Here is a 57671-nt window from a genome sequence, read left to right as displayed (position 1 = left end):
CAACTGGGAAGCCAACCCCGGCATCAACCCCGGTGACATGTTCACGAACAACGACTGCTCGATCGGCAACGTGCACCCGTGCGACATCGCCACCATCGTCCCGATCTTCTGGGAAGGCCGTCTGATCGGCTGGGTGGGCGGCGTGACCCACGTGATCGACACCGGTGCGGTGACCCCGGGCTCGATGTCGACCGGTCAGGTACAGCGCTTCGGCGACGGCTACATGATCACCTGCCGCAAGACCGGCGTGAATGACACGCCGCTGCGCGACTGGCTGCATGAGTCGCAGCGTTCGGTGCGTACGCCGAAGTACTGGATTCTCGACGAGAAGACCCGTATCGCCGGCTGCCACATGATCCGCGAACTGGTCGAGGAAGTGATCCGTGCCGACGGCATCGAGGCCTACGAGAAGTTCGCCTACGAAGTCATCGAAGAAGGCCGTCGTGGCCTGATGAGCCGCATCAAGGCGATGACGCTGCCGGGCAAGTACCGCAAGGTGTCCTTCGTTGATGTGCCGTACAAGCACGACGACGTGCAGGTGTCCTCGGCCTTCGCCAAGCTCGATTCGATCATGCACTCGCCGTGCGAAATGACGATCAAGCCGGACGGCAAGTGGCGCCTCGATTTCGAAGGCGCGAGCCGCTGGGGCTGGCACACCTTCAACGCCCACCAGGTGGCGTTCACCTCAGGCATCTGGGTGATGATGTGCCAGACGCTGGTGCCGACGCAGCGCATCAACGACGGTGCCTACTTCGCCACCGAGTTCCACCTGCCCAAGGGCACCTGGTGCAACCCGGATGACCGCCGCACCGGCCACGCCTACGCCTGGCACTTCCTGGTGTCCGGCTGGGCTGCGCTGTGGCGCGGTCTGTCGCAGTCCTACTTCAGCCGCGGCTACCTCGAAGAGGTCAACGCCGGCAATGCCAACACCTCGAACTGGCTGCAGGGTGGCGGTATCAACCAGGACGGCGAGATCCACGCGGTGAACAGCTTCGAAGCATCGAGCTGCGGCACCGGTGCCTGCGCGGTCAAGGACGGTCTGAACCATGCCGCCGCCATCTGGAATCCGGAAGGCGACATGGGCGACATCGAAATCTGGGAAATGGCCGAACCGCTGCTCTACATGGGCCGCAACGTGAAGGCCAATTCCGGCGGCTACGGCAAGTACCGTGGCGGCTGCGGCTTCGAGACGCTGCGCATGGTGTGGAACGCCCAGGACTGGACCATGTTCTTCATGGGCAACGGCTTCATGAACAGTGACTGGGGCATGATGGGTGGTTACCCGGCAGCCACCGGCTACCGCTTCGAAGCCCACAAGACAGGCCTGGAGCGTCGCATCGCCAACGGTGAAAGCCTGCCGCTGGGTGGCGACCTCGATCCGACCGCGCCGACCTACGAGCACAACATCGACGCCACGGCACGGATCAAGCGCGACAAGCAGTGCATGACCACCGAGGACTGCTACGACAACCACGATCTGTACCTGAACTACCTGCGTGGCGGCCCCGGCTTCGGTGACCCGATCGACCGCGAGCCGAAGGCGATCGAGAAGGATCTGAACGAGAAGTTCCTGCTGCCCGAGTACGCCCAGAAGGTGTACGGCGCGGTGTTCACCCAGAACGCCAAGGGCGCCTACGTCGTCGATGTGGCCAAGACCCAGGCCCGTCGCGCCGAAATGCGCAAGGAACGTCTGGCCCGTGCGGTGCCGGTTCGCGAGTGGATGAAGGAAGAGCGCGAACGCATCATCAACAAGCACGCGTCGCAGGCCGTCCAGCACATGTTCGCCACCAGCTTCGCGCTGTCCGAGAAGTTCACCAAGCACTTCAAGGACTTCTGGAGCCTGCCGGCCGACTGGCAACTGCTGGAGACCGAACTGGGCGTTCCGTCCTACGGCTCCAAGCACCGCATGGACCTGTCGCTGATGCCTGACGTCACCACCGTCGTCCAGGTCGAAGAGTGATCTCCACCTGAACGAACACGCGAATCAAGGAGCAATAAATGTCGACTTACACCAATGAGCAGGTCGCTCACCTGGCCGAGGGCACGCTGGACTGGGAAACCACTTTCCGCATGCTGTCCATGCCCAAGGACAACAGCCGCTTCAAGCAGTACGTCGAGGCGCTGCAGAAGAAGGTGACGTTCAAGGACAAGATCGTTCTGCCGCTGGCCCCGCACATGTACATCGTGCAGTCCGCGAAGAACAAGCAGTGGGTCATCAAGTGCGATTGTGGTCACGAGTTCTGCGACTACACCGACAACTGGAAGATGCACGCCCACATCTATGTCCGCGACACGGAAGAGGCGATGACCGAGGTCTATCCGAAGCTGATGGCGCCGGATACCAAGTGGCAGGTGTACCGCGAGTACTACTGCCCGACTTGCGGCACGCTGCACGACGTCGAGGCACCGACCCCGTGGTACCCGGTGATCCACGACTTCGAGCCCGATATCGAAGCCTTCTACAAGGAGTGGGTCGGCCTCCCGGTGCCCGAACGGGCGTCGTGACGGACAGCCGGGGCGCCCACAAGGTGCCCCGGCGCGACCGGCCGGAGGAGGCCGGTCGCAGCGACAGCGGCCGGTTCAGGCCGGCCGCCTTTCACCCGGCACCCTGATGCGGAATCGGCAGTACCCGCATGCGGCCTTTTCAGGCTGCAGGGGGACGCTCACGCCGGAACAGCCGCTCAGGTCATGAAAAGCGTCGTGCGCGCAGCGCACTGAACGGCGCCAGAAGGAGACTGAAGATGCTTCACCAGCTCAAACGGTTCGGCAGCGGTGCACGTGCCGCGGTCAATGTCGTCACCTCCACGCTTCCCATCGCCATCATCGGTGGCCTGCTGTACGCCGGCTTCTTCGTGAAGGCGGAAGCGGTCATCAACAAGGTCGAGCCCAAGGCGGTCGAGCGGCGCGACAACTTCTTCAGCGTGGTGGCCCCCACCGAACAGACCGCATGGGCTGCCGGCAGCGGCGGCAAGATCGTGCGCAGCGATGACGGCGGACGCAGCTGGCATCGTCAGGGCAGCAACACCTACGAAAACCTGCAGGGCATCGCCGCCTGGGACACCCAGCACGCGGTGGTGGCCGGCAATCACGGCGTCATACTCTACACCGCCGACGGCGGCAGCAGCTGGAAGGCCGCGCAGGTGCCGAAGTCGGACAACCCGAACAAGCTGTTCCGCGTGCGCATCTTCGACGGCGTGGCCTGGGCGGTCGGCGAATTCGGCTCGCTGCTGCGCTCGGACGACAAGGGCGTGACCTGGACCCGGGCGATGGACGAAAAGGACCGCGCCTGGAACGACGTGTTCTTCCACGGCCAGAACGGCTGGCTGGTCGGTGAATTCGGCACCGTCATGCGCACCACCGACGGCGGCGCGACCTGGACCCAGAACGAACTGGACAACAAGGTGAGCCTGATGGGCGTCGATTTCCGCGACGACCAGCACGGCGTGGCCGTGGGCCTGACCGGCACGCTGCTCATTACCAGCGACGGCGGAGCCACCTGGCGCGATGTACCGCCGCTGACCCGCGAACACCTGCTCGACATCGCCTGGGACGAGAACCGCTGGGTCGCGGTCGGCGACAAGGGCGTCATGGTGACTTCGGATGCCGCAGCGACCGACTGGAAGCTTGGCCGCATCGCCGAAGGCGACGTGTCCTGGCGCACCCAGATCACGCGCGCCGGCAATCGCTACTACGTGTCGGGCGCCAATCTGGGCGTGCTCGAGGACGGCAAGCTGACCATCGTCGGTCGATAAGAAAGCGCAGGGGGAGACAGCCGTGAAAAACGAAACCTTCAGCAAGGTCGAACACATATTTGCTGCACTGATACGCCACCGCACCTGGGTGGTGATGGCAGTGGCAGTGCTCACCGCGGTCATGGGGTATCTGGCCAGCCACGTCGAAGTGAAGACGGTGTTCAGCGATCTGCTGCCCAAGAATCACCCGTATGTGGCGGTGAACCAGCAGTTCAAGTCCACCTTCGGCGGCTCGAACATGGTGAGCATCATGATCGAGGTGAAGGAGGGCGACATCTTCAAGCCCTCGGTGCTGGCCAAGGTGCAGAAGATCACCGTGGGCCTGCAGCAGGTCGATAGCGTCGATACCTACCAGATCATTTCGATCGCATCGAAGAAGATCAAGGAGGTGCGCGCCTCGACCGAGGGCGTGGAGTCGCGGCCCATCATGTGGCCCGAACTGCCCAAGGGCCCGGCCGAAATGGCGGTGCTGAAGGAAGCGGTGCTGAACAACCCGCTGATCTACGGCCCCTACGTGTCGATGGACCTGAAGGCCACGCTGATCACGGCCGACTTCCTGGATGGTGACATCAACTACAGCAAGGCCTTCGAACAGATCATGGGTCTGGTCAAGGAGGCCGACGGCGACGGCGTGATGGTGCGCGTGGTCGGCGAGCCGGTGCTGTATGGCTGGGTCAATTACTACCTCGACGAAACCATCCAGATTTTCTTCGCCGCCATCGCATCGCTGGTCATCATCCTGCTGCTCATCACCCGCACCTGGCACGGCACCGTACTGCCGCTGCTGGCGGGCGTGATCAGCGCGATCTGGGCGCTGGGCGCGGCCAAGCTGATGGGCTTCCACCTCGACCCGCTGGTCATCGTGGTGGCTTTCCTGATCACCGCGCAGGCGATTTCCAACTCGGTTCAGCTCATCTCCCGTTACGACGACGAGATCGCGCACGGTGCGAGCAGTTCGGCGGCTGCCGCCGTGGCCAGCGCGAAGAATCTGTTCAAGCCGTCGATGCTGGCCATCGTGGCCGATGCCGGCTGCGTGCTGGTGGTGGCGCTGACGCCCATCCCGATGCTGGAGAAGATTTCCTACATCGGCACGGTGTGGATCTTTTCCATCTTCATCAGTGCGCTGGTGATGACGCCGGTCATGCTGTCCTTCTTCAGCGGCCACGGCGGCTTCGTGCATCCGCTCAACATCCGTCCGGTGCTGGAAGCCATCCTGCGCGGCTGTGCGGCGGTGGTCACCACGCGCGCACGCTATGTCGTGCTGGCACTGGCTGGCATCACCTTCCTGCTGTCCGGCTGGTACGCCTTCAACCTGAAGGTGGGCGACGCGAATCCGGGGTCTCCGATCCTGTGGCCGGACTCCTCCTACAACCGCGACGCGACCGACATCAACCGCCAGTTCCAGGGCTCGGACCGCATGTTCGTCGTGGTGGCCGGCAAGGAGAAGGGCGCCATGCGCGAGCCGGAGGTGCTGGCCAGCATGGCCAACTTCCAGCGCTACATGGAAGCGCAGCCCGAGGTCGGCGGCAGCATTTCGCTGGCCGACATCCTGCCGCAGGTGCGCCGCGTGCTGCGCGAAGGCAATCCGATGTACGCCGAACTGGGCAATGACGCCGGCGAGAACTCGGAACTGACCTATATGTTCGTGTCCGGCTCTGACCCGGGCGACATGGATCGCTACGCCGATGCCGACGCGAAGAACGGTGCGGTCACGCTGTTCTTCCGCGATCACCAGGGCGAAACCATCCGCACCGCGGTGGCCCGGGTACAGGACTACGTGGCGCAGAACCCGATGGACAAGGCCGACTACCTGCTGGCCGGCGGTCTGGTCGGTGTGCTGGCGGCGGTCAATGAGGTGATCCTGGCCGGCCAGATCGAGGCGATCGCGCTGGCGCTGCTGGTGCTGGTGGTGTGCTGCACGGTGACCTACCGCTCTACCGTGGCCGGGGTGTTCTTCATGATCCCGGTGATGCTGTCCAACACCATTACCTTCAGCTACATGGCCTGGCACGGCATCGGCATGAACATCAACACGCTGCCGGTGGTCGCGCTCGGCATCGGCCTGGGGGTGGATTACACCTTCTACATCGTCGATGGCATCCGTGAGGAGCTGCACCACAACCCCAATGTGGAGCGCGCCATCGTGAAGGCGCTGTCCAGCGCCGGCCGCGGCGTGCTGGTGACCGCGCTGACGCTGATCACCAGTGTCGGCCTGTGGAGCTTCTCTTCACTGCGGCTGCAGGCCGACATGGGCCTGCTGATCGCGCTCTGGCTGTTCATCTCGGCCTTCAGCGCGCTCTTCATCATGCCGGCCATCGTCTATGTGTTCCGCCCCGCCTTCATCGTGGGCAGCAAACAGCGCCCGATCGAGCGCGCCGAAGAACCTGCAGTCGTTGTGTGAGGGCAGCCCGTCGCGCCCGTCGGTGTCAGCCGACGGCGACGGGCGTGCGCGGACGGCTCATGGGTAGTCCCAAACAGGAGGGAGTGGAGACATGAGAAGAAGCAGAACCTTCAGGCGGACCGGTACCGGTCTGGCCGTGGCGGCGGCGCTGGCGATGATGGGCATGCCCGTCGCTCACGGTGCCGAGGAGGCCAAGGGTGAGGCGCCGACCAGCAACTGGCTGAGCGACGACGTGAAGTTCCAGGTGTCGGGTTATGCCCGCGCCTGGGCTTCGTTCAACCTGCAGAACCAGCCCGAGCTGGATGCGGTGGGCAAGGACAGCAAGGGCAAGCTGTCCATGCTGCGCGGTTCGGTGCTGCTCGATGCCGATCTGACCACCGGCTCGGTGAAGTGGAAGGCGATCGGCCGGCTGGACCGCGAGTACAAGACCGGTTACCTCGAGGATCTCGAAGACCTGCGCGCCACCAACGGTACCGCCGGTGGCCCGAGCATCACCAAGAACTACAACAACGGCGACATCCGCGAACTGTGGGTCGAGGCGCCGCTGGGTGAGCGCACCACGGTGAAGTTCGGCAAGCAGCAGCTGGTGTGGGGCGAGTCCGACTTCTTCCAGGCGATGGATCTGGTGCACGGCTACGACTACAGCTGGCGCCTGTTCTTCGAGGGCGAGAACGAGGAGTGGCGCAAGCCGCTCATCATGCTGTCGACCAAGATCCGGGTGCCGGAAGCCAAGGGCATGATCGCCGCCTTCGTGCGCCCGGGCTGGGACCGCTGCGAAGACATCGGCAACACCTACGATATCCGCGGCGGCCGCTGGTTCTTCCAGCCGTATCGCGGCTTCGACCTGACCCGCGTCACCACCAAGAACTGCGAGCACAAGGACGGTGACATGGACGACGTGACCGGCGGCATCCGCTGGTCCGGCGAGGCATTCGGCCTGAACTACTCGATCGCCTACCTGACCACCTTCTCGGCGGACCCGGTTGCCAGTTCGGCCTTCAAGCCGCACCAGGGCGTGCCGGTGGCGGGTGCGGTGTTCGACCTCATCCATCCGAAGATCGATGTGCTCGGCGCCACCGTCAGCGGCTACAGCGAAACGCTGGATGCGGTCATCAGCGCGGAAGTGGCCTACACCAAGGACCAGCCCTACAACGTCGGCTCCGGTGCCTTCAATCCGGGCAATGCCGCCAATCCGGGTATCGGCCTGAACGGCATCAAGAAGAAGGACACGCTGCGGACCATGATCCGCATCGACAAGGACCTGAGCCTGGAAAACCTGTTCGGCACGTCGCGGCCCTCGTTCTCGTCCATCCAGCTGTTCAACACCCAGGTACTGGGCTTCGACGGCGGCGAGGATCTGGTGCGCCTGTTCGCCTATGGCACGCCGCTGAACGAGCACAGCACCATCCTGACGATGTTCACCACGCTCAACTACCGCAACGACACGATCAACCCCGGCCTGGCCGTGGGCTTTGACCTGTCCAACGGTGGCGGCTTCGCCATTCCGAGCGTGGCGCTCACGTTCTCGGACAAATGGGTGGCCAAGGTGGAGGCCGACATCTTCTGGGACGGCGGCAAGAGCAACAAGACCCAGTTCAGCAATGGCGAATCGCAGCTGTTCGGTTACTTCAACCGTGCCAGCCAGCTGGTGTTTCGTCTGACCCGGCAGTTCTGATCAAAGGAGGAATACAGATGAATACGCTCAACACCCTCATTCCGGCCGGCCGCGCACGCCGCACCAGTGTGGCCGGCGCGCTGGCGCTGGTGCTCGGACTGGCCGCCGGTCAGGCCTTCGCCAAGGAGCTGGAAGCCGGCTTCGTGATCACCAAGGAGAACTACGACAGCGTCAAGGAGGACACCTTCGAGAAGAAGAGCATCGCCTCCATGGTGCCGGAGAAGCTCGAGTGGATGATCAAGAACTACAACCTGACCATCAAGCTCGCCCACTCGAAGAAGATCGAGATGGATCCGAAGTATGTCGATTGGTCGAAGAAGAACGTCGGCACCGTCAAGTTCAATCCGGCCGACCGCACCGTGTCCGGCTGGCAGGCCGGCATGATGTTCCCGCCGGAAACGATCAAGATGGATGATCCGAACGCCGGCGACAAGGTGATCTGGAACCTGCGTGCCGCCACCTATGGCGCCACCATGGATCTGCGCGACATCGCCTGGGCCTTCCTCGATGCGAAGAAAGGCTACGAGCGCGTGCAGGCCTTCCAGTCCCGCCGTTACTACATGGAAGGCCGGCTGGATGGCGGCCCGGTCACGGTCGGCGATGGCACCATCGCGCAGAAGACCTACTTCGTCGCCCACTACCCGCAGGACATCCGCGGCCTGGGCACCTTCTCGGTCCGCTACAACCAGGCGGATTCCAAGAAGCCGGACGACTCCTACGCCTACCTGAAGTCGGTGCGTCGCGTGCGCCGGCTGTCCGGCGGCGCCTGGATGGATCCGATCGGCGGTACCGATCAGCTGTACGACGACTGGGACATCTGGGACGCCGCGCCCACCAAGTACAAGTCGAACAAGCTGGTCGAGAAGCGCTGGGTGCTGGCCATCGCGCACAGCCCGGAAATGAGCGTGGATACCTCGCAGCCCTACACCGAGCCGCAGAAGCGCTTCCCGCGCATCAACATGAGCGAGGCGCCGTACTTCAACCCGGCCAAGGACATCGGCTGGGAGCCGCGCGAAGTGTACGTGGTCGAGGGCGTGCCGCCGGACGAGCATCCGTACAGCAAGAAGGTGGTCTACATGGAAGTGGACTTCCCGCGTCCCTACCTGGGCTATGCGCTCGACCGCAAGGGCGAATTCTGGAAGATGTTCATCTTCCAGAACCGGCCTGACGTGGGCGACGACGGCTACAAGGCGGTGATGCCGGTGATCGGCCACATCATCGACGTGAAGCGCGGTCACGCCACCAACTGGTCGTCGAACATGAAGTCCAACCCGAAGGGCGTGAAGGAGACCGATGTGTCGCTGAACGTTCTTGAAGAAGTGGCCACGGGTACGGGCAAGTAAGCGCAGTTGAATACCGTGCTGGTACCTCCTCCCGGCATGTTCGCCCGATCCCGTGCAGCGCGGGGTCGGGCTTTTTTCGCCGCGGAATCCGGGGGCAGGGGCTGGCCGGACCAGAACAGGATTCCATCATGAAAGTGTTCACCCCATCGGGTTGCGAGTGGAAGGGCACGCGGCTTGCCCGCTTCATCGAACGTCACGGCTATGGCTCGCTCGACCAGCTGCAGGAAGAGGCAGAGCGCGATGCGCCACGCTTCTGGGACCGCGTGGTCGAGGAAGTCGGGCTCGACTGGACCGTGCCCTATGTTCAGACGCTGGATCTGCAGAACGGGCCGATGTGGCCCGAGTGGTTCGTCGGCGGTCGGCTTGACCTGTTCGACAACCTGATCGGCAAGCACGCGCGCCGTCATCCGGACAAGATCGCGCTGCGCTGGGAAGGCGATGCCGGCGAACAGCGCAGCCTGAGCTACGGCGAACTGGAGCGCGAGGTGGCGGCGGTGGCCACCGGCCTGCGTGCGCTCGGGCTGGCGCAGGGCAGCCGTATCGCGCTCTACCTGCCCATGGTGCCGGAAGCGGCGGTCATCCTGCTGGCGGCCGCGCGCATCGGCGCCATTTCGGTGCCGATGTTCTCCGGCTATTCCGCCGATTCGGTGGTGCAGCGGGTGCAGGACGCCGCCGCCAGCGTGCTGGTGTGCGCCAACGGCTATTTCCGCCGCGGCAAGCCGGTGCGCATGCTGGCCGATGCGCTGGCCGCGGCCGATGCCTGTGAGTCGGTGCAGCACGTGGTGGTGGTCGACCGGCTCGGCAACGGTTCGTACGAGGGCGAGGAGCCGGGCGGTCATTACGCGCTGCGCGACTACGCCACGCTGGCCGCCACGGTGCCCGAAGCGCCGGGCGACGACAGCTTCGGCGCGTCGGCGCCGCTCATGCTGGTCTACACCTCCGGCACCACCGGCAAGCCCAAGGGCGTGGTGCATACCCACGGTGGCTTTCCGCTGAAGGCGGCGCAGGACATGGCCATGGCGTTCGACCTGCGCGAGGACGACACCCTGATGTGGGTGACCGACATGGGCTGGCTGATGGGGCCGTGGATGGTGTTCGGTGCGCTGCTGCTGGGCGCCACCATCGTGCTGTGCGAAGGCACGCCGGACTATCCGGATGCCGGGCGGCTGTGGCGCATCGTGCAGCGCCACGGCGTCACCCACCTCGGCCTGTCGCCGACGCTGGTGCGCCTGCTGATGGGCAGCCGTGACGCGGTGCCGGCCCCGGGCACGCTGGACACGCTGCGTGTGTTCGGCTCCACCGGCGAGGCGTGGAACGAAACGCCCTGGCTGTGGCTGTTCGAAACAGTGGGTCAGAGCAGGCGGCCCATCGTCAATTACTCGGGCGGCACCGAAATCGGCGGCGGCATCCTCGCCTGCTTCCCGGGTCTGCCGCAGACCGCCTGCGGCTTCAACGGCCCGATTCCCGGCATGGCGGCGGACGTGGTCGATGCGGAAGGGCGGCCGGTGCGCGGCAGCGTCGGCGAACTGGTGCTGCGCGCGCCCTGGCCGGGCATGACGCGCGGCTTCTGGAACGATCCGGACCGCTATGAGGACACCTACTGGGCCACGCTGCCCGGCCTGTGGGTGCATGGCGACTGGGCCAGCATCGACAGCGACGGCTACTGGTTCGTGCACGGCCGCAGCGACGACACCATCAAGGTGGCGGGCAAGCGGCTGGGGCCGACCGAATTCGAATCGGCCCTGGTGTCGCACCCGCTGGTGGCCGAAGCGGTGGCGGTGGGCGTGCCGGACGCGATCAAGGGCGAGGCGGTGGTGTGCTTCGTCACGCTACACGACCGGCGCAGTGGGCCGGAAGGCTGGAGCGTATGGGAAACCGAACTGTCGGACCACGTGGCGCGCCTGCTCGGCAAGCCGCTGCGTCCGTCCCGCATCTACGCGCTGACGCAGATACCCAAGACGCGCAACGGCAAGATCCTGCGCCGGGTCGTCCGCAACGCCTATATCGGGCGACCGATGGGTGACCTGTCGTCGATGGACAACCCGCGTTCAATCGAAGAGGTGATCAGCCTGCGCGCCGCCCGCGTCTGAGTTCGATGTCCGGACGTCCGATAGCCGGACGATCTCCGTGCGCACGTCGTACGGTTTTCGGACGCCTGTCGGCTGTCCGGGCCGACTCGGCCGAGTCGATTGTTTCAGTCTGTTGAATAAAAAGGGTTTTCCTGCTGATGGCGGGGCGGTTTCCAATGGCCCGCTCCTTGCAGGGAAATGACTACCCGCCGACCCGAGCATGCCAGGGTCGGCCGTTGCGGAGGACGCTGTTCGTGAATCAGACATCCGATCCGGTGGTGATCGTGTCCGCCAGCCGTACGCCGCTGGGCGGCTTTCTCGGCGGCCTGGCGTCGCTGAGCGCCCCCGAACTGGGCGCCCGCGCGATTGCGTCGGCGGTGAGCCGGTCAGGCATCGATGCCGCCCGCGTCGATGAGGTCTATATGGGCTGCGTACTGCCCGCCGGCGTGGGTCAGGCCCCGGCCCGGCAGGCCGCCCTGGGCGGCGGTCTGCCCGAATCCAGCGCCTGTACCACGGTGAGCAAGGTGTGTGGCTCGGGCATGAAGGCGGTCATGCTGGCCCATGATGCGCTGCGCGCCGGGTCAGCCGACATCGTGCTGGCTGGCGGCATGGAGTCGATGAGCAACGCGCCTTATCTGCTGGCGCGCGCCCGCTCCGGCTATCGCCTCGGTCACGAACGGGTGATCGATCACATGTTCCTCGACGGGCTGGAAGACGCCTATGGCGAGCGTGGCACGCTGATGGGCGTATTCGCCGAACGCTGTGCCGGCACCTTCGGTTTCAGTCGCGAGGCGCAGGACGCCTGGGCGCTGCGCTCGCTCGACCGCGCGCTGGACGCCGACCGGCGCGGCGCCTTCGACTGGGAAATCTGTCCGCTGCAGGTGGGCGGCCGGGGTGGCGCTGTCGATGTGGTGAAAGACGAACAGCCGCAGAGCGCACGGCCGGAGAAGATACCGGCGCTGAAACCGGTGTTCCGCACCGACGGCACGGTCACCGCCGCCAATTCCAGTTCGATTTCCGACGGCGCGGCAGCGCTTGTGCTGATGCGTGCCTCGACCGCGCGCGCCGGAGGGTTCAGGCCACTGGCTACGATCGTCGCCCAGGCCGGCCATGCCGGCGCACCGGCGGATTTCCCGGTGGCCCCGGTGGACGCCATCCGCAAGGTGCTGGAGCGCGCCGGCTGGCGCCGGACCGAAGTCGATCTGTATGAAATCAATGAAGCTTTCGCGGTGGTGACGCTGGCGGCCATCCAGGAACTGGGGCTGGATCCGGACACCGTGAACATCCATGGCGGCGCCTGTGCGCTCGGCCACCCGATCGGCGCCACCGGCGCCCGCCTGCTGGTGACGCTGATCGGCGCGCTGCGCCGTACCGGTGGCCGGCGCGGCGTGGCCAGTCTGTGCATCGGCGGTGGCGAAGCGACTGCAATTGCACTGGAGTTGCACAATAATTGAACTAACCTGATGAGATTGGCGGCGAGCAGCCGCCCCCGCTGACGCGGTACCGGGCCGGTCTGCTCTGTGGATGGCCGGGTAACACATGGTTTTCAAACAAGCCTGTGAGACGGCATGCCTCGAAGCATGTTGCTACGCAGGTGTCGGAGGAGTCGGAGAACGTGCGCATCGTCCCGCCGGGACGATGGGTACGGGGTGCCGTCTACCTCCACCACAAACAGGAGGTAGCCATGGAGTTGAGGGAAGACGATCAGAGCCAGATGTTTTCACGTCCGGAGCGCGACGGCGACGTGATGACCCACTGGGAGCGCCTGCTGAGTGGCGAGGAGTGCAGCTCTGACGCGCTGCGCAGGCTGATCGACGATTCCTGGCGCCGCTGCCTGAATGCCCATGTCGATCCATCCAAGTTCCAGGCGCCGCCGCCGCTGAGCGAGAACTCGCTGTATTCGCTGCAGCAGAAGCACGGTGACCTGCTTACCGCCAGCACGCCGGTGATGGCGATGGCGCGCGACTTCCTGGCCGAAACCGGAACCATCATGGTGCTGACCGACCACAGCGGCACCATCCTGAGCCTGGAAGGCGATCCGGGTACCCGTGACGAAGCGGGCGTCATGAACATGATGCCGGGTGCCAGCTGGAGCGAAACCGCCTGCGGCACCAACGCCATCGGCACCGCGATCGCGGTGCGCCATCCTGTGCAGATCCATTCCGCAGAACATTACTGTGCCGGCATCAAGCGCTGGACCTGTTCATCCACGGTCATTCTCGATCCCTACGACAACAGCGTGCTGGGTGCGATCGACGTGTCCGGCCTGCAGCAGACCTACAACAAGCACAGCCTGGCGCTGGTGGTGGCCACCGCGAGCAAGATCGAGGGCAGGCTGGCCAAGCACGAAATGGGCATACGCTTCCGGCTGCTTGAACGCTGCATGCACCGGCTCATCCACTCGACTTCGGACGGCGTCATCGTGTTCGACCGCCGCGGCAATCCGGTCAAGGCGAATGAACGCGCCGAACAGGCGCTGAATCAGCTGGCCGAAGGGCGTATCGGCTCGCGCCGGCTGGATCTGGCGTCGCTCACGCTGGGTCATGCCACCGATGACGGCCTGCCGGCCGGGCTGCAGGGCTGGATCGCGCCCGAGTGGCTGGAGCCGGTGATCGAGAACGGCCAGCGCATCGGCACGCTGCTCACCATTCCCATCTTCAAGCCGCGCGCGCCGCATGGCGTGACCGCTCCGGCCGCCGGTGCGACCAGCGCGCCACACGAACCGAGCAAGCTGGATTGCGTGGTGGGCAAGGACACCGCGCTGATGGAGGCGGTCGAGCGCGCCCGTCATCTGTCGCGCTCCAATGTGCCGGTGCTGCTGCTGGGCGAAACAGGCGTCGGCAAGGAGGTGTTCGCGCGCGGCATCCACGACTGCGGAAGCGCCAAGGCGGCGCCCTTCGTCGCGGTGAACTGTGGCGGCCTGTCGCGCGAACTGCTGGCGACCGAACTGTTCGGCTATGCCGAAGGTTCCTTCACCGGCGCTCGCCGCGGCGGCATGATGGGCAAGATCGAGGCGGCCAACGGCGGCACGCTGTTTCTCGACGAACTGGGCGAAATGCCGCTGGACATGCAGCCCCATCTGCTGCGCGTGCTGGAGGAGGGAGAGATCTACCGCCTCGGCGAGAACGCGCCGCGCAAGGTGAAGTTCCGCCTGATCTGTGCCACCAACCGCGACCTGCGCAAGGAGGTGACCGACGGGCGCTTCCGCATGGATCTTTATTACAGGGTGGCGGTCACCAGCGTGCGCATTCCGCCGCTGCGCGAGCGCCTGGGCGACATTCCGTCGCTGTCGCGCGCGCTGATGGAAAAACTGGCGGCCCAGCACGGTGTGCCGGTGCCGGTGCTGACCGGCGTCGAACTGAACGAACTGTCCGGCTATTCCTGGCCGGGCAATGTGCGCGAACTGCGCAATGTGCTCGAATCCATGCTGCTCACCGGCGAGCGGCCGCGCGCGCTGATGGTGCCGGAGGCGGTGCGCGGCATACGTCCGTTCGAGTCGGCGGGTGTGGTGGAACAGGTCATGTCTTCAGTGGCCGAACACCGCGAATGCAGGCGGCTTGAAGAGACCGAACGCGACGCCATCCTGAACGCGATCGACGACAGTCACGGCAATATGGCGCTGGCTGCCCGCTCGCTGGGCATTGCCAAGAGCACGCTCTATCTGAAGCTGAAGAAGTTCGGGCTTGATGCGCTGGTCGAACGTGCGCGCGAGGTGCATGCCAAGGGGCATTGATCTCATCCCCGGGGCATGAGGCCCCGGGGCGTCGCCTGCCGACCGAGCGGGTTTCACCCGCGCGACCTCACATCACCTTCACCGCACGCCCGATATACAGGATGGGGCCGGTCGGCTTGCCGATCGGCGAGCCGTATTCCGGCTCCAGCGTGATTTCGAACAGCTGGTTGTGTTCCAGCGGCGGCAGTTCCTTGAGCTGCACGTCCAGCGGCCGGCCAGGTTGCACCAGGCCCAGCGACACCGGGCCCTTCCAGTCCTTGCCCTTGGTCCAGAACTGCAGCGCCTTGGCTTGCGGAATTTCGGTTACGCCCAGCGGAATGAGCTTGAGCGACTGGGTGGTGCTGGCCTGAACGACCCAGCCCGGCGCCTTGTCTTCCGGCGCCACCAGCACCACCATGAACTTCGGTTCGGCGGTTTTCTGGGCACCGGGAAGACCGACCACCGCCAGCAGCATGGCGGCCGCGAAGCCAGTGGCGGCCAGCGTGCGCCACAGGGCCAGGCTGTCCCACAGACGTTCGGCCAGCGAGGCGGGCGTGCGCGCTGTCGCGCTGCGTGGCGCAGGCCACAGGCTGCTTTCTATGCGGGCCCACAGCGTGGGGGGCAGGGGTTCAGGCTCCACCATCTTGGTCAGCGGCAGCAGCCGCTCCTCCCAGTAGATGACGCGGGCTCGCAGACCGGCGTCGTGTTCGAGGTTCCGTTCCACCGCGGCGCGCTGCGCGGTGTCCAGCAGGCCGAGCACGTAAAGTCCGGCCAGTTCGTCCTGGGGCAGCGGATCGCTCATGCCATGCACTCCTTCAGCGACTGCAGGCCGCGGCGTATCCAGGCTTTCACGGTGCCCAGCGGCGTGGCCAGACGTTCGGCGATTTCGCTGTGAGTGCAGCCCTCGAGGTAAGCGAGCAGGATGCTCGAGCGCTTCGGGGCGTCCAGGCGTCCCAGACAGTCGTAGAGCTGGCCCGATTCCGATGCCAGCAGAACCTGCTCGTAGGGGTCCGGTACCGACGCCTCGCCGGCTTGTTCGACCCGTTCGATCAGCGTTTCGTCCGCCGGCATTTCACGTGCGTGATCCCGGATGTGGTTCAGCGCACCATGGCGCACGATGCTGTAGATCCAGCCCCGGCCGCTGCCGCGGGTGGGATCGAAACCGGCTGCCTTTTCCCAGATACGGACGAAGGCGTCATGCACCACGTCCTCGGCCACGTCGCGCCGGCGCACGATGCGCAGCGCGACCGCCAGCAGACGGGCGCCTTCCAGCTGATAGATGCGGTGCAGCGCAGCGCGCTCGCCGGCCGCACAGGCACGGAGTGCAGCGTCGTAGTCAAATTCGTCCGGTGTACCTGTCATCGTTGTGCCTTGAACGGTATGGGGCAGGGAGTTTTCGAGCTTCTCACGCAATACCCGCGCGCCCTCATTCCGGATGCAGTCTCCACAGAAGTTTTCACAAAGTTGCGTGCCGGGGCGTGTTGCGCTGCGAAAAAGACTTGCAAACATACACACGTGTCTGTAAAGTCCGCCCTCGTGCTTTCCCCGGGTCGTCTTCAGTACGACCCTTTCCGGTTCAGTCCGGCGCTGGCACGACAAAGTTATCGTCCCTGGCCTGTCTCTCTCTCCCGCCTGTTGGTCAAGCGTGGTTGATCGGTTAGTGCCGATAGAACGTCGGAATGAGTCCGACCAACCCGCTCTCTCCGCACTGCAACATGCAGCGCGGTGCTGGCCATTGTCTGGAAGAAATACATGGAATTCTCTGAACTCGGTCTTCACGCATCCCTTCTCGGTGCCATCGTCGAAGCCGGTTACCCCAATCCTACCGCGGTGCAGCAACAGGCCGTGCCCGCCGCGCTGAGCGGCCGCGACCTGATGGTGTCGTCGCAGACCGGCTCGGGCAAGACCGCCGCCTTCATGTGGCCGGCGCTGAACATGCTGACCGCCGATTCGGCCGTCAAGGCACGTGGCCCGCGCGTTCTGGTGCTGACCCCGACCCGCGAACTGGCCATTCAGGTCACCGACGCCTGCCGCAAGTACGGCCGTGGTCTGCGCTACGCCAAGGCGGTCAGCGTGGTCGGCGGTACCTCCTACGTGATGCAGAACAAGCTGCTGGCCCAGCCCTATGAAGTGCTGGTTGCCACGCCGGGTCGCCTGATCGACCAGATGGACAGTGGCCGCATCGATTTCGGCCGTCTGGAAATGCTGGTGCTGGACGAAGCCGACCGCATGCTGGACATGGGCTTCATCGAAGACATCGAAGCCATCGTCGATCGTCTGCCGGAAAAGCGCCAGACCCTGCTGTTCTCGGCCACCTTCGAGCCGCGCGTCATGCGCCTGGCCGAGCGCCTGACCAAGGACGCACAGCGCATCGAAATCCAGGCGACGGCCGCCCAGCACGAGAATATCGAACAGCGTCTGCTGTTCGCCGACGGCATGGGCCACAAGCAGCGTCTGCTCGACCACCTGCTGCGTGACGAGGGCGTCGAACAGGCCATCGTGTTTACCGCCACCAAGCGCGATGCCGACCAGATTGCCGAACAGCTCGGCGAAAACGGTTTCCTGGCGGCCGCACTGCACGGTGACATGCACCAGGGCGAGCGCAACCGCACGCTGGGTCATCTGCGTCGCGGCGCGCTGCGTGTGCTGGTCGCCACCGACGTCGCTGCCCGCGGCATCGACGTGGCCGGCATCAGCCACGTGATCAATTTCGATCTGCCGAAGTCGGCGGAAGACTATGTGCACCGCATCGGCCGTACCGGCCGTGCCGGCCGCAGCGGCATCGCGGTCAGCCTGGCGTCCGGCGACGACGTGCGCCGCGTCAAGACGATCGAGCGCTTCATCCGTCACACCATTCCGGTGCACACCATTCCGGGTCTGGAGCCGCGTGTTCAGCCGCGCACGTCCGCACCGCGCGGTCCGCGCACTGGCACCGGTCGTCCGGGCAGCTGGGGCAACAAGCCGGGCAACGGTCCGCGTCGTCCGGGTGGCGGTGGCAGCGGTGCCCCGCGCGGTGAAGGCGGCTGGCGTGGCAACGGCAGCGGCCGTAACGATCGCAGCCGTCGCGCTGACTGATCTTCACGCATGATGCATGCAGTCTAAAAGGCGCCGGGCAACCGGCGCCTTTTTTCATTTTGCGGATGTCCGGCAACGCACTGTCAGGCAAGGGTTCGCCCCCGGACAGCGGATTGCAGCCGCATACGGCCGGATCAATCGGTGCGTGCGCGTTCCTGAGCCGGCGCTTCATTGCCGGTAAGACGCGCCACCGCGCGGCGCGTGAGCGGAGCAAGCACCGCTACCGCCGGAAAGGCCAGTGCCCAAGATGACAGCCAGGCACTGCTCCATGCGGCGGGCAATCCAGGAACGATGCCGAGCGTGCGCACCGTGGCAATGCCCGATACCAGCAGCGACATCATTCCCGAGAGCATCAGCCCTGACAGTGCGGGTGCCCAGCGTGGATGCAGTTTCATGCCTTTTCCTCCGCGCCGGTTTCAAGGTCTGCGCGCTCGCTGCGCAGCGGTGACAGCCGGAGCAGGCTGTGGGCAAAGTTGTGCCCGAACAGGCGCGCGGTTTTCAGGTCGCCCGGCACGAAGGCATCGGCGGCCGATGCGTGGCCGGCCTGAGCCATCAGTCCCGACCACGAACCGAGGCGATTGGCCGCTTCATCGCAGGGTACGCTGCGATGTTGCTCGGGCAGGATCGGATTGCCCATCCACAGCATGCCGTGCTGCATGGCGAAGATGAACAGGGACAGCAGGGTGGACTGCTTGTCACCAGCCGGCAGCGAGGACACGGTGAATGCGCTCGCCAGCCTGCCTTGCAGCGACTGCTGTCGCCACATTCCTCCGGTTGCGTCCATGAAGTGCTTGAATGGGCCGGACACGCCACCAAGATAAGTGGGCGAGCCGAAGATCAGGCCGTCGTAGGCAATCAGCGCTTCGGGCGTCGACACCAGTTTTTCCGCCTGCAGCAGATCGGTGCTTACGCCGGCCACGTTCTCCGCACCGGCCAGGATGTGCCGTGCGATGTGTTCGGTATGGCCATGGGCACTGTGATAGATGATGGCGAGCTTTTTCATGAGCGGATTCCCTCGAGGGCCAGAGCGCTGAGATAGAGCCCGGCACCAAAGACGATGTGGTTGCCCAGGCTGCGCAGGCGGTTGGCCCCGGGCCTGGGTGTTCGCGCCGCGGCAAAACCCGCGCCCATCGCGGGCTGCATCAGACAGAAGGGCGCGACGACGGTGAGCAGGCCGAACACCAGCGCAGGCCACAGGGCCGGGCGCTCCAGCCAGTGCAGGCCCGGCGTCAGCACCAGCAATCCTGCATAGATCACGCCCACTGCATAGTGCGTGGCCCAACCCAGTGCGGACTCGCCGCGCAGCCGTTCGGCCCGGGCGATGGAGGCGTGCACGAAGCGGCCGCGCGCCATGTGACCGATCCAGCGACCGATCAGACCAAACCCGCTGAAGGGCTGACCCGTACGGTCCAGTGTGAGCAGCCAGGCGTCCATCACGGCGGTTGCGCCGACGCCGATGAACATGACCCGGCCAAGATCGTTGAAAGAGAGCATGCTGAATCCTCCAGGATTGACGGAAAGGGATGCTGAAGCTCAAGATACAAGTTGAAGTCAACTTCAAGTCAAGCCCTGCAGATGGATATTTCCGAAGTCGCGAAGCGTTCGGGTGTGCCGGCTTCGGCCCTGCGCTACTACGAGGGCCGTGGGCTGATCCAGTCCTTGTCGCATGCGGGTACTCGCCGGCGCTTTTCCCCGGCAGTGCTGGATCAGCTGGCCCTGATCGCGCTCGGGCAGGCTGCGGGCTTCTCGCTCGACGAGATCCGGCTCATGTTTGCGCCGGACGGCACGGCCCGCATCGATCGTGCGGTGCTGTCCGCCAAGGCAGACGAGCTGGAACGCATGGTGCGACGCCTGCAGTCGATGATCGAGGGGCTTCGCCATGCCGCGGTCTGTCCTGCACCGAGCCACGCCGAGTGTCCCTCATTCCAGAAGCTGCTCCAGGCGGCGGCCTCGGGTGCGCTGGAAAGCCGGGAGCGGACGACAAGAAGGCGACGGACAGGTGCCGGTGACGCGGAACGGCGCAAGGCCGGTGATCCGTCCGCAGCCTAGTCCGGCTGGCCGGCCTGTGTCGGTGATGCCGCCCGCCCGCCGCGGCGCCGGCAAGTCCGCGAACGGGTTTCATCCATGTCATCCCGGTTCGATGCCGGGTTCTTCCGGCACCTTCGATCGGGCTTTTGCACGCCGTCTTTTCCATATCGATCAAATCACTGGCGCAGCGGTGTAGAATTCGCGCCTTTTTCCGGGCCGAAGCGGCTGGCGAAGGAAACCTGCAATGAGCGCTCAAGACACTGCACGTACACCGCTGGTCGGTGTCGTGATGGGATCGAATTCCGACTGGGACACCATGCGCGGCGCCTGCGCCATGCTGGAACAGTTCGGCGTGCCCTTCGAAGCGCGCGTCGTGTCGGCCCACCGCACGCCCGACCTGCTGTTCTCGTATGCAGAAACCGCGCGCAGCCGTGGCCTGAAGGCCATCATCGCCGGCGCGGGCGGGGCGGCCCACCTGCCGGGCATGCTGGCGGCCAAGACCACGGTGCCGGTGCTCGGTGTGCCGGTGCAGTCGCGCGCACTCAACGGCATGGATTCGCTGCTGTCCATCGTGCAGATGCCCAAAGGCATCCCGGTCGCCACCTTCGCCATCGGCGAGGCCGGCGCGGCCAATGCCGGGCTGTTTGCAGTCGCGCTGCTGGCGGGAGAAGATGCAGCGCTGGCGGAAGCGCTCGAAGCTTTCCGCAGCAAGCAGACGCAGACCGTTCTGGACATGAAGCTCGAGGGTTGAACGCTGTCCGGCGTCCCCGGGCCCACGGTCCGCTTTTCAGGTTTTGATCCGCGTTCATCCGCCCCCTCCGCGTCCATGCGCGGCCACAATGAGATGAGCCGGCGTTCTCGGAGCCATCGCAGATGATTCTTCCTCCCGCAACCCTGGGCATGCTCGGCGGTGGCCAACTCGGCCGCTTCTTCGTGCTGGCTGCCCATGAAATGGGCTACAAGGTGGTCGTGCTCGACCCCGACCGCAACAGCCCGGCCGGCAAGGCTGCAGACGAGCATCTGTGCGCCGCCTACGACGACATGCAGGCGCTGGAGCGCCTGGCGCAGACCTGTGCCGCGGTGACCACCGAGTTCGAGAACGTGCCGGCAGATGCGCTGGACCATCTGTCTAAATTCATTCCGACCCGGCCCAATGCGGCCTGCGTGTCGATCGCCCAGAACCGCATCGCGGAAAAGACCTTCCTGTCCGACCGCGGTTTTTCGGTCGGGCCGTTTGCCGCCATCCGCAGCGCGGCGGACATCGAGGCGGCCGATCCGTCGCTGTTCCCGGCGGTGCTCAAGGTGGCGCGCTTCGGCTACGACGGCAAGGGGCAGGCGAGGGTGGCCAACGTAGCCGAAGCGAAGGCGGCGTTCGAGGGTTTCAAGCGCGAAGCCTGCGTGCTGGAAAAGATGCTCACGCTCGACATCGAGGTGTCGGTGGTGCTGGCGCGTGACGCGGCCGGCCGCATCGCGCCTTTCCCGGTGGCCGAGAACAGCCACAGCAACGGCATTCTGGACGTGACCATCGCACCTGCTCGCATCAGTGGTGCGCTGGCCGCCGAAGCGACCGAAATGGCGTCCGGCATCGCGGCCGAGCTGGGTTATGTCGGCGTGCTCGGGGTCGAGTTCTTCATTTCCGGCGGCCGTCTGATGGTGAATGAAATGGCGCCTCGGCCGCACAACAGCGGCCATTACACGATAGATGCCTGCGTCACCGACCAGTTCGAGCAGCAGGTGCGCATCCTGTGCGGCCTGCCGCTGGGCGATGCGCGCCAGCATTCGCGCGCGGTGATGGTGAATCTGCTGGGCGACCTGTGGTATTCGCAGAACGCCCATCATGCGCACGAGCCGGACTGGTCGCGCCTTTTCCGGCACCCGGGGCTGAAGCTGCACCTGTACCAGAAGCACCACGCGCGCGCCGGCCGCAAGATGGGCCACTTCACGGTGCTGGGCGAAAGCGGCGATCCGGTGATCGACACCGCGATGAATGCCCGGCTCGCCATCGGCATTCGCGACGACTGAAGCGCATGGATGCGCCGGCGGTCGCCGTGACCGACGCCGAAATCGCTGCCGCGGCTGCCAGCCTGCGCGCGGGCGAACTGGTCGCGCTGCCGACCGAAACCGTCTACGGCCTGGGTGCGGACGCGATGAATCCGGCGGCGGTGCGCCGCATCTTCGAAGCGAAAGGCCGTCCGGCCGACCATCCGCTCATCGTGCATCTGCCGGACGCGGAACAGATGACGCAGTGGGCGCGCGACATTCCGCGCGAAGCGATCGCACTGGCGAAGGCTTTCTGGCCAGGGCCACTCACGCTCATCCTGAAACGCGAGGACGACGTGCCGCTGGAAGTGACCGGTGGGCAGGACACGGTGGGCTTGCGCGTGCCTGGACATCCGCTTGCGCTGAAGCTGCTGCGGACCTTCGGCGGCGGTGTGGCCGCGCCGTCGGCCAACCGCTTCGGTCGCATCAGCCCGACCACCGCGCAGCATGTGCGCGACGAGTTCCGTGACACGCTGGGCGACGCACTGACCGTGCTCGATGGTGGTCCGTGCGAGGTGGGCATCGAATCCACCATTCTCGATCTGTCCGGCGATGCGCCGCGCATCCTGCGTCCGGGCGCGATTTCTGCCGCACAGATCGCCGCGGTGATCGGCCGCATGCCGGCTGAGAAGGGAGATGCCGATTCGCCGCGCGTATCCGGTGCGCTGGCGGCCCACTACGCGCCCAGAACCGCGATGCGCCGCATTGCACCGGCCCGGCTGCGCGACTTCCTGAATGCCTTCCGCCACAGCGGGCGCTTCTGCGCTGTGATCGCGCACAGCCAGCCGCCGCTGTCCGATTGCCCGCACCGCTGGGTCATGCTGCCAGCCGATCCGGCCGGCTATGCGCGCGGGTTGTACGCGGCGATGCGCGAAGCCGACGCGGCCGGTGGCGCCATGATCGTGATCGAGGCCGTGCCGGAATCGGCGGAGTGGGGTGCGGTCAACGACAGACTGGGGCGGGCGCTCGCCGGGGCCGGCATCACGCCCTGAGCGACGCGTGGTGAGGCGCGCGCCCGCTTCAGGCGACGTTGAAGCGGGTGAGCTCCCACACGATCCAGTCCTCGCGGAATTCAGGCTGGCGGGTGCGCAGCGTCTGTCGATAGGTACCGCGCCATTCCCGCTTCACCCAGTGCTTCACCTGGGGCGAATACCAGAGGTGTTCGGTGCGCACGGAGTCGGTGCGGAAAAAGCTCGGATGCTCGAAACGCACGATGCGGCGCACATGCACCGCGTCGAATTCGCCCGCCGGCACCGTGATGCGCTCCTCGCCCAGCACGTCCAGCTGCACATGCCAGCGGCGTGCGCGCTCCTTCGGGTCGGAGGTCACCATGGACTGCCAGAATTCGCGCGTACCCGGCGTCAGGTCGGATGGCAGCACCGGCAGCGGCGGGTTGTAGGTGTTCTGTCTGTCATACACGGTGTCGCGCATGACCGCCCATGGTGCCGCATAGAGCTCTTTCTGGCCGCCGCGCAGCGCGCTGGCCGAAGTGCCTTCCAGTTCCACCGACAGCCACAGCGCATCGGCCTGTTCAACCGTGTAGCGCAGTTCGCCTTCGATATTGCGGTTGTAACCGTTCAGTTCACGGTAGGACCAGCTGTCGCCGACCTGGGGTTTAGCGACAGCGTCCGACGCCACGCTTTCCGCGCGCTCGAATTGACGGGTATTCACGCAGCCGGCCAGCCAGGCCGGCGCCAGCATCATCAGGCCGGCCTGCATGAAACGACGGCGTCCGGTTGGCGCGTCGTGGTCGGATATCGGGTTCTGGCTGTTCACGTTCTCTGTCCTGTTGCCTGTGTTGTCCGTGGCGCGCTGAAACTTTGTTGTCTGCGCGATCATGTGCCGGATTCTGTCACTGCGACCGCATATCAGGGACGATGTTCCGGTTCCGATGCGTCGGAGTTCTTCCCCGATCTTCCTTCACAACTTGCAGCCGACCTACTATAATTCGCAGCCGTTGGGGGGGTAGCTCAGCTGGGAGAGCGTCGCGTTCGCAATGCGAAGGTCGGGAGTTCGATCCTCCTCCTCTCCACCAACCTTATTCTAAGGCCTTGATCATTCTAAGGTCTTGATTCCGCAAGGGCTTTCGGCGTCGTCTTGGGAAGTTAGCTGGGAAAACCGGCTATGATTTCGGGATGCAGACGAACGAAATGCCTACCATCTCTTGGGAGTCACGCTCGGGCCACTGGCGCGTGACAATCAACGTCCCCAAAGACCTCCAAGCGCAGTACGACGGACAGAAGCAGTTCAAGAAGACGATCCGCATCGCCGACCGCGGGTTGGCCGATGTCGAGGCGACGGAATGGGCGCTGGGACACGCTCGCCGTTTTGCTGCTCTTCGCTCCCCTGATTCCGCTGACCTCTTCCGGGACTCCATGCCCGAGGAGGAGGCCGGTTACTACGCCCGGGAATGGGTCCGCCGCTGGATCGATTCCGACGAGAACGGCAGGCTGCTGCAGGCCGGCGTGAGCGAGCACGCCCGGGAAGCAGATGAATGGCGGCTTGCCGACCTTGAGCAGGCGACCGAAGAGGCCATATCCGCCGGGAGCATCTGGGGCGACGTGTCCGTTACGGCTGAACGGGCGCTCCGGGAACTGGGGTTCAGGCTGGACCGGGAGTCACTCGCATTCCGGGTCTTCTGCCTGCGGTTGGCCGAGGCTCTGCAGACCGGGATACAGATCACCCGGAAGCGATGGGCGGGAAGGGCTGCGCCAACACCGCAAGCGGAACCAAAGCCGCCCGTGCGGCTTGGCTATCTGGTCGATGAGTTCATCAAGCGGAAGCTGATGTTGCAGGGCGAGACCGCGATGATGAAGAAGTACCGCTTCATCCTTCCGGCCATGGTCGAGTACATCGGGGACAAGCTCTGCACGGACCTCAAGCAGAACGACCTCATCTCCTTCAGTGACGACCTGTGCCGCCTGCCTTGGGATTGGTGGAAGGCGAGAAAGCAGGGCGTCAGCATCCGCTCGCTACTTGAGCGTGACCACCCGAAGAGAGTCGCCAAGGACACCTTCGAGGGCAGCTATAAGGCTGCCATCGCTCCCTTTCTGGACTACGCCAAGCTCCGCTACGGCGATGCGGGGTTTCCGCAGCACTTGAGCGCCAGCGTCATGGAGTACTTGGGCGAACGCGTCGAGTCGGAAGAGAATCAGCGCGCCATGACGCAGGAGGAGCTAAAGCGCCTGTTCGAGGGCGAGGAGGCGCGAGCCTTCGCCGGCGACCCGGAGCAAGTCCAACGCTACTGGTTCCCGCTGGTCGGGCTATACACCGGGGCGCGAGTCCGGGAGGTCTGCCAGCTGAACCCGCAGAAGGACATCCGGGAGGAGGGCGGCATCTGGTTCTTCCACATCACCGACCAGACCGAAGCCGCCGAGGGAGTCCAGAAGAGCACCAAGAACGCATCCTCGCGGCGCAAGGTGGTCATCCACTCCAAGCTGATCGAGCTGGGGTTCATCCGCTACGTTGAGGCGATCAGGCAGCAGGGGGCAAAAGTGCTGTTCCCTATGTGGAAGCCCAAGGGCGGAAACCCGTCGGAGGTGGCAGGCGAGTGGTTCCGGGGGCACCTCATGGCTATCGGCCTTCGAGACGAGACGGGGGGAGCCATGCTCACCGGTTACCACGCCTTTCGGCACACGTTCTCCACTCGCGCCCGAGACTTGGGAATCGAGAAACGGAACCTGATCACCGGGCACACCGACGAGGGAACGACCACGGTACAGCGGGGCTATGAGAGAGGCGACAGGCCGCTCGCCGAACTGCAGGCATTGGTGGAGGGCGTCGGGTACGACCTGGTGCACCCTGTGCCGGTATGCCCATAATCCGGGTGTATGCTCCGCAACTAGGCCAATTGACTGATCCACGGCGCAGAGTAGGCCAACCAGAACAGGGCGCGATCCATGACCGACAGCAGGGACAGCAGTTCTCCGGAGACAGACACGCGGCGGAACGACGGGAATGCGAGGGGTCCGCAGGAGGAAGGGAAGAAGCAGGGCGGAGGGAAGAAGCAGAATCGAGAGAAGTCCATCCGCTGGCAGTCGAACACCATTCAGCAGATGGGGCATGCAAACAACCTCCTCCTAGCTTTTGCTGTCGCCACGATGGGCTTCGAGTTCAACCTACTGGTCAGTCAACCACCGGAGCGCCTACATTCGCTGGTCCCGGGCTTTGCCATTTCACTCGTGTTCCTCGGACTCTCGTTCGTTGTCGGGGTGTTGGTTACCGTCAATCGGCTTGAGGACTTTCGACAGTCAGCCGCAGCCGCACGGGCAGACGAAGACAACGATGCAGCCGCGCATGCTGTGCACAGTGCGAGGGCGAAGGAACTCGGACCAAAGACGAAATCCGGCTTCACGGCTCAACTGTGTACTTTCGGTATCGGCTTGCTGGTGGGCGTCATCACGTTGGTCATTCTTGTGCTGCACCGTATCTACTAGGCCGTACAGTTTTCGACGGAAAAATGTCGGACCTCTACCTTACTCTGTCTGCTGGCTGAGTTCCCCCCGTAGGGGGCCGCCTCCCCCACCCTGCCGGCCATCAAAAGCGCCCCGGCTATCGGCCCAGTCGGTCACCTATGTGGAGCCGGAGGACTCCCGGCCACCCGCCCCCGGCGGACAAGCACGGAAGCCCTAGCACCCTGCCAGAGAGTCCCGGCATGTGCGCCCCGGAACCCTGACTATAGAAGTGAGACCGCCGCAGGCCTGAAGTCCCGGCCCAGCCTCCGGCCATCAGGGGCGAGGCTACAGCGAGGAGTGCGGCCCTGTGTCGGTGGTCAGCCCTCCGCTCCTGTAGCAGAGCAGGTTCAGCAGCGCCCGCCCCAGTCCCCAGCCGGCCCCACCAGAGCCCCAGCGCTGCTCCTGTTGGGAAACGATGGTTTCCGCCACCCTGCAGAATGGGGTGCACAGACCGTTGGATATATAGACCTTGACACTTTCCAACACCCTGGAGATACTGACACCGTTTTCCCACACCTAGGCGACACCATGCGAGTCTTCGGATACGGGCGAGTCAGCACAGCAGAGCAGACCACGGACAACCAGCGCCAAGAGTTGGCAGCACAGGGCCACACCATCGAGCCCCAGCGGTGGTTCTCCGACACCATCAGCGGAAAGGTGCCGGCCAGCGAGCGCCCGCAGTTCTCCAAGATGCTGGAGCGGATGGAAGCCGGGGACGTCCTGATCGTCTCCAAACTGGACCGGCTAGGCCGGGACATGATCGACGTCATGCAGACCCTGCGGGGGCTGGAAGACCGGGGCATCCGGGTGCAGGTGCTGGCGCTGGGGGGCACCGACCTCACCAGCACCGCAGGAAAGGCCGTGGTCGGCATCCTTGCCGTGGTGGCGGAGATGGAACGGGACATGCTGGTCGAGCGCACGCAGGCCGGACTGGCACGGGCCAAGGCGGAAGGTAAGCAACTAGGCCGCCCATCGAAAACCACCGACTCCGACAGGGACACCATACGGGTACGGCTGGGGGCTGGTGAGTCGGTGTCTCAGGTGGCCCGGGACTTCGGCATCTCCCGTGCAACGGTGATCAGCATCAGAGAGGCCGCTGCGGCCTGAGGCGTGGTCCCTGCTGGGCTTCGCTATGCATCGCCGGGGGCTGGCCGCGCTCCTGCTGTGGTCGGATGGCAGGGTGGTTATTCAGCGGCCTGCAAAGCCGTGGATGCGGGATGGCCCCGCGCTTCGGTGGTCAGGAAGGAGCGAAGCCCCGGCCTGCTGGGGTCAGCGACCTCTACTCAAATAATCGGGATCACGATGATTTGAACGCCGATGCCCCCCAGAGGTCACCAGCCGGCCACCCGCGAGGGCCACGGCGCGAGCCTTCAGCGCCAAGGGCGCACAGGCCAAAGGCCCCTTCCGCGAAGACGGCTACTTCAACATGACCAAGGCGGCTAAGCACTTCGGCAAGCGCCTGGACAACTTCATGTGCACCAAGGAAACGAAGGAGTACATCCAAGCCATCCGCGAAGTGATACCTGGAATCACAGGGATCACTCAGACCAAGGCTGGCTGGCACCTGAACGAAGACGTCGGAACCTGGGCGCACCCCAAGCTGGCCGTCTTCTTCGCCCGCTGGCTGGATGTCCGGTTCGCGGTGTGGTGTGACATGCAGATCGACGACATCCTGCATGGCCTTCAGGCCAACAGGGGCAGCGCCCCCGGTCGTTCAGTGGTCGTGCCGGTACAGCAGGAACCCGCCCCGGAGCCCCAGCATCTGATATGCCCAGTGGTTCACCAGAAGCCCGCCACGGCCACAACAACCCCTTAGGAGGGGGTTGGTACTGCCGGCAACGAATGACGCCTCTGGTGAACTCTGGTGCGGTCCGGGGTACTTCCCCGCAGAAGTGCGGGTGCGGGAATGATGCAGGGCGAACCGTGATTTCTACGGGAAGCGCTCAGCCCCGGCCCACCACCACCACCCGCAGACCGAACAGCGGGAACTCCAGCCGGGCCGGCTCACTGGTCGCCAGCAGGGACACGACGAAGCAACGGCGGAAGACCCGGACCTCCCAGTCGATGGCCCCAGATGCTCCCGTTCCGCCTTCGGCGATCAAGCGCGGAGCGCTCATCCGCTCCACCTCCGCCAGCCGGTCCCCGAGGTCGGCCCTGTAGTCCCTCCGCTCCCCGACCACCTCAAGCCGGCCGATGGTCAGAAGGTGTCCCAGCAGGCGACCGGAGAAGAAGTGAAGACGTGCGCTCATGTGCTGCCCTTTCCTGTTTGGTGTTTGGGTAGATGGCCGACAGGCTGGGGGACTTCGCCCCTGCTGACCGAAGGCGGGGGCTTCGCCCCTATCCGCTGAAGGCGGGGCGCACTCTGAGGCAGGCTGTGAACCCGAGTCAAGAAAAACTGAATGTCATTTCTGCATGGCTTCCGAAGGTGGAAGCAGTGGGCAGCCTTCGGCTTGGAAGACCACCCCTGAAAGGGGGATGACCACCCTCAGTAACCCTCACTCTTGACTGAGCCAGTAACCCTCACTATAGCCTTTCCCAAAAGAAGCCCAGTAGATGTACCCAGATAGATATAACTGGTAGATGTACAGGTAGATGTAACTCTATGAGTCACCGTGAAGGCATCCGAAGGACCACCGGCAGAAGCCCTGAAGAAGTCCTGATTGGTGTCCAGCACTCGGCCCTGCTGGCCCGGCGGGCTGAGGACTGGTGAGCGTGGCAGATGAGTGCGAAGAGCGAAGCTCAACCAGCAGGGGCAGGGACTCCAAGGACTGCACACCCACTCACCCACTGCACACGGTCCAGCCTTCGGCGATCAGCAGAGCAGCAGCATGAACACACAGCGGGGGCCATCCAGTCCCTGCCGCGGTCTCCTTGGGCCATGCTGGGCACCTGCTGGCGGTCATGCTGGGGACAGGCTGAGCATACCCACCCGCCTACGGCGAACAAGGGCGAAGCCTACGGACACAACCACCACCGACCAAGGCAGAGGAGCGACGATACGGTCCTGATAGCCGGGGCAGTGCTTCGCACTCGGCACCGAAGGTGGGACCACCTGAGCGGACAGGCCCTGCAGAGTGCTGCCGCTGCTGGTGCTGCACTCCTTCCTCTGTGGTCGCCCAAGGCCGCAGGCCGTCAGCAGATAACGGGAAGGCGCGAATCATCCGCACTCACGCCCCCGGCATCTATCGTGTTCCCTCCACCTGACCACCAGCAGGAAGCCCAGCCGACACCCCTGCGGGTTCACCGTAGACCGTATGGGCTGTTCTCTGTGGTTGGGTGAGGGGGTAGTGAACCCCGGGGCTTCCCGAGGGCTTACAGGGGCTCTGATGCGGTCTCGCCTTCAGCGGGTAGGAGCGAAGTCCGCCTGTCGGCAGTCACTTCCGGGGCATGCACCGAGTCACCGTGAGTAGGAGACCAGCGGGGCTGCGGCTGACTCACTCGTCCGTGTTACGCTCCGGTTCAGGTTCGTCGCTGGGTTTCCCAGTGGGAAGAACTGGGCAGGCGATTGCCCGGAAACCCGCATGGCTGCTGGGAGTGAGGGGGTGTGATCCATGAACCTCCTCCTCTCCACCAACTCATTCCAAGCCCTTGTTCTTCCGGTAACTATCGGATCGACAAGGGCTTTTTCGCAAGGTCTGGTCACATAGCTGGTCACAACCGCTATGATTTCTGGATGAGCAAAGACTTCATGAAATGCCTCAGACTGCGCCCTCACGGCGCATCGTTCCAGCTCAAGGCCCGTGTCCCTTCGGACGTGGCCTCACACTTTCCCAGCGCCTACCGCACCGGTCATCAAGACTGACCCCCCGCAGGGCTTACGCTGCAGGTTTAGCCAAGCTCGCCGAGTGAGCGGCGGAGTACGACCGGCACCGGGTATAAGACCACCATCACCGATGCAAGACTTTTGCATCTGATCGCGCTGATGCGGCCTCGTCGCTGTCCGCAGACGATGAGAGCAGGGCAGCAGGCCACTACGCCGACGCCCACCTTTACCGTCATGTCACTAACCTGCCTCAGCCGGTCAGGGCTCCGCAGGATGCCAGAGCGATGAGATCCGGCGCCTGAAGGCGGAGTGACATCAATTTCCACTGGCTAGCTAATCGCCTTCAACTCGATAGCGTGGCTGCATCCGGTTCAAGTGCATTCTCATGAGACCATAAAAAGACTATATTAAGTCTTCGTCAAGTCTGGGGTGCAGCCATGCGCTACTCATCACAAGTCAAGCCGATCAGCTATCTGAAGGCCAACGCTGCTGAGGTTCTGACCTACCTCGCGGAACATCGGGAGCCTATGGTTATCACCCAGAACGGTGAAGCGAAGGCTGTCCTGCAGGACGTCGCCTCGTTCGAAGAGACGCAAGAAACACTGGCCTTGCTGAAAATCCTAGCGCTGGGCAATCAGGCTGTGACCGCTGGCAAGGTCAAACCCGTGGCCGACGTCGTTGCCCGCCTCCGCGCCAAGCGAACCTCTGTCTGATGGCAGGCACGTCTGCCAAATTCGAGGTCCTGCTCACCGAGGGCGCGGAGCAGGACGTGGAGGCCATCCACGACTACATCTCCGAATTCGACTCTGTGGCCAATGCCAACCATGTGCTGGATGAGTTGATGGACGTTGCGGAGAGTCTGTCGAAATTCCCGGAACGCGGTGGCTATCCGAAGGAACTTGTCGGCCTGGGTACCAAAGAATACCGACAGACTTTCTTCAAGCCCTACCGCGTGATCTACCGTGTCACAGGCAACCAAGTCCTTATTTACCTGATTGCAGATGGGCGCCGTGATATGCAGTCAATGTTGGCGAGAAGGCTGCTTGGCGCTTGAACTGCGGCGACATGCAGCAGTGCTCATTGGCCCCGGTAGCCAGTGGATTGGTTGTAACCGCCCACTCATTCCAAGCCCCTGTCGTTCCGGCCTGCGCCGTGGCGGCAGGGGCTTCTGCTTTTGTGGCCGGCATATTCTTGACCTGGACATGAGGCGCTTTCAGACTGCGGGCATCGTTTCCGCACTGTCCTTCACTTCCGCCGTGTATTCCGCTCCGATGTCCTTTCCGTCCGGAAGTCTTCGCTGATGGCGACCGTACTGGTCGTGGACGACCATGAAATGACCCGGCTCGGTCTGCGTGCGTGCGCGCAGGCGATGGGGCGGGAATGCGTGCAATGGCTGGAAGCCGGCACGCTGGCCAAAGCGATGGCGCTGTACGAGGCGCACCGGCCGGATCTGGTGCTACTGGACCTGAAGCTGCCGGACAGTCTGGGGCTGCAGGGGCTGCGTCGCTTTCTCGCTCATTTCCCGGATGCCCGGGTGGCCATCTTTTCCGCCACCGAAGGGGCGCTGGTGGTGGAGCAGGCGAGAGCGCTCGGCGCGCTCGGTTTTGTTCCGAAGAGCGCCTCGTCTGCGGTGATCCTCGATACGGTGTGCGGCTGGCTGCAGCACGCGCCAGCCGAACCTGCAGCGCAGCCGGCCGTGCCGACGGCCCCGGGGATAGAACTGCTCAACCCCACGCAGATCCGTGTGCTCGAGCGGGTGCTGGCCGGCATGAGCAACCAGCAGATCGCCGACGAACTCGGGCTGGCGCTCGGCACGGTCAAGAATGCGGTGTCGTCCATCATGCTCAAGCTGGACGCGCGCTCGCGTCTGCACCTGACCAGCCTGTTCCGGTAATGGCGCCATGTGGCACCAGCGGACTCGCGCGATCGCCCCTTCGGCCCTATGATGGACGCCAATAAGGTCGCATCCGGCGGTGCGACCTTCCACATACAGGGGAATTGCGGTGAGTACTGACGACGCAGCGGGCACGCAGGACGTACCGGCGCGCATGATGAACATCCTGATTGATGGCAGCGAGCGCCTGCTCAAGCTGCAGGCGGAAACCGTGTCCTCGGCGCTGGCCGGATCGTTCGGCAGGGTGGATGCGCCTACCAGCGTAGGTGCCGCGATGAGCACGCTGTGGCAGCTGCCCGCGCTTTACGGCGCGCTGTTCGAGGAAATGGCAGACAACGCTCGCCGCTCCTTCCACATCGTGTCCGGCATGCAGAACGAACTGGTCGATCTGGCCTGCGAATCGCTCGCCCACAGCGCACCTGCGGTGGCCGAGGCGATGTCTACCGGCAACGCACTGTTCGCCGATCGCCGCCATCGCTCGGTGGTGATCCACTTTCCGGAACGCCGTCATCTGCGGGCCTGGCGGGCGTCCTGAACTTCGGTTGATCCTGTTCGCTGTGTCGATCGACACAGCGAATGCCGGAAAACTGTGTGATTGCACACAGTTTCCGCCTGCGCTCCGGTACGCGCGGTAAAATCCTCACCCTTTCGCGCAGGGCGGCCTAGGGCTGTCCTGGCGACCCGCTTCATTCGCCATCCGTTTTTTCCGCTTTTCCGAAAACACATGAGTACATTGACGCACCTGCAACGGCTGGAAGCCGAGAGCATCCACATCATGCGCGAGGTGGTGGCCGAGGCTGAAAACCCGGTCATGCTCTATTCGGTCGGCAAGGACAGCGCGGTCATGCTGCATCTCGCCGCCAAGGCCTTCTATCCGTCGGTGCCGCCCTTCCCGCTGCTGCACGTTGATACCACCTGGAAGTTCAAGGCCATGTACGAGTTCCGCGACGCGATGGCGCGCAAGCTCGGCATGGACCTGCTGGTGCATATCAATCCGGACGCCAAGGCACGCAACATCAATCCGTTCGACCACGGCTCGGCGCTGCACACCGACATGTGGAAGACCGAAGGCCTGAAGCAGGCGCTGGACAAGTACAAGTTCGACGCCGCTTTCGGCGGTGCCCGTCGCGACGAGGAAAAGTCGCGCGCCAAGGAGCGCATTTTCTCCTTCCGCACCGCACAGCACCGCTGGGACCCGAAGAGCCAGCGGCCGGAACTGTGGAAGCTGTACAACGCACGGAAGCATCCGGGCGAGTCCATCCGCGTGTTCCCGATCTCGAACTGGACCGAACTGGACATCTGGCAGTACATCCACCTCGAGAACATTCCCATCGTGCCGCTGTACTTCGCGGCCGAGCGGCCGGTAGTCAAGCGCGACGGCACCCTCATCATGGTGGACGACGAGCGCATGCCGCTGCGTCCGGGCGAAACGCCCGAAATGAAGAGCGTGCGCTTCCGTACCCTGGGTTGCTACCCGCTGACCGGCGCGGTCGAGTCGACCGCCGCCACGCTGACCGACATCATCCAGGAAATGCTGCTGACCACGACGTCGGAGCGTCAGGGCCGCGTGATCGATCACGATTCCGCCGGCTCGATGGAAAAGAAGAAGCAAGAGGGTTACTTCTGACATGGCACACGTATCCGACCTCATCGCACAGGACATCGAGGCCTACCTGAAGCAGCACGAGCACAAGAGCCTGCTGCGCTTCATCACCTGCGGCAGCGTGGACGACGGCAAGAGCACGCTGATCGGCCGCCTGCTGTACGAATCGAAAATGCTGTTCGAGGACCAGCTGGCCGCACTCGAAGCCGACTCGAAGAAGGTGGGCACCCAGGGCGGCGATCTCGATTTCGCGCTGCTGGTCGACGGCCTGGCCGCCGAGCGCGAACAGGGCATCACCATCGACGTGGCCTACCGCTTCTTCTCGACCGACCGGCGCAAGTTCATCGTCGCCGACACGCCGGGTCACGAGCAGTACACCCGCAACATGGTCACCGGCGCCTCGACCGCGGACCTGGCCATCATCCTGGTCGATGCGCGCCACGGCGTGCAGACCCAGACCCGCCGTCACAGCTATCTGGTGTCGCTGATCGGCATCAAGCGCGTCGTGGTCGCCATCAACAAGATGGATCTGGTCGGTTTCTCGAAGGACGTGTACGAGCGCATCGAGAAGGAATACCGCGCGTTCGCCGCACAGATCGGCCTGACCGACATCCTGTGCATTCCGATGTCGGCGCTCAAGGGCGACAACATCATCGAGAAGAGCGCTGCCACCCCCTGGTATGCCGGCTCGGCGCTGATGGAGCACCTGGAAACCGTGCAGATCGAGGACGACCTGCAGGCGCGTCCGTTCCGTCTGCCGGTGCAATGGGTGAACCGTCCCAACCTGGATTTCCGCGGTTTCTCCGGCCAGATCGCCTCGGGCACCGTGCGCCCGGGTGATCGCGTGCGGGTTCAGCCCTCGGGCCGCGACACCACGATCGAGCGCATCGTGCTGTCGACGCAGGACCTGAAGGAAGCGGTGGCCGGTCAATCGGTCACTGTCACCTTTGCCGACGAGATCGACTGCTCGCGTGGCGACGTGATCGTCGCCGCCGATCAGCCCGCGCTGGCTGGCGACAGTTTCGACGCCACGCTGGTGTGGATGAGCGACGAGGCGATGGCCACCGGCCGCAGCTATCTGATGAAGTGCGGCACCCGTACCGTCGGCACCACGGTGAATGCGATCGAGTACCGAGTGAACGTGAATACGCTGGAGCGCACTGCCGCGCAGGCGCTGGCGCTGAACGAGATCGGCCGCGTGTCGCTGCTGACCGATCGCCTGATCGCCTTCGATCCGTACGAATCGGTGCGTGATACCGGCAGCTTCATCCTGATCGACCGCCTGACCAACAACACGGTCGGCGCCGGCCTGCTGCACGCTGCGCGCAGCCGTCCGCGCGATCTGAGCTGGACCCGCACCGACACCGGTCGCGCCGCCCGCGCTGCGCTTAAGCAGCAGTCGCCGCTGCTGCTGTGGGCAGGCGCCGGCATCGACGCGAACAAGCTGGAACAGAAGCTCATGTCGATCGGCCGCCACACGATCACGCTGCCGGCCGCCACGGCCGATCTGCCGCGCATCGCCGGCCTGCTGCTCGATGCCGGCCTCATCGTCGTGATCGACGCCGAGTCCGCGCAGCCTGCTGCCTTGGCGTCCGCGCTGCCGGCAGCTGAGCGCATCGAGCTGGCGGTGGATGCCGCCGCCGCCCAGGCCGCGCTGACCGGCGAACGGCTGTCGCTGCCGTCGGCCACGGCGGACGAAACCGTGGAGCAGGTGGTCGAAGCTCTGCGCCGCGCAGGCCGCATCGGCTGATCTGACGCGGCACCTGCGGGCGCCGCGTCCTTTCCGCTTTTACCGATGATGACCGAGTCCGTAGCCACCCCGCAGGAGCCCCGGCTCACTTCGCTGTCGCATGGCGGCGGCTGCGGCTGCAAGATCGCGCCCGGCGTGCTGTCCGAAATCCTGAAGCACACGGCGGCCATGCCGATGCCGCCGGAACTGATGGTCGGCATCGAAACGTCGGATGACGCCGCGGTCTATCGTCTGAACGACGAACAGGCGCTGATCGCCACCACCGATTTCTTCATGCCCATCGTCGATGACGCCTTCGACTTCGGGCGCATCGCGGCCACCAATGCGATCAGCGATGTGTACGCCATGGGCGGCCGGCCCATCCTCGCGCTGGCGCTGGTCGGCATGCCGATCAATGTGCTGTCCACCGCCACCATAGGCCGCATCCTCGAGGGCGGGGCTTCGGTGTGCCGCGATGCCGGCATCGTTGTGGCAGGCGGCCACACCATCGACTCGGTCGAAGCCATCTACGGTCTGGTGGCGCTCGGTATCGCCCATCCGGATCGCATCCGTCGTAATGCCGACGCGCAGCCGGGCGATCTGCTGGTGCTGGGCAAGCCGCTCGGCGTGGGCGTCATGTCCGCTGCGCTGAAGAAGGGTGCGCTGGACGATGCCGGCTATGCACGGATGATCGCCAGCACCACGAAGCTCAACGTCGCCGGTCCCGACCTCGCCGCGATTGACGGTGTGCATGCGATGACCGACGTGACCGGCTTCGGCCTTGCCGGGCACGCTCTGGAAATCGCCCGCGGTTCCGGTTGCGATGTCCTGATCGACTGGGCGTCAGTGCCGCTGCACGCGGGTGTGCGGGCGCTGGCCACGCAGGGTTTCGTGACTGGCGCATCCGGCCGCAACTGGGCTGGCTACGGCGAGTGCGTGCTGCTGCCGCAGGACTTCGCAGCGGAAGATCGTGCGCTGCTGACCGACCCGCAGACCAGCGGCGGCCTGCTGGTGTCGTGCGCGCCGTCGTCGCTCGACGCGGTGCTCTCCGCATTCAGGCGCCATGGTTTCGATGCGGCGGCCGTGGTCGGTCGTGTCGGTACGCCCTGCGAACAGCCAGTGCTGCGGGTGAGCTGATTCCACCAGCATGGCTGTCGTCGCCTGACCCGTGCGACGGCAGCTTGCTCGGTTGGTTGCTATGAGTGCCTCGTATCGCCACCCGCATCGGTGGCATACTCGCCGCCGTTCACGCCTCCGCCCGGATGGTGAAACTGGTAGACACAAGGGACTTAAAATCCCTCGACGCAAGTCGTGCGGGTTCGATCCCCGCTCCGGGTACCACCTCGCACTCTGATCATCCGGGCCGACGACATGCGGCGGCCTGACCCTGCCTCTGTGGGAGCGGCGCCTCGCCGCGATGAGACCTGTAATACGGAGCCATCTCCTGAGGCGCCAGCCGGATCGCGGCGAGGCGCCGCTCCCACGGTCTGTTTTCCTCATCGAGCGATTCCGAAATCGCACCGCTCCATGCATACCTTCGCTACGTCGGATTCCGCCGACACCGATCCGCTGTGCCGGCCTACCGCCTGGCAGCCCTTGTCTCCCTAGACTGCAGATCAGGCAGCGAGCGATGTGCGCCGCGTGCTGACTGATCAACAACAGCGGAGAGACACCATGAATACGCCGGTCCAGATAATCAAGACGGTTTCCATCGTGGCCCTGATGGCCAGCCTGACTGCATGCGCCGGCATGAGCAAGAGCGAGAGCAATGCCATGATCGGTGCAGCCGCCGGCGGTGTGGCCGGTTCGGTGCTAACTGGCGGCAGTACGGTCGGTACCGTGGGCGGCGCCATCGTGGGCGGTGCCATCGGTAACGAGATGGGCAAGAAGAAGCGCTGATCTGCGTCGGTCGATTCCGGCGCGACAGGCGGTGCAGCGGCTATGCTAGACAGCCCGCCACTGCACTGCCTTGCCATGCTGGTCGACACCCACTGCCATCTCGACGCGCTTGAATTTGATGCCGACCGCGAGGCGATGATCGCCCGCGCACGGGCGGCGGGGGTGGGGTGCATGGTGCTGCCGGCGGTGGACCGCGCGGGTTTCGCCCGGGTGCGTGCGCTGTGCGCCGGCCGGCCGGCGCTGCGCTTTGCGCTGGGCGTCCATCCGCTCTACGTTGCAGCGGCGCATGAGGCCGATCTCGACGTGCTGGCGATGGAACTTGAACAGTGCGGCAACGATGCGGTGGCGGTCGGTGAAATCGGGCTCGATTTCTTTGTGACCGATATCGACCCTGCACTGCAGGAGCGCTGGTTCGTGGCCCAGCTCAGGATCGCGAAAGAGATGGGGCTGCCGGTGCTGTTGCATGTGCGCCGCAGCCAGGACCGCATCCTCAAGCACGTGCGAGCCGTCTTTGGCCGCAACGGGCCGGGCGGCATCGCTCACGCCTTCAACGGCAGCCGCCAGCAGGCGGACGAATTCATCAAGCTGGGTTTTGCATTGGGCTTCGGCGGCGCGGTCACCTGGCAGCGCGCACTCAATCTGCGCCGGCTGGTGACTGAACTGCCGCTCGAATCCATCGTGCTTGAAACCGACGCGCCCGACATTCCGCCCGAATTTGCCGCCGGTGAACGCAACGAGCCGGCGCATCTCCCGCGTATTGCGCAGGTGATCGCCGGCATTCGTGGCGTGGAACCGGAAGAACTGGTGCAGGCAACCGGGGCGAACGCGCAGCGCGTACTGCCCCGGCTGGCTGCGGCTTACAGCGAGTAGGACGCGGACAGGCCGATCAGCCAGGTCCGTTCGGCGGCCGGCGCGTAGTAGCGCTGATTGCCGTCGTTGATGTAGATCGAGCCGACGTATTCCTTGTCGAACAGGTTGTCGATGCGAGCGAATTCGCTGATCTTCCAGCCGCCGACCTTCTGGCTGAACCCGCCACGCAGGCTGGTGACACCGTAACCGCCCACGCGGGCGTTGTTGGTGTCGTCGGCATACATGCGGCCGCTGGCGCGGTATTCGACCGCACCGAGGAAACCGCTGGCGGCATGACGGTAGGTCAGTTCGCCGTAGAAATTCTTGTTGGCGACACTGGCGAGCTTGTTGCCTTCAGCGACCGTCACCTGCGGATTGACGTTCGGGCACTGCGCCACCGCGCAGGTCATGAACGCGTCCTCGAACTTCGCATCGATCAGCGTCAGGGCAGCATAGGCGCCGACCGCATCCGAAATGCGCGAATCCACGGCCAGCTCGAAACCGGTGCGGCGCGTGTCGCCTGCGTTCTGATAGGACACGCGACCGGCGGTGTTGTTGGCCACCACGATTTCCTCTTCGGTGTCGATCAGGAAGGCGGAAGCGTCGATGCGGGTCCAGTCGTTCACGAAGGCCTTCATGCCCACCTCGTACTGCATGCTGGTCGAGGGCTTGAGGTCGAGATTCAGACCGCTCGAGCCATCCGGCTTGTAGGCCAGTTCGATCAGCGTGGGCGCTTCAAAACTGCGCCCCACATTGGCGTACAGGTTCACCGTCTGCGTGAGCTTCCAGACGCCACCCAGCGCCGAAGTCCACGCGCCGTGATGGGTCGAGCCGCTGTCGTCCGGGTTCACGCCTGCCGCATTGGTCGTGCCAGAGCAGCCGCCGTTACAGATGAAGCGGTCCTTGGAACTGAAATCCACCCGGGTATAACGCAGGCCACCGGACAGCGAAAACTCCGGATGGAGCGCCCATTCGCCCTGGAAGAAAGCGGCGGTCTGTTCTGCCACATTCGTTTCGTCGCGCTTCAGCGCGCCGCGCACGCCGTAGCGACGCAGTGCCGCGTTGTTGTCATTGGCGACCGTGAGGCCGTTGCGATAACCCTTGCGGTCTTCGTCCGCGCGCTCGTACTCGGCGCCCACGCTGAATGTGACGGTTTCCAGCTTGCGGGTCCAGCGCAGATTGGTGCCCCAGTAGTCGCGATCGAAGGCCGATACGCCGCCGGCCGCGGTCACGTTGTTCTGGGTCTGCGCGTTGATCGCCAGAAACTGCTCGTTGTTGCGATTGCCCATGTAGAACATGGCCCGCAGGCTGTCCCGCTCGGTCAGCGCCGTTTCGAACACGAAGCCGCCCTGGGTGTTTTCAAGGCTGCGACGGGCACCGTAGAAGTCGGCGTTGCGCACTCCGTTGTTGCCGGACAGCCCGGCCTGGCCCTGCTGCCGGCGGTCGCCGTTGAGCTGGGCCAGTGTCAGACCCAGCGGGTCGTCGCCTTCCTGACGCATGTAGTTGCCGACCATGGTCAGGGTGGACTGTTCGTTCAGCCGGAAGCGCGCCTTGAAGTTGGCCTGATCCTTGGTCGACTTGCTGTAGTCGCGGTAGCCATCAGTGCTGAAGTGCGACACGCTGCCGGTGTAGTTGAGATTGCCGACGGTGTCGCCGAATTTCACGCCGGTGCGCGCGGTGCCATAGCTGCCGAACTGGTAGCTGGGGGTGATGGTGAAGTTCTCGGGGCCATCCTCAGTGAACACCTGCACCACGCCACCCGAGTGGTTGCCGTACAGCGCGGAGAACGGGCCGCGCAGCACTTCGATGCGGCTGGCCGATGCGAGGTCGAACAGGCCGGTGCCGCCCTGGCCGTCCGGCGTGCTGGCCGGAATGCCGTCGGCGAACAGCTTCACGCCGCGCACGCCGAACTGCGACCGGGCACCGAAGCCGCGGATGGTGAGCGACTGTTCCTGGGTGTAGTTCTCTTTGCCGGCAGCAGCGACGCCCGGCACCCGGTTGATCACTTCGGACAGGTTCACCGTGGCGCGCTGATCCTGGATGGTCGTACGGTCGATCGCATCAATGGCCATCGGCAGGTCGAAGGAATTCTGTTCGACGCGGGTGCCGGTGATGACTACGGTCGGCGCGATGACCGTAGTGTCCTGCGCGAAGGCGGACTGGCCGATCAGGGCGAGGGCCAGCGCGAGCGGGGTGTGGCGGAGTGCAGCGTTCATGGGGATGTCTCTCTGTTCAAGTGCGTCGGGCCGCCGGAGGCGGCGCCCAGTCAACCCGGGTAATCGCGCGTCTGTTGCGCGCGTGTGTGCAGCGGCGCGGAGTATAGGCGCCGGCCGGTAACACGGCCTCACGAAAAACTTGAACCGCTCACCGTCACTTAATGTGCGGGCGCTGCCTTCACTCAAGCAGCGCGGTGAGCGCCGGTGGCGCGACCACCTTCAGCGTCGTCGGGCACAGGCGGTGGCGTCCCAGTCTCAGCACCGCGCGATCGCGCGACACCAGCAGCGCGGCGCCGCTCCTGACCGCAAGATCGAAGAACTTCTGGTCTTCGCGGTCACGGCAGCGGGGCAGGGTGGCATCCGCTTGCTCCGGCACGGGCAGCTCCTCGATCAGTGCCAGATAGGCCGCATACAGCGCTGCGCCGGCCGTCTCGTCCAGCCCGAACTTCGGGTAGCGCAGCACGGTGCGCAGTTCCCGCAGGCAGGCAGCGTCGCACAGCAGCTGCGCCCGGCCTTCCGCAAGCGCACGCGCCAGCGGATCGAGTTCGGCGTTGTGCCAGTGCAGCAGATCCAGCACGGCGTTGGTGTCGAGGACGATGCGCATCGGAAGCGGCCAAGGGGAGTGCGACGGGGAGCGCAGTGTAGGGCGGCGTCCGGCTGAAAGCGAACGTTTCCGCGCGCCGACGCGATACGTGACAGAACCGCGTGCGCTCGCCTTCGGCGAGCACACCCTACGGAGGATCGGGCGCCTTGCTGTGCGCTGGCCGTAGGGTGTGCAGACCGCAGGTCTGCGCACGCCGACCATGCTCTGAATCTGTGCCCCGACCGCGTGCGCTCGCCTTTGGCGAGCACACCCTACGGGGGATCGAGCGCCTTGCTGTGCGCTGGCCGTAGGGTGTGCAGACCGCAGGTCTGCGCACGCGGATTCTCAATCCAGATCAATGTCGAGCAGTTGCGCCGTTCCGCACCAGTCTGCCGGGTAAATGCCGGCCGCCACGTACCGGTGAAAGGTGGAATGAGGCCAGTCGATGAGGCGTTCCGCCAGACCGTGCTTGAGCGGATTCAGATGCACGTAATCGACATGCCGTTCGAAGTCCCTCTCATCACGCAAGCGGTGTTCCCAGAACCGGCGCTGCCACACACCGGCGTCCCGGTGCCTGATCTGCGATGCAGTGCGTGCGTACGAGGGCGTCAAGATCCGGCTGACGTGACGCTTGATCTGCGACCAACGCAGGCTGATTGCGCTGTCGCCTGGAGGCAGCGTCCAGATGCAATGGAGATGATCAGGCAACAGAACCCAGGCATCGATAGCGAAAGGATGGCGAGCACGCACGTCGATGATTGCGCTCCGCAACGCCTTGCGAAACGCGGCTTGGGTCATCACGCAACGCCGCTCCGCCGCCACGACGGTGAAGAACCACGATGCTCCCTCGGCCGGGTAACGGCGATAACGGGACATGGCGATGGGGACGGGTGAAATCGGTGAATTATGCCAAAAGAGTTGGCGAGCCAGCAGGCAGAGGAGGACACCACCCTCACCAACCTTGAGGCGTGCGGAGCATGCACCGGCAATCAGCCTCACAGCGTGCGCTCGCCTTCGGCGAGCACACCCTACGGGGGATCGGACGCCTTGCTGTGCGCTGGCCGTAGGGTGTGCAGACCACAGGTCTGCGCACGCCGACCGTGCTCTGAATCTGCGCCCCGACCGCGTGCGCTCGCCTTTGGCGAGCACACCCTACGGGGGATCGGGCGCCTTGCTGTGCGCTGGCCGTAGGGTGTGCAGACCACAGGTCTGCGCACGCGGGCGACTTCAGGCTTCGGATTTCTTCTCGAAGCGCCCGTAGTGCAGCAGCAGCGTGGGCAGCACCAGCAGATTCAGGATGGTGGAGGTGGCGAGACCGCCGACGATGATGGCGGCCATCGGGCCTTCGATCTCGCGGCCGGGTTCGCCCGAACCCAGCACCAGCGGCATCAGGCCGAGGCCGGTCACCAGCGCGGTCATCAGGATGGAGGGCAGGCGTTCCGCCGCGCCGACGATGGCGGTGTCGATGTTCCAGTCACGGCCTTCCACTTCGACCAGATGCTGGTAGTGCGACGCCAGCATGATGGAGTTGCGCAGCGTGATGCCGAACAGCGTTACGAAACCGACCACCGAGCCGAGCGACAGCCAGCCGCCGCCGGCCAGCGCGGCCAGCACGCCCCCGATCAGTGCGAACGGCAGGTTCACGAAGGTGATCATCAGGTTGCGCAGGTTGGAAAAGGCCAGCATGAGCAGGATGGCAATGGCCGCGGCCGCCAGCAGCGAGTGGGTGGTCAGTTCGCGTCGCGCCTGAGCCTGCGCTTCGGCCGCGCCGGTCACCTTGTAGTAGCTGCCCGGATTGAACTTCACCCGTTCGCGCAGCGCGCGGTGCACGTCGGCGCTGAACTGGCCCAGATCGTGGCCGGCGGCCAGATTGGCGGTAATGGTCTGCACCCGCTTGCCGCCTGAGTGCAGGATCTTGTAGCGGCCGTTCTCGATCGCGATGTCGGCCACGTCGCGCAGTTCGATCAGCCGGCCGTCCGGCGTGCGCAGCGGCAGCCGCCCGACCTCGGTCGGCGAACGGCGATGGTCCGGATCCAGCGTCACCACCAGCGGCGTGGCCAGCGTGCCGCGGTACACCTCGCTCACCCGGCTGCCGGCAAACGCGGCCTGGGCGGCGAGCAGCACGTCGTCCGGCGACAGCCGCCACACCGCCAGCTTGTCCAGCCGCGGGCGCACGATGATTTCCGGCGTGCCCGGCGGCGCCAGCACCTGCACGTCGGTCGCGCCTTTCACCTTGCCCAGCGCCTGCGCCACCGCGGTGGCATCGGCATCGAGACGGTCGAGATTGGTGCCGAACACCTGCACCACCAGCGCGGCCGGAAAGCCGGATTCGGTTTCGCCGATGCGTTCGGTCAGGAAGGTATTGACCGAAAAGGCGAGGCCGGGGAAGCCCACCGCCGCCTGCGCCTCTTCGTCCGAGCGGTCTTCGTCGCCGTCGTCGCCGGTCACGGTGCGCCGGATGTCGGCCAGGATGCGCGACTGGGTGGCGCCGTCCAGCGGTCCGATCTCGATTTCCACCTCGCTGTAGTGCGGGCCGAAGGGGTCGGCGCCGTTCTGCGCGCGGCCCACCCACTGTGCGACTGACTTCACGCCGTCGATCTTCAGGATCTGTTCGGTCACCTTCTGGCCCACCCGCAGCACTTCGCCCGGCGCGGTGCCCGGAATGGTGGACAGGTGCACGATGTAGTGGCCCTCGCGCAGCGGCGGAATGAATTCGCCGCCGAACAGCGGCAGCACGCCGATGCCGCCAGCCAGCACCAGCATGACCACCGCGATCAGCCGCTGCGGCTTGCGTTCGATCGCGCGCAGCGTGCGCTCGTAGCGCGGGCGCAGCCAGCGGATCATCGGCGGGTCGTCCTCCGGCAGGTCGCGCCGGCCCAGCATGAGCCAGCTCATCGCCGGCGTCACCGTCAGCGCCACCACCAGCGAGGCCAGAATGGCCAGGATGTAGGCCAGACCGAGCGGCGCGAACAGCTTGCCGGCCACGCCCGACAGCGTGAGCAGCGGCACGAACACCAGCGCCACGATGAAGGTGGCGTACACCACCGAACTGCGCACCTCCATCGAGGCGTCCAGCACCACCTTCCAGGTCGGCACCGGCGAGCCCTGATGCCGGTTTTCGCGCAGCCGGCGGTAGATGTTCTCGCAGTCGATGATGGCGTCGTCCACCACCTCGCCGAGCGCGATCGCCAGGCCGCCCAGCACCATGATGTTCAGGCTGGCGCCGGCTTCCAGCATGACCAGCACCGCCGCCAGCAGCGACAGCGGAATCGCCACCGCCGAAATGAAGGCGGTGCGCAGGTTGTACAGGAACAGGAAGAGCACCACGATGACCAGCGTGGCGCCGATCAGCACGTCGGTGCGCACATTGCCCAGCGCGGTCTGGATGAAGTTGGCCGGGCGGAACAGCGCCGGGTGCAGCACGAACTGCTCCCGCTCCAGCAGTGGCGCGAGGTCGGCCAGCGCCTTTTCCAGTTCCAGCGTCACGCCCAGCGTGTCGGCGCCGAGCTGGCCCTGCACCATCATGAACACGCCGGGCGTGCCATTGATCTGCGCCGCGCTGATCGCCGGCGCCGGCGCTTCGCGGACTTTGCCGATGTCGCCCAGCATCAGCGAGCGGCCGTCGGGCAGGGTGACGGTGAGCTGTTCCAGACTGCGCGCGGTGGCCGGCGTGGCATCAACCGCGATCAGCAGGCGCTGGTTGTCGTTCTCGACGAAGCCGGCGCCGGCCACCGTGGCAGCCCCCCGGGCAGCGTTCTCGACATCGGCCAGCGTGACGCCCAGCGTGCGCAGGCGGGCCGGGTCAAGCTGTATCTGCCACTGCCGCACGTCGCCGCCGAACACGTTCACGTCGGCCACGCCCGGCACCGCCAGCAGATGGGGGCGCACCACCGAGTCGACCAGATAGCGCATGTCCATCAGCGAGCGCTTGTCCGAGGTGAGGCCGATGCCCAGCAGCGTGGAGGCGGACGAGGTGAGCGGCGTGATGACCGGCGTCACGCGCGGCGGCAGCAGCGAACCCAGCGTGCCCAGCCGCTCGGCCACCAGCTGCCGGTTGCGGAACAGGTCCGATTTCTCGTCGAAGATGACGGTCACCACCGACAGCCCGGGGATGGACTGCGAGCGCAGTTCCTTCAGCCCGCGGGTGCCGGACACCGCGGCCTCGATCGGCGTGGTGACCCGGGTTTCCACCAGATCGGCCGGCAGGCCGGGGGCTTCGGTCTGTATCACCACCTGCGCCGGCGCGAATTCCGGAAACACGTCGAGCCGCGCATCGAACATGCGGCTGACCGCGTACAGCGTGAGCACCAGCGCCAGCGCCAGCACGATGGCCGGCCGGCGTACCGAGAAACGGACGATGGTTTCAATCATCGTGCGCCCCTGCCGGCAGAGTCATCGCGACCGGCCGCGGCCGCATCGCGGCGAGGGCGCCGCTCCCACAGGGGCTCGAGCGACGGACTGTGCGGGTTCTTGTGACAGCGGCTCCGGCCGTGGCCGCTGTGCCACCACGGGGTCTCTGGCGACGGACTGTGGGGCATTTTGTGGGAGCGGCGCCCCGCCGCGATTGCGGCGGTCACATCGCGCGGCCCCGCAGGCGAAACGCCATCGCGACCGGTCACGGCCGCATCGCGGCGGGGGCGCCGCTCCCACAGGGGCTCGAGCGATGGACTGTGCGGGTACTTGTGAGAACGGCTCCGGCCGTGACCGCTGTTCTCCCACTGGGTCTCCGGCGACGGACTGCGCAGGTTCTTGTAGGAGCGGCGCCCCGCCGCGATTGCGGCGGTCATATCGCGCGGGCCCGCCGGCAAAACGCCATCACGACCGGCCACGGCCGCATCGCGGCGAGGGCGCCGCTCCCACAGGGGCTCGAGCGATGGACTGTGCGGGTTCCTGTGACAGCGGCTCCGGCCGAGACCGCTGTTCTCCCACGGGGTCTCTGGCGACGGACTGTGCGGTTCTTTGTGGGAGCGGCGCCCCGCCGCGATTGCGGCGGTCACATCTCTCGGGCCCGCAGGCGACATGGCCGGCCGGCGCTCAGTCATCGTTCTCGTCCGCCAGCGTGTGCTTCAGTTCTTCCGACAGCAGCAGCTGGGCGCCGCGGGTGACGACGCGCGCGTCGTCTTCGAGGGCCGGGGCGAGCCAGCCATCCGGGCGCTGCGATTCGGCCGGCAGCGCCTGGCGGATGAATTCTTCCGGTTCGTCGTCGTCGCGCACATAGACCCAGGGCAGGCCGGCGTACCAGACCACCGCGCTGTTGGGCACGAGGTGCAGCACTTCGGTGCCGGTCACGCCGCGCGCGGCCAGCCGGGTGCCGGTCGGCAGCACGCGTTCGGTCTTGTACAGCCAGGTTTCGCCGGCGGCGAAAGTGACGCTGCGTGGCGCAAGACCGATGCGGCGCGCCTCGATCAGGTCGGCGCCGTCCGGCAGGCGCAGCTGCATCAGCGGCGGTGCCTCGCCTTCGCCGCGCAGCGCGATCGCCACCAGCGAAGCCCGGCGGTCGGCCAGACGTTCCAGCTCCTTCGGGCCTTCGCCGGAGGTGTCACCCGCCAGTGCGCCCCAGCCCTGAACCAGTCGCGCGTACAGGCCATCGGCCCGGGCGCGCGCGGCGGCCAGCGCGCCGCGGTCCTGTTCGGCCTGGCTGCGTGCGGTCTGCAGCGCGCGCTCCGAGGCGTTGCGGTCGTCGTTGTACAGCGCCTGAACACGGTCGCGTTCGGCTTCGGATCGGGCGAGCTGAGAGGCGAGGCGGGCGATGTCGGCGCGCGCCTCGTGCAGCTGCGAACGCAGCGCGAACAGCGGTTCCACGTCCAGCACAGTCGCCTGCGCCTCGCGCTCGGTGCCGGCGCGCACCGCCACCGGCTGGCCGACCTCGATACCGCTGGCTTTCTGGGCGGCCGCGGTGAGCTTCACGCTTACCATGCCGCTTTCGTCGCGGTCGACCAGAGAGGGCACCGCGATGTCGTCGTCGGGCGCGCTCTCGTGCAGCCGCCATTCGTCGCGGGCGTAGTAGATGACGGTCCACACCAGGCCGATGATGACCAGGCCCATCACGAACATCGCGCGGTAAGGGGTAATCAGTTTCATGGTTGTCCTTCCCTGGCGGCCGACAGCGGCCGTTGCAGCGCGTCCTCGAGCGCCAGGCGCGAGGCGAGCGTGCGGGTGCGTGCCTGCACCAGACGGATGTCGGCCTCGATCAGCCGGATGCGGGCCAGCTGGCGGTCCAGCCGGTCGGCGTCGCCGCGGGTGTAGCGCTGTTCGGTGCGGGTGAGCTGCAGTCTTTCTTCGTCGTGCTCGGCTTCGGCGCCGTCGGTATCAAGTACCGCAGCCTTCACCCGGGCGCGGGCGAGGTCGAGTGCGCCGAGCGACTGCGCCTGCAGCGCGAGGAATTCCTGCGCCGCCAGTTCGCGGCGCGCGACCGCTTCGGCGATCGGCCCGGCCTGGCGTTCGCCGCTGAACAGCGGCAGCGAAGCGCCCAGCTTCCACACGGTGGCGCCCTGGTCCCACAGCAGGCCGGGCTGGATGCGGATTTCCGGGTACTGGGCGCGCAGTTCCACGCGCAGCGCCGCTTCGGCCGCTTCGTGCCGCGTCAGCCCACGGCGCAGGTCGATGCGGTCGAGCAGAGTGGCGGTACGCAGCGCGTCGTCGGCCGGCACCGGCGGCGGGTTTTCGAATTCGCCGAAATCGAGCGCCAGCGCATCGACCGCCGACAGTGGCAGCGCAAGTGCCTGCGCCAGTTCGCCGCGGGCGCGGATCTGCCGCTGTTCGGTCACCACGTAGCGCGATTCGGCCTGCGCCGCCGCGGTGCGGGTGGTGGTCAGCTCCAGCGCGTCGGCCGCGCCCAGGTCGTAGCGCTTCTGCATCGCAGCCTGCGCGTCCAGCCAGCCGACCACCAGCTGGTCGAGCAGTTTCAGTTCGGCTTTGGCCGCCCACAGATCGAGCAGCGCGCGCCGCGCCGCGCCACGTATCGCCCACACCGCGTCGGCTTCGTCCAGCACTGCCGCGTCGGCCAGCAGCCGGGCGCGCTCGATGCGCGCCTCGCGCACTGACTGACCGGTGACGGCCAGATCGAGCGCCAGACCGACACTCCAGGCCGATTGTCCGCCGCTGCGGTCATTGCTGCGCTCCAGTTCAGGCGACAGCGACATGCGCGGCTTCAGGCCGGCGGTCTGCAGTTCGGCCCGGGCGAGCTGTGCGCGGGCACGTGCCTGGGCGGTGAGCGGATGGCGGTCGAGCGAAGCCAGCACCAGCAGTTCCGGTGACCAGCGCGCGGGCGGCCAGGCGCTGACGTCGATATTGCGTTGCGCCAGCAGTTCGCGCGTGGCGGCATCACCCAGCGTGCGCTGGCGGTATGCGGTGTGGCTGGTTTCCGGTTGCAGCGGAGCTGGCTCCACATGCTGCAGGGCACAACCGGACATCGCCAGAATCGGCAGCAGCAGGCGGAGTGGAAGGGTGGGGCGCTGCATCCTGATTTGTTATTCTGGGCCGCGAAAATGATGGCGAAAAATCAACGCCGAAGACGCCGCATGCTAACGAGGGACACAGTGGAGCGCAAATCTGCAGCGCCGCGCAGCGCGTGGCTGACAAGGGCGGCGGCATGCTGCCTGGGCCTGCTGGCGATGCTGCCGGCGCGAGCGGCCGAACCCCTGCCGGTGCGCGAAATCGCCGCCGGCGTATTCGTATTCAACGGCGAAACCGCGGAACAGGACGCACACAACCGCGGCGCCATTTCAAATCTCGGCTTCGTGGTCGGCAGCCGCTGCGTGGCGGTGATCGACACCGGCGGATCGCCGGCGGTGGGTGCCGCGCTGCGCGAGAGCGTGCGGCAGAAAACCGCGCTGCCGGTGTGTTTCGTGATCAACACCCATGTGCATCCGGACCATCTGCTGGGCAATCAGGCCTTTCTTGCCGATACGCCTGCCTTCATCGGACATGTGAAGCTGCTGCCCGCGCTGGCAGCGCGCGGTCGCGGCTATGTTGCGGCCGCCGAGCGGCTGATGGGCGACGCCGGCCGCGGCGTCGAACTGGTGGCGCCCACCCGCGCCGTGCAGGGCGAAGAGAGCATCGACCTCGGCGACCGCCGGCTCCGGCTGCGCGCCTGGCCCACCGCCCATACCGACAACGACCTCACCGTGCTCGACGAAACCAGCGGCACGCTGTTCGCAGGCGATCTGCTGTTCGTCGGCCACATGCCGGTGGTGGACGGCAAGCTGCTCGGCTGGATCAAGGTCGGTGACCAGATCGCCGCGCTCGATCTGAAGCGGGTGGTGTCCGGTCACGGCGATGCCGGCGCCGACTGGCGGGGTGCCTTCGCGAAACAGCGGAACTACCTGCAGGCTCTGGCTGATCAAACGAGGGCGGCGATCAAGGCAGGTCGCAAGCTCGCTCAGGCCGCCGACGAAGTCGCGCGTGATCAGGTCGGCAACTGGGAACTGGCCGAACTGTTCCACCGCCGCAATGTCACCGCAGCGTATGCGGAGCTGGAGTGGGAGGATTGATCCGCCGGGGTGTTCCTGGTGGGACCGGCGCCCTCGTCGCGATGGGCGGTGGGATGAGTGCGGCGAGTGATTGAAGCCGTATCGCGGCGGGGGCGCCGCTCCCACGGGTGAGTGCCGCGCGGTGGGGTTTTGTGGGAGCGACGCCCCGTCGCGATGGGCGGTGGAATGAGTGCGGCGAGTGGTTGAGGCCGTATCGCGGCGGGGGCGCCGCTCCCACGAGGGCGCGATGCGCGGCGGAGTTTCGTGGGAGCGACGCCTCGTCGCGATGGGCGGTGGAATGAGTGCGGCGAGTGGTTGAGACCATATCGCGGCGGGGGCGCCGCTCCCACAATCTGATCCATGACGGGTCGTGGCTTGGCGACCTGGGTTACAGAACAAACGAGCGGCCGGCGTCAGACTGGTCGCCACGGAGCTGTCCAACTGGAGGAGGTAATAATGAAAATTTCGCGCGTGCTGGCCGTTCTTGCGGCCGGCTTTCTCTGTGTCACCGGGGCGCAGGCGGCCGATGACGGGTCCGATACGGCGATCTGGGGCAAGGTGAAGAACCTGCTGGTCGGCGACCGGGCGGTGATCGACGACACCACCGGCTCGGTGGTCGAACTGGAGGCGCCGGTGCGAGCCGAAGACGCGGCAGTGGTGCCGCTGGCGGTGCGCACCAAGGAACTGCCGGGCGGCGTGCGGGTGACCCGGCTGCATCTGGTGATCGACGAAAACCCGTCGCCGATCGGCGGTACCTTCAATTTCGCGCCCATGGCCGGCCGGGCCGACATCGAAACCCGGGTGCGCATCGAGGCCTACAGCTGGGTGCGCGCGCTGGCCGAAACCAGCGACGGCAAGATCTATATGGCGCGCCGCTATGTGAAGGCATCCGGCGGCTGTTCGGCGCCGGCCGGCAAGGACATGGAAGAGGCGCTGGCCCGGCTGGGCAAGATGAAGATCAAGCTGGAAGAGGACGCGGTATCGACCGGCCGGCCCAACGCCGCCCAGCTCATGATCAGTCACCCGAACAGTTCCGGTCTGGCCATGGATCAGGTCACCCGCCTGTACGTGCCGCCGCATTTCGTGCGCCGGGTCGAGGTGAGTTACGGCGGCGAGCCGGTGATGAGTGCCGACGTCGATTTCTCGATCAGCGAAAACCCGAATTTCCGCTTCTGGTTCGTGCCCAAGGGGGAAGGCGAACTGAAGGCGGTGATTCTCGATTCCAAGGATCTGAAGTTCGAGAGCGCGGTGGCGATCAAGCCCGCGCTGCGCGGCAGCTGAACGCGGGCAGGGGCGGCGGGCGCCGCCCCGGGAGACTTACTTGCTGTTGATGAAGCAGGCCTTCTCGCCCTGCTTGATGATGCCGAGGTAGGTCTTGCGCGCGTCCTTCATTTCGTCGGAGTCACGGAACACGCCGGTCCGCTCGCCGCTCATCTGCGAGTAGCGGGCGATGCTGGACATGTCGATGAAGTCGTCGTGGCTCAGTTTCTGCGCGACTTCGTCGATAAGGCAGGAGCACTTGTACAGGTACTCGTAAGCGCCGCCGTGCGTCTTCATGCACTCAAGCACGAACTCGACCCGGGTCTGGGTCGAATAGTCATGCGCCGAGGCAATGCCCGGCGCGAGCAGCGTGGCGATGGCGGCAGCGGCGATCTGGAAACGATGGAATTTCAAGCCGGTTCTCCTCATTTGTTATCGATGTCCCGGGTGGCAGCTGACCGGGGTGTGGCCTTCGGGGGCAGAAAAAAGGCTAGCACAGGGTTGAAGACCCCGCTTTCCGCCTTCGAGTTTCGCGGGATTGTTTCCCGGCTCGCCTGCGCCGTCATCGCGATTTTCTGGCTTGTCGCTTCCGGTATGGCAAACGCCGGCAGCGGCGAGCCGCATCTGCCGGCGCTCCAGGTCCAGACGCTGGCGCCCGGCGTGCATGTGCTGCGTGCGCCCGGTTTCGAGGTCAATGCCGGCAACGCCGGCTTCATCACCAATATCGGCGTGATCGAAGACGCGCGCGGCTTGGTGCTGGTCGGCACCGGTACCAGCCATCGTTTCGCGCAGCACCTGCTCGCCTCGGTCGAGCGCCATTTCGGCCGGCCGGTGGTGCTGGCGGTGGTGCTGTACGGCGGCGGCGACCACGTGCTGGGTAACGGCGTTTTCGTGGCACGGGGTGTGCCGGTAGTGGCGCAGACTGAAACAGACCGCTTCATCAGGGCCAGCTGTCACAGCTGTGTAGAGCGCCTGACCGCTGCCCTGGGGGAAAATATGATGTCGAGTACCGAACCGACCCCGGCCACGGTCGTGATCGAGCGGACGGCGAAACTGCCCGGCGTGGTGCCCGGCCTGACCCGCAGGCTCACGCTGATCCACCTCGGACACACGTTTCAGCCGGGCGCGTCGGCGCTGTACGACGAAGACAGCGGCACGCTGTTTGCTGGCGAGCTGGGCGCGGCGGGCTATCTGCCCGATCTGTACAACGCGCTGGAAACAGGCTGGCGCGACGGGCTGACCGAACTGGTGGCGCTCGGAGCGAAGCGGGTGGTGCCGGCGCATGGCGCGCCGGGCGGCAGCGAGGTGCTGACCGCACCGAAGCGTTACCTGGACGCGCTGATTGCGCAGACCGGGGCGCTGTTCGAGCAGGGTGTGTCGCTGCAGGAGGCGACGCAGTCGGTAGAGGTCGCGGAATTCCGCGACTGGTATGGATATGCGGTGTGGCATCGGCGGAACGTGCATTTCGCCTACCTGCACCGAGAGCAGGAAGCGTTCGGACAACGCAGCGAGGCTGCGCCCGGACTGAAAGAAGGACAGCACTGAGCACTGAAGAGGACGCACAAAGAGGCGCCCCCAGGGCTGTCGGCATCGGGTTCGTGCAGACCGGCAGGCGCGTTGTGCGCTGCGCCCCGCGCAGGGGTGCGCCGGCTGTACGAAGCTGATGTCGACAGACCCAATAATCGCGGACACGAGCGAATCGGGAGATCTGACGGAATGGAGCGTGGCGCGTGCCATTCCGTCAGGTCTCCTGGCCACGCACAACGAACTGACTGAAGAGGATCACCGTAATGTCGGAACCGTTCTCCATACCGCTGGAACAGATGCGCCGTATGGTCAAGCCCACGCCCAAGGGCCGGGCGCTCGACCCCAAGGCGGTCGAGGAGGTGAGCGCGCTGCTCGGCAAGATGCCGCGCCGCCGCGACCTGCTGATCGAGTGCCTGCATCTGCTGCAGGACAACATCGGCGCCGTGCACGCCCGTCACCTGGCGGCCCTGGCAGCGGAACTGAAGATGTCGCAGGCCGAGGTGTATGAGGTCGCCACCTTCTATCACCACTTCGACGTGGTGCGCGAAGGCGAGGCCGCCCCGCCCGAGCTGACGGTGCGCGTGTGCGAAACGCTGTCCTGTGCGATGGCCGGTGCCGACGATCTGCTGCACAAGCTGCCGGGCATCCTCGGCACCAAGGTGCGCGTGATCGCCGCGCCCTGTGTCGGCCGCTGCGAACAGGCACCGGTGGTGGTGGTGGGCCAGAACGCGCTGGCCGGTGCCACCGAAGCGTCGGTCAAGGCGGCGGTGAAGGCGAAGGAAACCACTCACCCGGCGCCGAAGTACATCGGCTACAAGGCCTACCGCAAGGCCGGTGGCTACGAGCTGTTCCGCGATCTGGTCGAAGGCCGCCGCGATCCGGAAACCGTGATCACCGCGATGGAACATTCGGGCCTGCGCGGCCTGGGCGGTGCCGGCTTCCCGGCCGGCCGCAAGTGGCGCATCGTGCGCAGCGAAGCGGCGCCGCGCCTGATGGCGGTGAATATCGACGAAGGCGAACCTGGCACCTTCAAGGACCGCTGGTACCTCGAACGCGACCCGCACCGCTTCCTCGAAGGCATGCTGATCGCCGCCTACTGCGTGGGCATCGGCGAGGTCTACATCTATCTGCGCGACGAGTACGCCCATGTGCGCGAACTGCTGCAGAAGGAACTGAAAAAGCTGCAGGCCGACGCACCGTGCGCGCTGCCGCCGATCCACCTGCGCCGTGGCGCAGGTGCCTACATCTGCGGCGAAGAGTCGGCGATGATCGAATCGATCGAAGGCAAGCGCGGCATGCCGCGCCTGCGCCCGCCTTACGTCGCCCAGGTCGGCCTGTTCAACTACCCGACGCTGGAACACAACATGGAAACCGTGTTCTGGGTGCGCGACATCGTCGAGAAGGGCCCGGAGTGGTTCTCCAGCCACGGCCGCAACGGCCGCAAGGGTCTGCGCTCGTTCTCGGTGTCCGGCCGGGTGAAGAAGCCGGGCGTGCATCTGGCGCCGGCCGGCATTTCGGTCAAGGAGCTGATCGACGAGTACTGCGGCGGCATGCTGGACGGCCAGACCTTCTACGGCTACCTGCCGGGTGGCGCTTCGGGCGGCATCCTGCCGGCCTCGATGGGCGACATTCCGCTCGACTTCGACACGCTGCAGCCGCACGGCTGCTTCATCGGCTCGGCCGCGGTCATCATCCTGTCCGACAAGGACACGGCGACCGACGCGGCGCGCAGCATGATGCACTTCTTCGAGCACGAGTCCTGCGGCCAGTGTACGCCGTGCCGGGTCGGCACCGCGAAGATGAACACGCTGATCGACAAGCCGGTGTGGGACACCGGGCTGGTCGAGGAGCTGTCGCAGACCATGGTCGATGCGTCGATCTGCGGTCTCGGGCAGGCCGCACCGAATCCGGTGCGCTGCGTGGTCAAGTATTTCCCTGACGAAATCAAGTGAAGGGGCGCGACAGAACATGAACGCACCGATTGATCCCGCGATCGCCGCGGAAAGCATCGAATTCACGCTCGACGGCCAGGCCATGAAGGCCCGCGTCGGCGAAACCATCATCCAGGCCGCCGCCCGCCAGGGCGTGGACATCCCGCACCTCTGCTACAAGGACGGCTACCGCCCGGATGGCAACTGCCGCGCCTGCGTCGTCGAGATCGAGGGCGAGCGCGTGCTCGCCCCCAGCTGCTGCCGCGCGCCGACCCCCGGCATGAAGGTGAAGGCCGAATCGGAACGCGCCGTGAAGGCGCAGAAGATGGTGGTCGAGCTGCTGCTGTCCGACATGCCGGAACAGAGCTACAAACCGGATTCGGAACTGGCCTACTGGGCCGGCAAGCTGGGCGTGACCGACTCTCGCTTCGAGTCGCGCGAACAGCCCAAGTGCGACGAATCGCACCCGGCGATGAGCGTGAACCTCGACGCCTGCATCCAGTGCAACCGCTGCGTGCGCGCCTGCCGCGAAGAGCAGGGCAATGACGTGATCGGCTACGCCTTCCGCGGCTCTTCGTCGAAGATCGTGTTCGACCAGGACGACCCGATGGGCGCCTCGACCTGCGTGGCCTGCGGCGAATGCGTGCAGGCCTGCCCGACCGGCGCGCTGATGCCGTCCGGCGGTGTCGGCATGGTGAAGGCCGACAAGAAGGTCGATTCGGTCTGCCCGTACTGCGGCATCGGCTGCCAGCTGACCTACCACGTCAAGGACGACAAGATCCTGATGGTGACCGGCCGCGACGGCCCGGCCAACGAAGAGCGCCTGTGCGTCAAGGGCCGCTTCGGCTTCGACTACGCCCGCCACCCGCAGCGCCTGACCAAGCCGCTGATCCGCCGTGCCGACGCACCGAAGCACAAGGACTTCGTGGTCGACCCGGCCAACCCGCTGGCCGCCTTCCGCGAAGCCAGCTGGGAAGAGGCGCTGGCGCTGGCCTCCGGCAAGCTGCGCGAGATCCGCGACAGCAAGGGCCCGAACGCGCTGGCCGGTTTCGGTTCAGCCAAGGGCTCGAACGAAGAGGCCTACCTGTTCCAGAAGCTGGTGCGTACCGGCTTCGGCACCAACAACGTCGACCACTGCACCCGTCTGTGCCACGCCTCGTCGGTCGCCGCGCTGCTCGAAGCGGTCGGCTCCGGCGCCGTGTCCAATCCGGTGCGCGACGTGCTGCATTCGGAAGTCATCTTCCTGATCGGCTCCAACCCGCTGGTGAACCACCCGGTCGGCGCGACCTGGATGAAGAACGCGGTGAAGAACGGCGCAAAGCTCATCGTGTGCGACCCGCGTCGCAACGACCTGCAGCGTTACGCCACCCACTTCCTGCAGTTCAAGCCGGACACCGACGTGGCCATGCTGAACGCGATGATGCACACCATCATCGAAGAAGGCCTGGTGGATGAAGCCTTCATCAATGACCGCACCTCCGGCTTCGAAGAGCTGAAGAAGAACGTGGCCGACTTCTCGCCCGAGAAGATGGCCAAGATCTGCGGCATTCCGGCGGCTACGCTGCGCGAGGTCGCGCGCATGTTCGCCACCTCGAAGGCCTCGATGATTCTGTGGGGCATGGGCGTGTCGCAGCACGTGCATGGCACCGACAACGCGCGCTGCCTGATTTCGCTGGTCATGATGACCGGCCAGATCGGTCGCCGCGGCACCGGCCTGCATCCGCTGCGCGGCCAGAACAACGTGCAGGGCGCGTCTGACGCCGGCCTGATCCCGATGGTGTTCCCGGACTACCAGGCGGTCGGCAACCAGACCATCCGCCAGAAGTTCGAAGAGCTGTGGGGCACCACGCTGGACCCGAACCCGGGCCTGACCGTGGTCGAAATCATGGACGCCATCCACGCCGGCAAGCTGCACGGCTGCTACATCATGGGCGAGAACCCGGCGATGTCCGATCCGGACGTCGACCACGCCCGCGACGCACTGGCCAAGCTCGACTGCCTGGTGGTGCAGGACATCTTCCTGACCGAAACCGCCTACTTCGCTGACGTGGTGCTGCCGGCTTCGGCCTTCCCCGAGAAGACCGCGACCTTCACCAACACCGACCGCCAGGTGCAGCTGGGCCGTGCCGCGATCAACCCGCCGGGCGATGCGCGCCAGGATCTGTGGATCATCCAGGAAATGGCCCGCGGTCTTGGCCTGGACTGGAACTACGAAGGTTCGAAGGACGTGTTCAACGAAATGCGCAAGGCGATGCACTCGATCGCCGGCATTACGTGGGAACGTCTGGAAGCCGAGCACTCGGTCACCTATCCGTGCGAAAACGTGGGCGATCCGGGCGACGAAGTGGTGTTCGTGGACAAGTTCCCGACGCCGAACGGTCGCGCCAAGCTGGTGCCGGCCAAGCTCATCACCGCCAACGAGAAGCCGGACAGCGACTACCCGATGGTGCTCATCACCGGCCGCCAGCTGGAACACTGGCACACCGGCTCGATGACCCGCCGCGCATCGGTGCTCGACAACATCGAGCCGATCGCCACCGTCACCATCAACCCGGCCGACATGGCCGGGCTCAAGGTGAAGGCCGGTGATGTGATCACGGTCGAATCGCGCCGCGGCAAGATCGCGCTGTACGCGCGGGTCGACCCGAACGTGCCGGTCGGCGCCGTGTTCATCCCCTTCGCCTATTACGAAGCGGCGGCGAACATGCTCACCAACCCGGCGCTCGACCCCTTCGGCAAGATTCCGGAGTTCAAGTACTGCGCGGTCAGGCTGAAGAAGGGTGGCAAACCCACCCAGCTCTCCACCTACGGCGGCGGCCAGGCCAAGCCGGTCACCGCGTAAGCGGCTGTTGCATCAGGAAAAACCGGGGCCTTGTGCCCCGGTTTTTCTTTGTGGGCGCCGCTCATTCGGCTATCCGAAGCCCGGTGGACCGGCTCAGTCCGATGCCAAGACCCAGCGGGAGCGGTTCAGCCCGTCACCGGCGCCCCGTGGGAGCGACGCCCCCGCCGCGATAGGGCCTTCAATCACGTGCTGTCTCCTGTTGAGGCCACAATCGCGGCGAGGCGCCGCTCCCACGAGAACCGGGCCGGGCCGTCGTCAAGAGCTTGTGGACGTGGCTCAATCAGCCACCCGAGTTCCGGTGGGACTGGCTCAATCCGATGCCAAGACCCGGCGGGCGAGGCTCAGACCGTCGCCGGAGCCCCGGTGGGAGCGGCGCCCCCGCCGCGATAGGGCCTTCAATCACCCGCTGTCTCCCGTTGAGGCCGCAATCGCGGCGAGGCGCCGCTTGTATGTTCATCTGCGGCAAGCGTAGTAGTGGACGCTTGTCGGGCGGAGGGACGAGCGCCGCATCTGACGGCAAGCACGTACAGACAGTGGGAGAGATGTCCCGCCTTC

The 57671-nt window shown here is 65.6% G+C and carries 45 protein-coding genes, 2 tRNA genes and 1 pseudogene (1 of these 48 running past the window's edge); 34 read left to right on the top strand and 14 right to left on the bottom strand.

Features of this window, described 5'->3' with window-relative positions; all coding sequences use genetic code 11:
• The 9 genes from METUNV2_RS0110595 to METUNV2_RS0110555 all read left to right on the top strand — a co-directional run.
• Positions 1-1960, top strand: partial view of a hydantoinase B/oxoprolinase family protein gene (locus tag METUNV2_RS0110595; RefSeq protein WP_018229449.1) — the 3' portion only. It extends 365 nt beyond the left edge of the window; the window shows 1960 of its 2325 coding nt (coding positions 366-2325); its start codon lies off the left edge, out of view; the stop codon is at positions 1958-1960.
• A 38-nt stretch (positions 1961-1998) separates the two neighbouring features.
• The gene (locus METUNV2_RS0110590) at positions 1999-2505 is read left to right on the top strand and encodes an acetone carboxylase subunit gamma (RefSeq protein ID WP_018229448.1); all 507 of its coding nucleotides are present in this window, start codon (positions 1999-2001) and stop codon (positions 2503-2505) included.
• Positions 2506-2741: 236 nt separating this feature from the next.
• A complete protein-coding gene (locus METUNV2_RS0110585; RefSeq protein WP_018229447.1) occupies positions 2742-3752 on the top strand; it encodes a WD40/YVTN/BNR-like repeat-containing protein in 1011 nt (336 codons plus the stop codon).
• Positions 3753-3774: 22 nt separating this feature from the next.
• Complete coding sequence (locus METUNV2_RS0110580) at positions 3775-6153, top strand: efflux RND transporter permease subunit (protein WP_018229446.1); 2379 nt, start codon at positions 3775-3777, stop codon at positions 6151-6153.
• Between the two features lie 91 nt (positions 6154-6244).
• Positions 6245-7828 (top strand): DUF1302 family protein, encoded by a 1584-nt coding sequence (locus METUNV2_RS0110575; RefSeq protein WP_232415662.1) that lies wholly within the window; start codon positions 6245-6247, stop codon positions 7826-7828.
• 17 nt (positions 7829-7845) lie between these two features.
• Positions 7846-9171: a DUF1329 domain-containing protein gene (locus METUNV2_RS0110570; RefSeq protein ID WP_018229444.1), complete on the top strand. Its 1326-nt coding sequence runs from the start codon at positions 7846-7848 to the stop codon at positions 9169-9171.
• A gap of 128 nt (positions 9172-9299) precedes the next feature.
• Positions 9300-11261 (top strand): AMP-binding protein, encoded by a 1962-nt coding sequence (locus tag METUNV2_RS0110565; RefSeq protein WP_018229443.1) that lies wholly within the window; start codon positions 9300-9302, stop codon positions 11259-11261.
• A gap of 233 nt (positions 11262-11494) precedes the next feature.
• A complete protein-coding gene (locus METUNV2_RS0110560) occupies positions 11495-12694 on the top strand; it encodes an acetyl-CoA C-acyltransferase (RefSeq protein ID WP_018229442.1) in 1200 nt (399 codons plus the stop codon).
• Between the two features lie 260 nt (positions 12695-12954).
• Entirely contained in the window at positions 12955-14973 is a 2019-nt protein-coding gene (locus METUNV2_RS0110555) for a sigma-54-dependent Fis family transcriptional regulator (RefSeq protein ID WP_232415661.1), read from the top strand.
• A 67-nt stretch (positions 14974-15040) separates the two neighbouring features.
• On the opposite strand, the gene METUNV2_RS0110550 is transcribed toward METUNV2_RS0110555, so the two are convergent.
• The gene (locus METUNV2_RS0110550) at positions 15041-15754 is read right to left on the bottom strand and encodes an anti-sigma factor (RefSeq protein ID WP_018229440.1); all 714 of its coding nucleotides are present in this window, start codon (positions 15752-15754) and stop codon (positions 15041-15043) included.
• Complete coding sequence (locus METUNV2_RS0110545) at positions 15751-16314, bottom strand: sigma-70 family RNA polymerase sigma factor (protein ID WP_018229439.1); 564 nt, start codon at positions 16312-16314, stop codon at positions 15751-15753. Before METUNV2_RS0110545 ends, METUNV2_RS0110550 begins: the two co-directional genes overlap by 4 nt.
• Before the next feature lie 390 nt (positions 16315-16704).
• Here METUNV2_RS0110545 and METUNV2_RS0110540 point away from each other — a divergent pair, with 390 nt between their 5' ends.
• Positions 16705-18027, top strand: coding sequence for a DEAD/DEAH box helicase (locus METUNV2_RS0110540; RefSeq protein WP_018229438.1), 1323 nt, complete (start codon positions 16705-16707; stop codon positions 18025-18027).
• 134 nt (positions 18028-18161) lie between these two features.
• Here METUNV2_RS0110540 and METUNV2_RS0110535 read toward each other — a convergent pair whose 3' ends face one another.
• From METUNV2_RS0110535 to METUNV2_RS0110525, 3 genes are read right to left on the bottom strand one after another with little or no spacing between them, the layout of a single operon-like run.
• A complete protein-coding gene (locus tag METUNV2_RS0110535; RefSeq protein WP_026188063.1) occupies positions 18162-18422 on the bottom strand; it encodes a DUF2798 domain-containing protein in 261 nt (86 codons plus the stop codon).
• Positions 18419-19030 (bottom strand): flavodoxin family protein, encoded by a 612-nt coding sequence (locus tag METUNV2_RS0110530; protein ID WP_018229436.1) that lies wholly within the window; start codon positions 19028-19030, stop codon positions 18419-18421. Before METUNV2_RS0110530 ends, METUNV2_RS0110535 begins: the two co-directional genes overlap by 4 nt.
• A complete protein-coding gene (locus METUNV2_RS0110525; protein WP_018229435.1) occupies positions 19027-19521 on the bottom strand; it encodes a DUF2938 domain-containing protein in 495 nt (164 codons plus the stop codon). Before METUNV2_RS0110525 ends, METUNV2_RS0110530 begins: the two co-directional genes overlap by 4 nt.
• 81 nt (positions 19522-19602) lie before the next feature.
• Between METUNV2_RS0110525 and METUNV2_RS0110520 the strand changes: the two genes are divergently transcribed.
• The 4 genes from METUNV2_RS0110520 to METUNV2_RS0110505 all read left to right on the top strand — a co-directional run bounded on the left by METUNV2_RS0110520 (position 19603) and on the right by METUNV2_RS0110505 (position 23087).
• On the top strand, positions 19603-20076 hold the full coding sequence (locus METUNV2_RS0110520) for a helix-turn-helix domain-containing protein (RefSeq protein ID WP_018229434.1): 474 nt from the start codon (positions 19603-19605) through the stop codon (positions 20074-20076).
• 223 nt (positions 20077-20299) lie between these two features.
• Positions 20300-20806, top strand: coding sequence for a 5-(carboxyamino)imidazole ribonucleotide mutase (purE, locus tag METUNV2_RS0110515; RefSeq protein WP_018229433.1), 507 nt, complete (start codon positions 20300-20302; stop codon positions 20804-20806).
• Positions 20807-20928: 122 nt separating this feature from the next.
• Entirely contained in the window at positions 20929-22077 is a 1149-nt protein-coding gene (locus METUNV2_RS0110510; protein WP_081618536.1) for a 5-(carboxyamino)imidazole ribonucleotide synthase, read from the top strand.
• Positions 22078-22082: 5 nt separating this feature from the next.
• Complete coding sequence (locus METUNV2_RS0110505; RefSeq protein WP_018229431.1) at positions 22083-23087, top strand: L-threonylcarbamoyladenylate synthase; 1005 nt, start codon at positions 22083-22085, stop codon at positions 23085-23087.
• 28 nt (positions 23088-23115) lie between these two features.
• Here METUNV2_RS0110505 and METUNV2_RS0110500 read toward each other — a convergent pair whose 3' ends face one another.
• The gene (locus METUNV2_RS0110500; RefSeq protein ID WP_018229430.1) at positions 23116-23871 is read right to left on the bottom strand and encodes a DUF3108 domain-containing protein; all 756 of its coding nucleotides are present in this window, start codon (positions 23869-23871) and stop codon (positions 23116-23118) included.
• Between the two features lie 183 nt (positions 23872-24054).
• Between METUNV2_RS0110500 and METUNV2_RS0110495 the strand changes: the two genes are divergently transcribed.
• From METUNV2_RS0110495 to METUNV2_RS19100, 5 genes and pseudogenes are all read left to right on the top strand, one after another.
• Positions 24055-24130: transfer RNA gene (locus METUNV2_RS0110495), tRNA-Ala, on the top strand.
• Positions 24131-24230: 100 nt separating this feature from the next.
• Positions 24231-25916: a site-specific integrase gene (locus METUNV2_RS0110490; protein ID WP_018229429.1), complete on the top strand. Its 1686-nt coding sequence runs from the start codon at positions 24231-24233 to the stop codon at positions 25914-25916.
• A gap of 78 nt (positions 25917-25994) precedes the next feature.
• Positions 25995-26531 (top strand): hypothetical protein, encoded by a 537-nt coding sequence (locus METUNV2_RS0110485; protein WP_018229428.1) that lies wholly within the window; start codon positions 25995-25997, stop codon positions 26529-26531.
• A 546-nt stretch (positions 26532-27077) separates the two neighbouring features.
• A complete protein-coding gene (locus METUNV2_RS0110480) occupies positions 27078-27656 on the top strand; it encodes a recombinase family protein (RefSeq protein ID WP_018229427.1) in 579 nt (192 codons plus the stop codon).
• A 310-nt stretch (positions 27657-27966) separates the two neighbouring features.
• Positions 27967-28365 (top strand): annotated as a pseudogene (locus METUNV2_RS19100) (KilA-N domain-containing protein); the annotation flags it as partial.
• A 127-nt stretch (positions 28366-28492) separates the two neighbouring features.
• Here METUNV2_RS19100 and METUNV2_RS0110470 read toward each other — a convergent pair.
• Positions 28493-28798 carry a hypothetical protein gene (locus tag METUNV2_RS0110470; RefSeq protein ID WP_018229425.1) on the bottom strand — a complete coding sequence of 102 codons (306 nt, stop codon included), beginning with the start codon at positions 28796-28798 and terminating at the stop codon, positions 28493-28495.
• Positions 28799-30749: 1951 nt separating this feature from the next.
• On the opposite strand from METUNV2_RS0110470, the gene METUNV2_RS0110465 reads away from it, so the two are divergent.
• From METUNV2_RS0110465 to METUNV2_RS0110420, 10 genes are all read left to right on the top strand, one after another.
• On the top strand, positions 30750-31025 hold the full coding sequence (locus METUNV2_RS0110465; RefSeq protein WP_018229424.1) for a type II toxin-antitoxin system Phd/YefM family antitoxin: 276 nt from the start codon (positions 30750-30752) through the stop codon (positions 31023-31025).
• Entirely contained in the window at positions 31025-31366 is a 342-nt protein-coding gene (locus METUNV2_RS0110460; RefSeq protein ID WP_018229423.1) for a type II toxin-antitoxin system RelE/ParE family toxin, read from the top strand. Before METUNV2_RS0110465 ends, METUNV2_RS0110460 begins: the two co-directional genes overlap by 1 nt.
• Positions 31367-31612: 246 nt before the next feature.
• Positions 31613-32206 carry a response regulator transcription factor gene (locus tag METUNV2_RS0110455; RefSeq protein ID WP_018229422.1) on the top strand — a complete coding sequence of 198 codons (594 nt, stop codon included), beginning with the start codon at positions 31613-31615 and terminating at the stop codon, positions 32204-32206.
• A 109-nt stretch (positions 32207-32315) separates the two neighbouring features.
• On the top strand, positions 32316-32741 hold the full coding sequence (locus METUNV2_RS0110450) for a phasin family protein (RefSeq protein WP_232415660.1): 426 nt from the start codon (positions 32316-32318) through the stop codon (positions 32739-32741).
• A gap of 189 nt (positions 32742-32930) precedes the next feature.
• Positions 32931-33833, top strand: a complete 903-nt coding sequence (cysD, locus tag METUNV2_RS0110445; protein ID WP_036271192.1) for a sulfate adenylyltransferase subunit CysD — start codon at positions 32931-32933, stop codon at positions 33831-33833.
• Between the two features lies 1 nt (position 33834).
• A complete protein-coding gene (cysN, locus tag METUNV2_RS0110440; protein WP_018229419.1) occupies positions 33835-35559 on the top strand; it encodes a sulfate adenylyltransferase subunit CysN in 1725 nt (574 codons plus the stop codon).
• Between the two features lie 48 nt (positions 35560-35607).
• Entirely contained in the window at positions 35608-36675 is a 1068-nt protein-coding gene (gene selD, locus METUNV2_RS0110435; protein WP_036271339.1) for a selenide, water dikinase SelD, read from the top strand.
• Positions 36676-36794: 119 nt separating this feature from the next.
• A tRNA-Leu gene (locus tag METUNV2_RS0110430) sits at positions 36795-36879 on the top strand.
• A 333-nt stretch (positions 36880-37212) separates the two neighbouring features.
• A complete protein-coding gene (locus METUNV2_RS0110425) occupies positions 37213-37437 on the top strand; it encodes a glycine zipper 2TM domain-containing protein (RefSeq protein ID WP_018229417.1) in 225 nt (74 codons plus the stop codon).
• Positions 37438-37512: 75 nt separating this feature from the next.
• Complete coding sequence (locus tag METUNV2_RS0110420; RefSeq protein WP_018229416.1) at positions 37513-38307, top strand: TatD family hydrolase; 795 nt, start codon at positions 37513-37515, stop codon at positions 38305-38307.
• Here the strand turns inward: METUNV2_RS0110420 and METUNV2_RS0110415 are convergent.
• The 6 genes from METUNV2_RS0110415 to METUNV2_RS0110390 all read right to left on the bottom strand — a co-directional run bounded on the left by METUNV2_RS0110415 (position 38295) and on the right by METUNV2_RS0110390 (position 48545).
• Positions 38295-40502, bottom strand: coding sequence for a TonB-dependent receptor family protein (locus METUNV2_RS0110415; protein ID WP_018229415.1), 2208 nt, complete (start codon positions 40500-40502; stop codon positions 38295-38297). The genes METUNV2_RS0110420 and METUNV2_RS0110415 overlap by 13 nt on opposite strands.
• A gap of 178 nt (positions 40503-40680) precedes the next feature.
• Entirely contained in the window at positions 40681-41106 is a 426-nt protein-coding gene (locus METUNV2_RS0110410; RefSeq protein ID WP_018229414.1) for a putative toxin-antitoxin system toxin component, PIN family, read from the bottom strand.
• Positions 41107-41430: 324 nt separating this feature from the next.
• Positions 41431-41961, bottom strand: coding sequence for an REP-associated tyrosine transposase (locus METUNV2_RS0110405; RefSeq protein ID WP_026188060.1), 531 nt, complete (start codon positions 41959-41961; stop codon positions 41431-41433).
• 351 nt (positions 41962-42312) lie between these two features.
• Entirely contained in the window at positions 42313-45456 is a 3144-nt protein-coding gene (locus METUNV2_RS0110400) for an efflux RND transporter permease subunit (protein ID WP_018229412.1), read from the bottom strand.
• Between the two features lie 663 nt (positions 45457-46119).
• On the bottom strand, positions 46120-47166 hold the full coding sequence (locus tag METUNV2_RS0110395) for a hypothetical protein (protein ID WP_026188059.1): 1047 nt from the start codon (positions 47164-47166) through the stop codon (positions 46120-46122).
• Positions 47163-48545, bottom strand: coding sequence for a TolC family protein (locus METUNV2_RS0110390; protein WP_018229410.1), 1383 nt, complete (start codon positions 48543-48545; stop codon positions 47163-47165). Before METUNV2_RS0110390 ends, METUNV2_RS0110395 begins: the two co-directional genes overlap by 4 nt.
• Before the next feature lie 78 nt (positions 48546-48623).
• On the opposite strand from METUNV2_RS0110390, the gene METUNV2_RS0110385 reads away from it, so the two are divergent.
• Both METUNV2_RS0110385 and METUNV2_RS0110380 read left to right on the top strand, forming a co-directional pair.
• A complete protein-coding gene (locus tag METUNV2_RS0110385) occupies positions 48624-49577 on the top strand; it encodes a quinoprotein relay system zinc metallohydrolase 2 (RefSeq protein WP_157281389.1) in 954 nt (317 codons plus the stop codon).
• A gap of 435 nt (positions 49578-50012) precedes the next feature.
• On the top strand, positions 50013-50837 hold the full coding sequence (locus METUNV2_RS0110380; RefSeq protein ID WP_018229408.1) for a quinoprotein dehydrogenase-associated SoxYZ-like carrier: 825 nt from the start codon (positions 50013-50015) through the stop codon (positions 50835-50837).
• Between the two features lie 36 nt (positions 50838-50873).
• Here METUNV2_RS0110380 and METUNV2_RS0110375 read toward each other — a convergent pair whose 3' ends face one another.
• Positions 50874-51230 carry a hypothetical protein gene (locus tag METUNV2_RS0110375; RefSeq protein ID WP_018229407.1) on the bottom strand — a complete coding sequence of 119 codons (357 nt, stop codon included), beginning with the start codon at positions 51228-51230 and terminating at the stop codon, positions 50874-50876.
• Between the two features lie 87 nt (positions 51231-51317).
• On the opposite strand from METUNV2_RS0110375, the gene METUNV2_RS0110370 reads away from it, so the two are divergent.
• From METUNV2_RS0110370 to fdhF, 3 genes are all read left to right on the top strand, one after another.
• Positions 51318-52361, top strand: coding sequence for an MBL fold metallo-hydrolase (locus METUNV2_RS0110370; protein ID WP_018229406.1), 1044 nt, complete (start codon positions 51318-51320; stop codon positions 52359-52361).
• A gap of 245 nt (positions 52362-52606) precedes the next feature.
• Positions 52607-54295: an NAD(P)H-dependent oxidoreductase subunit E gene (locus tag METUNV2_RS0110365; protein WP_018229405.1), complete on the top strand. Its 1689-nt coding sequence runs from the start codon at positions 52607-52609 to the stop codon at positions 54293-54295.
• A gap of 16 nt (positions 54296-54311) precedes the next feature.
• Positions 54312-57116, top strand: a complete 2805-nt coding sequence (gene fdhF / locus METUNV2_RS0110360) for a formate dehydrogenase subunit alpha (RefSeq protein WP_018229404.1) — start codon at positions 54312-54314, stop codon at positions 57114-57116.
• Positions 57117-57671 lie beyond the last annotated feature (555 nt).

Source organism: Methyloversatilis universalis EHg5 (genome assembly GCF_000378945.1).
GTDB classification, from domain to species: Bacteria; Pseudomonadota; Gammaproteobacteria; order Burkholderiales; family Rhodocyclaceae; genus Methyloversatilis; species Methyloversatilis universalis_A.
This window is presented reverse-complemented; position numbering and strand designations above follow the sequence as displayed.

Excerpts from the sequence above, each read along its gene's own strand:
- METUNV2_RS0110590 (WP_018229448.1), top strand. The coding sequence starts at position 1,999 with ATGTCGACTTACACCAATGAGCAGGTCGCTCACCTGGCCGAGGGCACG.
- METUNV2_RS0110585 (WP_018229447.1), top strand. The coding sequence starts at position 2,742 with ATGCTTCACCAGCTCAAACGGTTCGGCAGCGGTGCACGTGCCGCGGTC.
- METUNV2_RS0110575 (WP_232415662.1), top strand. The coding sequence starts at position 6,245 with ATGAGAAGAAGCAGAACCTTCAGGCGGACCGGTACCGGTCTGGCCGTG.
- METUNV2_RS0110570 (WP_018229444.1), top strand. The coding sequence starts at position 7,846 with ATGAATACGCTCAACACCCTCATTCCGGCCGGCCGCGCACGCCGCACC.
- METUNV2_RS0110565 (WP_018229443.1), top strand. The coding sequence starts at position 9,300 with ATGAAAGTGTTCACCCCATCGGGTTGCGAGTGGAAGGGCACGCGGCTT.
- METUNV2_RS0110555 (WP_232415661.1), top strand. The coding sequence starts at position 12,955 with ATGTTTTCACGTCCGGAGCGCGACGGCGACGTGATGACCCACTGGGAG.
- METUNV2_RS0110550 (WP_018229440.1), bottom strand. The coding sequence starts at position 15,754 with ATGAGCGATCCGCTGCCCCAGGACGAACTGGCCGGACTTTACGTGCTC.
- METUNV2_RS0110545 (WP_018229439.1), bottom strand. The coding sequence starts at position 16,314 with ATGACAGGTACACCGGACGAATTTGACTACGACGCTGCACTCCGTGCC.
- METUNV2_RS0110540 (WP_018229438.1), top strand. The coding sequence starts at position 16,705 with ATGGAATTCTCTGAACTCGGTCTTCACGCATCCCTTCTCGGTGCCATC.
- METUNV2_RS0110535 (WP_026188063.1), bottom strand. The coding sequence starts at position 18,422 with ATGAAACTGCATCCACGCTGGGCACCCGCACTGTCAGGGCTGATGCTC.
- METUNV2_RS0110530 (WP_018229436.1), bottom strand. The coding sequence starts at position 19,030 with ATGAAAAAGCTCGCCATCATCTATCACAGTGCCCATGGCCATACCGAA.
- METUNV2_RS0110525 (WP_018229435.1), bottom strand. The coding sequence starts at position 19,521 with ATGCTCTCTTTCAACGATCTTGGCCGGGTCATGTTCATCGGCGTCGGC.
- METUNV2_RS0110520 (WP_018229434.1), top strand. The coding sequence starts at position 19,603 with ATGGATATTTCCGAAGTCGCGAAGCGTTCGGGTGTGCCGGCTTCGGCC.
- purE (WP_018229433.1), top strand. The coding sequence starts at position 20,300 with ATGAGCGCTCAAGACACTGCACGTACACCGCTGGTCGGTGTCGTGATG.
- METUNV2_RS0110510 (WP_081618536.1), top strand. The coding sequence starts at position 20,929 with ATGATTCTTCCTCCCGCAACCCTGGGCATGCTCGGCGGTGGCCAACTC.
- METUNV2_RS0110505 (WP_018229431.1), top strand. The coding sequence starts at position 22,083 with ATGGATGCGCCGGCGGTCGCCGTGACCGACGCCGAAATCGCTGCCGCG.
- METUNV2_RS0110490 (WP_018229429.1), top strand. The coding sequence starts at position 24,231 with ATGCAGACGAACGAAATGCCTACCATCTCTTGGGAGTCACGCTCGGGC.
- METUNV2_RS0110485 (WP_018229428.1), top strand. The coding sequence starts at position 25,995 with ATGACCGACAGCAGGGACAGCAGTTCTCCGGAGACAGACACGCGGCGG.
- METUNV2_RS0110480 (WP_018229427.1), top strand. The coding sequence starts at position 27,078 with ATGCGAGTCTTCGGATACGGGCGAGTCAGCACAGCAGAGCAGACCACG.
- METUNV2_RS0110470 (WP_018229425.1), bottom strand. The coding sequence starts at position 28,798 with ATGAGCGCACGTCTTCACTTCTTCTCCGGTCGCCTGCTGGGACACCTT.
- METUNV2_RS0110465 (WP_018229424.1), top strand. The coding sequence starts at position 30,750 with ATGCGCTACTCATCACAAGTCAAGCCGATCAGCTATCTGAAGGCCAAC.
- METUNV2_RS0110460 (WP_018229423.1), top strand. The coding sequence starts at position 31,025 with ATGGCAGGCACGTCTGCCAAATTCGAGGTCCTGCTCACCGAGGGCGCG.
- METUNV2_RS0110455 (WP_018229422.1), top strand. The coding sequence starts at position 31,613 with ATGGCGACCGTACTGGTCGTGGACGACCATGAAATGACCCGGCTCGGT.
- cysD (WP_036271192.1), top strand. The coding sequence starts at position 32,931 with ATGAGTACATTGACGCACCTGCAACGGCTGGAAGCCGAGAGCATCCAC.
- cysN (WP_018229419.1), top strand. The coding sequence starts at position 33,835 with ATGGCACACGTATCCGACCTCATCGCACAGGACATCGAGGCCTACCTG.
- selD (WP_036271339.1), top strand. The coding sequence starts at position 35,608 with ATGACCGAGTCCGTAGCCACCCCGCAGGAGCCCCGGCTCACTTCGCTG.
- METUNV2_RS0110425 (WP_018229417.1), top strand. The coding sequence starts at position 37,213 with ATGAATACGCCGGTCCAGATAATCAAGACGGTTTCCATCGTGGCCCTG.
- METUNV2_RS0110420 (WP_018229416.1), top strand. The coding sequence starts at position 37,513 with ATGCTGGTCGACACCCACTGCCATCTCGACGCGCTTGAATTTGATGCC.
- METUNV2_RS0110415 (WP_018229415.1), bottom strand. The coding sequence starts at position 40,502 with ATGAACGCTGCACTCCGCCACACCCCGCTCGCGCTGGCCCTCGCCCTG.
- METUNV2_RS0110410 (WP_018229414.1), bottom strand. The coding sequence starts at position 41,106 with ATGCGCATCGTCCTCGACACCAACGCCGTGCTGGATCTGCTGCACTGG.
- METUNV2_RS0110405 (WP_026188060.1), bottom strand. The coding sequence starts at position 41,961 with ATGTCCCGTTATCGCCGTTACCCGGCCGAGGGAGCATCGTGGTTCTTC.
- METUNV2_RS0110400 (WP_018229412.1), bottom strand. The coding sequence starts at position 45,456 with ATGATTGAAACCATCGTCCGTTTCTCGGTACGCCGGCCGGCCATCGTG.
- METUNV2_RS0110395 (WP_026188059.1), bottom strand. The coding sequence starts at position 47,166 with ATGAAACTGATTACCCCTTACCGCGCGATGTTCGTGATGGGCCTGGTC.
- METUNV2_RS0110390 (WP_018229410.1), bottom strand. The coding sequence starts at position 48,545 with ATGCAGCGCCCCACCCTTCCACTCCGCCTGCTGCTGCCGATTCTGGCG.
- METUNV2_RS0110380 (WP_018229408.1), top strand. The coding sequence starts at position 50,013 with ATGAAAATTTCGCGCGTGCTGGCCGTTCTTGCGGCCGGCTTTCTCTGT.
- METUNV2_RS0110365 (WP_018229405.1), top strand. The coding sequence starts at position 52,607 with ATGTCGGAACCGTTCTCCATACCGCTGGAACAGATGCGCCGTATGGTC.
- fdhF (WP_018229404.1), top strand. The coding sequence starts at position 54,312 with ATGAACGCACCGATTGATCCCGCGATCGCCGCGGAAAGCATCGAATTC.